This window comes from Nocardioides sp. BGA-UO-ETr-FS32 (genome assembly GCF_059567905.1).
Window position 1 is genome coordinate 114,073 of sequence record NZ_JCAQOX010000013.1, and the last position, 54,231, is coordinate 168,303.

58 protein-coding genes, 1 other RNA gene and 1 riboswitch (1 of these 60 only partly in view) are annotated in these 54,231 nt (G+C 71.8%); of the genes, 37 read left to right on the forward strand and 22 right to left on the reverse strand.

The features are described from left to right. Positions 1–287, forward strand: partial view of a malto-oligosyltrehalose trehalohydrolase gene (gene treZ / locus AC57BS_RS05640; RefSeq protein ID WP_496410470.1) — the 3' portion only. Its footprint begins 1,438 nt before the window's first position; only the last 287 of its 1,725 coding nucleotides appear in the window; the start codon falls outside the window, past its left edge; it ends in the stop codon at positions 285–287. 129 nt (positions 288–416) lie between these two features. Further along, complete coding sequence (locus tag AC57BS_RS05645) at positions 417–1,226, forward strand: hypothetical protein (RefSeq protein WP_496410471.1); 810 nt, start codon at positions 417–419, stop codon at positions 1,224–1,226. A 70-nt stretch (positions 1,227–1,296) separates the two neighbouring features. On the opposite strand, the gene AC57BS_RS05650 is transcribed toward AC57BS_RS05645, so the two are convergent. Together AC57BS_RS05650 and AC57BS_RS05655 are read right to left on the reverse strand one after the other, a co-directional pair. Then, entirely contained in the window at positions 1,297–1,548 is a 252-nt protein-coding gene (locus AC57BS_RS05650; RefSeq protein WP_496410472.1) for a DUF4242 domain-containing protein, read from the reverse strand. 75 nt (positions 1,549–1,623) lie between these two features. Beyond that, a complete protein-coding gene (locus AC57BS_RS05655; RefSeq protein ID WP_496410473.1) occupies positions 1,624–4,167 on the reverse strand; it encodes an ATP-binding protein in 2,544 nt (847 codons plus the stop codon). A gap of 125 nt (positions 4,168–4,292) precedes the next feature. Between AC57BS_RS05655 and AC57BS_RS05660 the strand changes: the two genes are divergently transcribed. The 11 genes from AC57BS_RS05660 (at position 4,293) to AC57BS_RS05710 (ending at position 17,554) form a co-directional block, all read left to right on the forward strand. Beyond that, positions 4,293–5,069 (forward strand): hypothetical protein, encoded by a 777-nt coding sequence (locus AC57BS_RS05660; RefSeq protein ID WP_496410474.1) that lies wholly within the window; start codon positions 4,293–4,295, stop codon positions 5,067–5,069. Between the two features lie 121 nt (positions 5,070–5,190). Then, positions 5,191–6,306, forward strand: coding sequence for a peptide chain release factor 2 (gene prfB / locus AC57BS_RS05665; RefSeq protein WP_496410475.1), 1,116 nt, complete (start codon positions 5,191–5,193; stop codon positions 6,304–6,306). An 89-nt stretch (positions 6,307–6,395) separates the two neighbouring features. Further along, positions 6,396–7,085, forward strand: a complete 690-nt coding sequence (gene ftsE, locus AC57BS_RS05670; RefSeq protein ID WP_129456111.1) for a cell division ATP-binding protein FtsE — start codon at positions 6,396–6,398, stop codon at positions 7,083–7,085. Positions 7,086–7,125: 40 nt separating this feature from the next. Continuing rightward, the gene (gene ftsX, locus AC57BS_RS05675; protein WP_496410476.1) at positions 7,126–8,034 is read left to right on the forward strand and encodes a permease-like cell division protein FtsX; all 909 of its coding nucleotides are present in this window, start codon (positions 7,126–7,128) and stop codon (positions 8,032–8,034) included. A gap of 124 nt (positions 8,035–8,158) precedes the next feature. Then, complete coding sequence (locus AC57BS_RS05680; protein WP_496410477.1) at positions 8,159–9,388, forward strand: peptidoglycan DD-metalloendopeptidase family protein; 1,230 nt, start codon at positions 8,159–8,161, stop codon at positions 9,386–9,388. A gap of 58 nt (positions 9,389–9,446) precedes the next feature. After that, the gene (gene smpB, locus AC57BS_RS05685; RefSeq protein WP_135838780.1) at positions 9,447–9,926 is read left to right on the forward strand and encodes an SsrA-binding protein SmpB; all 480 of its coding nucleotides are present in this window, start codon (positions 9,447–9,449) and stop codon (positions 9,924–9,926) included. A 4-nt stretch (positions 9,927–9,930) separates the two neighbouring features. Further along, positions 9,931–10,845: an amidohydrolase family protein gene (locus tag AC57BS_RS05690; RefSeq protein WP_496410478.1), complete on the forward strand. Its 915-nt coding sequence runs from the start codon at positions 9,931–9,933 to the stop codon at positions 10,843–10,845. Continuing rightward, positions 10,827–12,641 (forward strand): hemolysin family protein, encoded by a 1,815-nt coding sequence (locus tag AC57BS_RS05695; RefSeq protein ID WP_496410479.1) that lies wholly within the window; start codon positions 10,827–10,829, stop codon positions 12,639–12,641. The genes AC57BS_RS05690 and AC57BS_RS05695 overlap by 19 nt, the downstream gene beginning before the upstream one ends. A 69-nt stretch (positions 12,642–12,710) precedes the next feature. After that, positions 12,711–13,081, forward strand: a transfer-messenger RNA (tmRNA) gene (gene ssrA / locus AC57BS_RS05700). Positions 13,082–13,252: 171 nt separating this feature from the next. Further along, complete coding sequence (locus tag AC57BS_RS05705; protein WP_496410480.1) at positions 13,253–15,340, forward strand: prolyl oligopeptidase family serine peptidase; 2,088 nt, start codon at positions 13,253–13,255, stop codon at positions 15,338–15,340. 117 nt (positions 15,341–15,457) lie between these two features. Next, positions 15,458–17,554, forward strand: coding sequence for a multicopper oxidase family protein (locus tag AC57BS_RS05710; protein WP_496410481.1), 2,097 nt, complete (start codon positions 15,458–15,460; stop codon positions 17,552–17,554). A 27-nt stretch (positions 17,555–17,581) separates the two neighbouring features. Here AC57BS_RS05710 and AC57BS_RS05715 read toward each other — a convergent pair whose 3' ends face one another. Both AC57BS_RS05715 and AC57BS_RS05720 read right to left on the reverse strand, forming a co-directional pair. After that, positions 17,582–18,868, reverse strand: a complete 1,287-nt coding sequence (locus AC57BS_RS05715) for a nucleotide disphospho-sugar-binding domain-containing protein (RefSeq protein ID WP_496410482.1) — start codon at positions 18,866–18,868, stop codon at positions 17,582–17,584. A gap of 13 nt (positions 18,869–18,881) precedes the next feature. Then, a complete protein-coding gene (locus AC57BS_RS05720; RefSeq protein WP_496410483.1) occupies positions 18,882–21,005 on the reverse strand; it encodes a glycosyltransferase in 2,124 nt (707 codons plus the stop codon). Positions 21,006–21,098: 93 nt separating this feature from the next. Here AC57BS_RS05720 and AC57BS_RS05725 point away from each other — a divergent pair, with 93 nt between their 5' ends. The 4 genes from AC57BS_RS05725 (at position 21,099) to AC57BS_RS05740 (ending at position 23,690) form a co-directional block, all read left to right on the forward strand. After that, positions 21,099–21,683, forward strand: coding sequence for a hypothetical protein (locus tag AC57BS_RS05725; RefSeq protein WP_496410484.1), 585 nt, complete (start codon positions 21,099–21,101; stop codon positions 21,681–21,683). After that, positions 21,680–22,438 (forward strand): class I SAM-dependent methyltransferase, encoded by a 759-nt coding sequence (locus tag AC57BS_RS05730; RefSeq protein ID WP_496410485.1) that lies wholly within the window; start codon positions 21,680–21,682, stop codon positions 22,436–22,438. The genes AC57BS_RS05725 and AC57BS_RS05730 overlap by 4 nt, the downstream gene beginning before the upstream one ends. Before the next feature lie 248 nt (positions 22,439–22,686). Continuing rightward, on the forward strand, positions 22,687–23,202 hold the full coding sequence (locus AC57BS_RS05735; protein ID WP_496410486.1) for a GNAT family N-acetyltransferase: 516 nt from the start codon (positions 22,687–22,689) through the stop codon (positions 23,200–23,202). Next, entirely contained in the window at positions 23,199–23,690 is a 492-nt protein-coding gene (locus tag AC57BS_RS05740; RefSeq protein ID WP_496410487.1) for a GNAT family N-acetyltransferase, read from the forward strand. The genes AC57BS_RS05735 and AC57BS_RS05740 overlap by 4 nt, the downstream gene beginning before the upstream one ends. Before the next feature lie 9 nt (positions 23,691–23,699). Here AC57BS_RS05740 and AC57BS_RS05745 read toward each other — a convergent pair whose 3' ends face one another. From AC57BS_RS05745 to AC57BS_RS05765, 5 genes are all read right to left on the reverse strand, one after another. Further along, a complete protein-coding gene (locus AC57BS_RS05745; RefSeq protein WP_496410488.1) occupies positions 23,700–24,572 on the reverse strand; it encodes a cobalamin-binding protein in 873 nt (290 codons plus the stop codon). Between the two features lie 32 nt (positions 24,573–24,604). Continuing rightward, the gene (locus AC57BS_RS05750) at positions 24,605–25,726 is read right to left on the reverse strand and encodes a hypothetical protein (RefSeq protein ID WP_496410489.1); all 1,122 of its coding nucleotides are present in this window, start codon (positions 25,724–25,726) and stop codon (positions 24,605–24,607) included. 1 nt (position 25,727) lies between these two features. Further along, positions 25,728–26,282: a SigE family RNA polymerase sigma factor gene (locus AC57BS_RS05755; protein WP_496410490.1), complete on the reverse strand. Its 555-nt coding sequence runs from the start codon at positions 26,280–26,282 to the stop codon at positions 25,728–25,730. 90 nt (positions 26,283–26,372) lie between these two features. After that, positions 26,373–26,891 (reverse strand): putative immunity protein, encoded by a 519-nt coding sequence (locus tag AC57BS_RS05760; RefSeq protein ID WP_496410491.1) that lies wholly within the window; start codon positions 26,889–26,891, stop codon positions 26,373–26,375. Positions 26,892–26,909: 18 nt separating this feature from the next. Beyond that, positions 26,910–27,410: a thermonuclease family protein gene (locus tag AC57BS_RS05765; protein ID WP_496410492.1), complete on the reverse strand. Its 501-nt coding sequence runs from the start codon at positions 27,408–27,410 to the stop codon at positions 26,910–26,912. Between the two features lie 24 nt (positions 27,411–27,434). On the opposite strand from AC57BS_RS05765, the gene AC57BS_RS05770 reads away from it, so the two are divergent. After that, positions 27,435–27,647: a hypothetical protein gene (locus tag AC57BS_RS05770; protein ID WP_496410493.1), complete on the forward strand. Its 213-nt coding sequence runs from the start codon at positions 27,435–27,437 to the stop codon at positions 27,645–27,647. Positions 27,648–27,697: 50 nt separating this feature from the next. Here the strand turns inward: AC57BS_RS05770 and AC57BS_RS05775 are convergent, their stop codons facing one another. The 6 genes from AC57BS_RS05775 to AC57BS_RS05800 form a co-directional block, all read right to left on the reverse strand. Then, positions 27,698–28,558, reverse strand: a complete 861-nt coding sequence (locus AC57BS_RS05775; RefSeq protein WP_496410494.1) for an ATP-grasp fold amidoligase family protein — start codon at positions 28,556–28,558, stop codon at positions 27,698–27,700. 111 nt (positions 28,559–28,669) lie between these two features. After that, positions 28,670–29,050 carry a DMT family transporter gene (locus tag AC57BS_RS05780; RefSeq protein ID WP_496410495.1) on the reverse strand — a complete coding sequence of 127 codons (381 nt, stop codon included), beginning with the start codon at positions 29,048–29,050 and terminating at the stop codon, positions 28,670–28,672. Next, positions 29,050–29,403, reverse strand: coding sequence for a DMT family transporter (locus tag AC57BS_RS05785; RefSeq protein WP_496410496.1), 354 nt, complete (start codon positions 29,401–29,403; stop codon positions 29,050–29,052). The genes AC57BS_RS05780 and AC57BS_RS05785 overlap by 1 nt, the downstream gene beginning before the upstream one ends. Positions 29,404–29,754: 351 nt before the next feature. Continuing rightward, on the reverse strand, positions 29,755–31,134 hold the full coding sequence (locus tag AC57BS_RS05790; protein ID WP_496410497.1) for a calcium-binding protein: 1,380 nt from the start codon (positions 31,132–31,134) through the stop codon (positions 29,755–29,757). A gap of 311 nt (positions 31,135–31,445) precedes the next feature. Continuing rightward, the gene (locus tag AC57BS_RS05795; RefSeq protein ID WP_496410498.1) at positions 31,446–31,841 is read right to left on the reverse strand and encodes a hypothetical protein; all 396 of its coding nucleotides are present in this window, start codon (positions 31,839–31,841) and stop codon (positions 31,446–31,448) included. Positions 31,842–31,951: 110 nt separating this feature from the next. Further along, positions 31,952–33,511, reverse strand: a complete 1,560-nt coding sequence (locus tag AC57BS_RS05800; RefSeq protein ID WP_496410499.1) for a hypothetical protein — start codon at positions 33,509–33,511, stop codon at positions 31,952–31,954. An 87-nt stretch (positions 33,512–33,598) separates the two neighbouring features. Between AC57BS_RS05800 and AC57BS_RS05805 the strand changes: the two genes are divergently transcribed. Then, positions 33,599–33,844, forward strand: a complete 246-nt coding sequence (locus AC57BS_RS05805) for a PH domain-containing protein (RefSeq protein ID WP_496411249.1) — start codon at positions 33,599–33,601, stop codon at positions 33,842–33,844. A 28-nt stretch (positions 33,845–33,872) separates the two neighbouring features. On the opposite strand, the gene AC57BS_RS05810 is transcribed toward AC57BS_RS05805, so the two are convergent. Next, on the reverse strand, positions 33,873–34,481 hold the full coding sequence (locus AC57BS_RS05810) for an MSMEG_6728 family protein (protein ID WP_496410500.1): 609 nt from the start codon (positions 34,479–34,481) through the stop codon (positions 33,873–33,875). A gap of 73 nt (positions 34,482–34,554) precedes the next feature. Between AC57BS_RS05810 and AC57BS_RS05815 the strand changes: the two genes are divergently transcribed. After that, positions 34,555–34,968, forward strand: a complete 414-nt coding sequence (locus AC57BS_RS05815; RefSeq protein ID WP_496410501.1) for an HIT family protein — start codon at positions 34,555–34,557, stop codon at positions 34,966–34,968. Here the strand turns inward: AC57BS_RS05815 and AC57BS_RS05820 are convergent. Further along, entirely contained in the window at positions 34,965–36,029 is a 1,065-nt protein-coding gene (locus AC57BS_RS05820) for a phosphatase PAP2 family protein (protein WP_496410502.1), read from the reverse strand. The genes AC57BS_RS05815 and AC57BS_RS05820 overlap by 4 nt on opposite strands. Positions 36,030–36,142: 113 nt before the next feature. On the opposite strand from AC57BS_RS05820, the gene AC57BS_RS05825 reads away from it, so the two are divergent. From AC57BS_RS05825 to AC57BS_RS05835, 3 genes are all read left to right on the forward strand, one after another. Then, positions 36,143–36,910: an SDR family NAD(P)-dependent oxidoreductase gene (locus AC57BS_RS05825; RefSeq protein WP_496410503.1), complete on the forward strand. Its 768-nt coding sequence runs from the start codon at positions 36,143–36,145 to the stop codon at positions 36,908–36,910. Positions 36,911–37,057: 147 nt separating this feature from the next. After that, positions 37,058–37,220: riboswitch (cyclic di-AMP (ydaO/yuaA leader) on the forward strand. A gap of 4 nt (positions 37,221–37,224) precedes the next feature. Further along, complete coding sequence (locus tag AC57BS_RS05830; RefSeq protein ID WP_496410504.1) at positions 37,225–37,788, forward strand: C40 family peptidase; 564 nt, start codon at positions 37,225–37,227, stop codon at positions 37,786–37,788. 128 nt (positions 37,789–37,916) lie between these two features. After that, positions 37,917–38,939, forward strand: a complete 1,023-nt coding sequence (locus tag AC57BS_RS05835; RefSeq protein WP_496410505.1) for a DUF3048 domain-containing protein — start codon at positions 37,917–37,919, stop codon at positions 38,937–38,939. Here AC57BS_RS05835 and AC57BS_RS05840 read toward each other — a convergent pair. Next, positions 38,923–39,579 (reverse strand): TetR/AcrR family transcriptional regulator, encoded by a 657-nt coding sequence (locus AC57BS_RS05840; protein ID WP_496410506.1) that lies wholly within the window; start codon positions 39,577–39,579, stop codon positions 38,923–38,925. The genes AC57BS_RS05835 and AC57BS_RS05840 overlap by 17 nt on opposite strands. A gap of 109 nt (positions 39,580–39,688) precedes the next feature. Here AC57BS_RS05840 and AC57BS_RS05845 point away from each other — a divergent pair, with 109 nt between their 5' ends. The 6 genes from AC57BS_RS05845 (at position 39,689) to AC57BS_RS05870 (ending at position 45,620) form a co-directional block, all read left to right on the forward strand. Beyond that, positions 39,689–40,213, forward strand: coding sequence for a hypothetical protein (locus AC57BS_RS05845; protein WP_496410507.1), 525 nt, complete (start codon positions 39,689–39,691; stop codon positions 40,211–40,213). Positions 40,214–40,248: 35 nt separating this feature from the next. Beyond that, the gene (locus AC57BS_RS05850) at positions 40,249–40,803 is read left to right on the forward strand and encodes a YqgE/AlgH family protein (protein WP_496410508.1); all 555 of its coding nucleotides are present in this window, start codon (positions 40,249–40,251) and stop codon (positions 40,801–40,803) included. A gap of 103 nt (positions 40,804–40,906) precedes the next feature. Next, positions 40,907–42,883: a cutinase family protein gene (locus AC57BS_RS05855; protein ID WP_496410509.1), complete on the forward strand. Its 1,977-nt coding sequence runs from the start codon at positions 40,907–40,909 to the stop codon at positions 42,881–42,883. An 11-nt stretch (positions 42,884–42,894) separates the two neighbouring features. Then, complete coding sequence (locus AC57BS_RS05860) at positions 42,895–43,188, forward strand: DUF3039 domain-containing protein (protein ID WP_191279722.1); 294 nt, start codon at positions 42,895–42,897, stop codon at positions 43,186–43,188. Next, on the forward strand, positions 43,185–44,963 hold the full coding sequence (locus AC57BS_RS05865) for a DEAD/DEAH box helicase (protein WP_496410510.1): 1,779 nt from the start codon (positions 43,185–43,187) through the stop codon (positions 44,961–44,963). Before AC57BS_RS05860 ends, AC57BS_RS05865 begins: the two co-directional genes overlap by 4 nt. A gap of 21 nt (positions 44,964–44,984) precedes the next feature. Further along, positions 44,985–45,620: an IclR family transcriptional regulator gene (locus AC57BS_RS05870; protein WP_496410511.1), complete on the forward strand. Its 636-nt coding sequence runs from the start codon at positions 44,985–44,987 to the stop codon at positions 45,618–45,620. Between the two features lie 5 nt (positions 45,621–45,625). Here AC57BS_RS05870 and AC57BS_RS05875 read toward each other — a convergent pair whose 3' ends face one another. Continuing rightward, positions 45,626–46,126: a winged helix-turn-helix transcriptional regulator gene (locus AC57BS_RS05875; protein WP_496410512.1), complete on the reverse strand. Its 501-nt coding sequence runs from the start codon at positions 46,124–46,126 to the stop codon at positions 45,626–45,628. Between the two features lie 55 nt (positions 46,127–46,181). On the opposite strand from AC57BS_RS05875, the gene AC57BS_RS05880 reads away from it, so the two are divergent. Continuing rightward, the gene (locus AC57BS_RS05880) at positions 46,182–46,709 is read left to right on the forward strand and encodes a PaaI family thioesterase (RefSeq protein WP_496410513.1); all 528 of its coding nucleotides are present in this window, start codon (positions 46,182–46,184) and stop codon (positions 46,707–46,709) included. A gap of 40 nt (positions 46,710–46,749) precedes the next feature. Here the strand turns inward: AC57BS_RS05880 and AC57BS_RS05885 are convergent, their stop codons facing one another. Continuing rightward, entirely contained in the window at positions 46,750–47,235 is a 486-nt protein-coding gene (locus tag AC57BS_RS05885) for an Lrp/AsnC family transcriptional regulator (RefSeq protein ID WP_496410514.1), read from the reverse strand. Positions 47,236–47,316: 81 nt separating this feature from the next. On the opposite strand from AC57BS_RS05885, the gene hppD reads away from it, so the two are divergent. The 4 genes from hppD (at position 47,317) to AC57BS_RS05905 (ending at position 50,476) form a co-directional block, all read left to right on the forward strand. After that, on the forward strand, positions 47,317–48,549 hold the full coding sequence (hppD, locus tag AC57BS_RS05890) for a 4-hydroxyphenylpyruvate dioxygenase (protein WP_496410515.1): 1,233 nt from the start codon (positions 47,317–47,319) through the stop codon (positions 48,547–48,549). Between the two features lie 236 nt (positions 48,550–48,785). Continuing rightward, positions 48,786–49,418 carry a DUF2975 domain-containing protein gene (locus AC57BS_RS05895; protein WP_496410516.1) on the forward strand — a complete coding sequence of 211 codons (633 nt, stop codon included), beginning with the start codon at positions 48,786–48,788 and terminating at the stop codon, positions 49,416–49,418. Beyond that, positions 49,418–49,666 carry a helix-turn-helix domain-containing protein gene (locus AC57BS_RS05900; RefSeq protein ID WP_496410517.1) on the forward strand — a complete coding sequence of 83 codons (249 nt, stop codon included), beginning with the start codon at positions 49,418–49,420 and terminating at the stop codon, positions 49,664–49,666. The genes AC57BS_RS05895 and AC57BS_RS05900 overlap by 1 nt, the downstream gene beginning before the upstream one ends. A gap of 12 nt (positions 49,667–49,678) precedes the next feature. Then, positions 49,679–50,476: a helix-hairpin-helix domain-containing protein gene (locus AC57BS_RS05905; protein ID WP_496410518.1), complete on the forward strand. Its 798-nt coding sequence runs from the start codon at positions 49,679–49,681 to the stop codon at positions 50,474–50,476. A gap of 18 nt (positions 50,477–50,494) precedes the next feature. Here the strand turns inward: AC57BS_RS05905 and AC57BS_RS05910 are convergent, their stop codons facing one another. Further along, a complete protein-coding gene (locus tag AC57BS_RS05910) occupies positions 50,495–51,094 on the reverse strand; it encodes a LysE/ArgO family amino acid transporter (protein ID WP_496410519.1) in 600 nt (199 codons plus the stop codon). A 72-nt stretch (positions 51,095–51,166) separates the two neighbouring features. Here AC57BS_RS05910 and AC57BS_RS05915 point away from each other — a divergent pair, with 72 nt between their 5' ends. The 3 genes from AC57BS_RS05915 to AC57BS_RS05925 all read left to right on the forward strand — a co-directional run bounded on the left by AC57BS_RS05915 (position 51,167) and on the right by AC57BS_RS05925 (position 53,561). Next, a complete protein-coding gene (locus AC57BS_RS05915) occupies positions 51,167–52,078 on the forward strand; it encodes a LysR family transcriptional regulator ArgP (protein WP_496410520.1) in 912 nt (303 codons plus the stop codon). Between the two features lie 106 nt (positions 52,079–52,184). Further along, the gene (locus AC57BS_RS05920) at positions 52,185–52,988 is read left to right on the forward strand and encodes a hypothetical protein (RefSeq protein WP_496410521.1); all 804 of its coding nucleotides are present in this window, start codon (positions 52,185–52,187) and stop codon (positions 52,986–52,988) included. 36 nt (positions 52,989–53,024) lie between these two features. Continuing rightward, positions 53,025–53,561 (forward strand): DUF1697 domain-containing protein, encoded by a 537-nt coding sequence (locus AC57BS_RS05925; RefSeq protein ID WP_496410522.1) that lies wholly within the window; start codon positions 53,025–53,027, stop codon positions 53,559–53,561. 11 nt (positions 53,562–53,572) lie between these two features. Here the strand turns inward: AC57BS_RS05925 and AC57BS_RS05930 are convergent, their stop codons facing one another. Then, positions 53,573–54,148 (reverse strand): isochorismatase family protein, encoded by a 576-nt coding sequence (locus AC57BS_RS05930; protein WP_496410523.1) that lies wholly within the window; start codon positions 54,146–54,148, stop codon positions 53,573–53,575. Positions 54,149–54,231 lie beyond the last annotated feature (83 nt).

The following is a 54,231-nucleotide window of genomic DNA, read 5'->3' on the forward strand; positions in this document are numbered from 1 at the left end:
CCGAGGGGCGGCACGCGGTCGTGCTCGACTGCTACCGCCGGCTCGGCCGGCTGCGCCGTGAGCTGCCGCAGCTCACCGACCCGTCGTTCGGGTCGGTCTCCTGCACCGTCGAGGGCCGGGTCCTCACCATGCGGCGCGGCGACCTGCTGGTCGTGGTCAACACCGGTGAGGCGCCCGCGGAGGTGCAGGTCGGTGACCGCGAGGTGTTGTTCGAGACGCCGGCGGGAGTCGGCGTACGGGGTGGGACCGCGTCGGTGCCGGCCCACGCCGGCGCGCTCCTGCGCTGACCCACGACGAAGTTCCCGGAGAGGTCGGGCACTACGGCCCATCACGGACGAGCCGCGGCGGCAGAGGCTGGTGATGCAGCACGAGCGCGTCGCGGACCCGCTGTGGCGCGCACCAGAAGGGAGCTCGTCATGAATCGCATCGCCCGCGTCGCATGCGCCGCGGCCGCCGCCGTGGTGCTGGCGTCGCTGACGCCGATCGCCACTGCCTCACCCGCCCCGGACGTCGGGGCCCGCCGGTCCGCCGCTCCGGCCTACCAGGTCGTCGCGAGGATCGACAAGTCCGAGGTGATCGCCGGGGAGGACACCGTCCGCATCACCGGCAAGGTCAGGCCCCGGGCGGCCGGCCAGAAGGTCATCCTGCAGCAGCGCCCCGAGGCGTCGAAGCGCTGGAGGAAGTCCGGCACCGCCACGATCAAGCCCAGCGGCAGGTTCGTGCTGAAGGACGAGCCCAGCAAGGCGGGCGTGCGGTACTACCGCGTCGTGAAGCCGGCATCGGACGGGATGAAGGCCGGCACGAGCCGCGAGCTCCGGCTCGAGGTGTGGGGCTGGACGCCCCTGACCTGGTGGCCCGCCGGTGCCAACTCGGGCGTCTCCCTCGGCTACGACACCACCTTCGGCACCGAGCCCTACGACAACAGCGTCCTGCTGCGTACGGCAGGCACGCCGGGCTACGTCGAGTACACCCTCGGCAGGAAGGTGCGCGCCCTGCGCGCGACCTACGCGCTGACCGACGACTCCGCCACCGGCGCCTCTGGCTCCGTCACGGTCCTGGTCGACGGGGTGCGTGTGGTGACCCACGCACTGACGACGGGCGCCATCACCAAGGACCACGTCGTCGACCTCACCGATGCCTTCCGAGTCCGGTTCGACATGAGCGCGACGGCCTCGCCGGCCGGCCGGGCCGCCGTCGGCACCCCCGAGGTGCTCTACCTGCCGTGAGGCGTCGGAGCTCCAGTCGGCGGATCCTCGGGGATCCGCCGACAACTCATGCCCGACCGCCCACGATCGCTCAGACGCCTTCCTGCACCTGGTAGATCCGGTCGGCGACGAGTCCGTGCGCCTCGCGGTGCACCGTGTGGGCGGCCTCCGCCGTGGGTGCCTCGACGAGGCAGAAGATCTGGCCCTCCGCCTCGTCGACCCAGTAGCGCTGGTAGCTGACGTCGTGCGCGCCCTGGGTGGCGAGGTCGGCCTGGTGGGCCTTGGCGACGTCGTCCATCGTGACGCCGTCGCCGAGGGTGTGGACGTCCATGAAGAGAGGCATGGCGGGTTCCTTTCGAAGAGTCGTGCTGACCTCTCCAGTGGACGCCTCGCAGGTGTCGAAGCTCATCGGTAGTGGCTACCCAGGTCTGAGCTCGTGCCGACTACCTACTCCGGCCTTGGCCAGGATGGCGGCCACGTGGTGCTCGGCGGTGCGTCGCGAGATGACCAGCGTCTCCGCGACGGCCGCGTCGCTGAGCCCACGCACGACGAGCTCGAGCACCTCCTGCTCACGCGGGGTCAGGCCGTACGGGTGGCTGCTCGCCCGCGTGGCACGTGGCACGCGGGCCCCCATCGCCTGCAGGGTCGCCCTCGCCCGCGCGCCCGCAGCCGTGGTGCCGAGCCGGTCGAAGATCCCGACCGCCTCGGTGAGCAGCTGGGCGTCCCCGCTGCGGGCCAGCGCGAGCCCTTGCTCGAACGGAGAGGAGACGCTGGCCCAGTACGCCGCGGCGTCGGCCCAGCGGTGCGCCCGCTCGAGCGCGTAGGGCAGGGCGAGCGGAGTGCCGGCGTCGACGTCGGCGGGGAGCCAGGTGGCGACCTCGCCGCGATGCCACGGGCAGTCCACGTCGACCACGTGCGGCCAGGCCTCGGTGGCGATGCGGGCGCTGGCGGCGTCGTCGCCGGCGATCCAGGCCGCCTCGCTCCTCGCCGACGCCGTCGGCCCGACCCGCTGGGCCTCGTTCATCGCCTCGGACAGCTCGATCGCCCGGGCGAACGCGTCGTCCGCGGACCCGGTGCCGGTGCGGACGTCGAGGAGTGCGACGACGAGCAGCGGCTCGAGGAACCCGACCGCGCTGGCACCGCCGCGCATCACCTCGGCCGCGTCGGCGCGTGCCCTCGCCTCCTCGCCACGGTCGAGGTGGAAGCGCGAGCGCAGGGCGAGGAGATAGCTCGTCCAGGAGTCGAGGTCGCGGTCGGTGCAGTAGGTGATGCCCTCGTCCAGCCAGCGCTCGGCGTCGGCGTGCCGCCGCTGGACCACCGCACTGGAGCCGAGGTTGCAGTAGGCGCGGGCCGCGTGCTCCTGGAGGTTCGCGGCCCGCGCACCGACGAGCGACTCCTCCAGCATCCGAAGACCGGCGTCGAAGTCGCCGGCGGCGACCTCGATGGTGCCGAGGTTGTTGAGCGCGTGCACGCGGACCTCAGCGTGACCACGGCTCGCCGGCAGCGCATCGAGCACGGCGAGGGTCCGCGCGCCCCAGTCGCGGGTGGGAGCGAGCCGGGTCTCCAGCATCGAGAGTCCGGCGCGGTTGCTGAGTGCCATCGCCTGCTCGACCGAGCCGGTGCCCTCGAGCAGCTCGACGGCGCGGTCTGCATAGGCCCGGGCCTCGTCGTTGCGGCCCGCGAACCAGTGCAGCCGCGACCCGCACCGCCACGCGTCGCCGACGCGCAACGCCTCGCCGAGCCCGTCCCACAGCTCACGCGCGCGCCCGACGGCCTCGATCGACTCCCCGATCCGGTTGGTCAGGTAGTACTCGTAGCCGAGGTCCCACAGCAGCTGGGCCCGCTCGCCGGCCGGCAGGTCGCCGGCGTGGCGCAGCGCGCGCTCGTACTGGCTGGACGCCTCACGGTGGGCGCCGAGAACAGCTGCGCCCGCGGCCGCTGCCCGGGCATGGACGAGCACGGCTGCTCCGTCCCCGGAGGCCTCGGCGTGGTGGGCGAGCCGGGAGGGGTCGGCGCCGCGCTCGGTGAGGGCGGCCAGGAGCCGGCGGTGCAGGTGCACCGCGCGACCGGCCGGGACCTCGCCGACGACCGCGAGGCGGGCGAGCTCGTGGCGGAAGAGCACGTCGTCGCCGGAGCGTCGGAGCAGGCCGCGCCTGAGCGGCTCGTCGAGCGCAGTCAGACCGCCACGCAGGAGGCCCGCGACCAGGTCGGCCTCCGCGCGAGAACCGGCTAGCGCCACCAGCTCGAGCGCCCGCTGTCCGTCCTCGCCGAGCCGGGCCACCCGGGCGAGCACCGCATCGCGCACCGTCTGCGGGAGACCGGATGACGCGAGCACCTCGGTCACGAAGAAGGGGTTTCCCCCCGTCACGGCATGCAGGTCGGCGACGTCCTCGACCCCGCGCTCAGCGGCCAGCCGGGCGACCCCCTCGACGGTGAGCGGGGACAGGTCGATCCTCCGGGTGCCCGTGGCCGACGCGGTGTCGCCGAGGAGAACTCGAAGCCCGTCGCCGGGGACGGTGTCCTCCGGCCGGTAGGTCACCACGACGAGCGTGGAGCAGCCGTGGACCCGACGGGCGAGGTGACGGACCAGGTCGAGGGTCGCTTCGTCCGCCCAGTGCGCGTCCTCGATGACCAGGAGGTACGGCGTGCCGCCGGGCGGGCGCCGCAGCGCCCCCAGGACGTTGGCGAACACCTGGGAGCGGGAAGCGTCCTCGGGCCAGGTGCCGGCCGGCAGGTCCGCGAGCATGTCGACGAGCGGCCCGAGCGGTGGTGGCGTCGCGGACCCGTCGCACCACCCCGTCGCGACGAGTGCGTCCGCGCCGGCAGCCAGCTCCTCGACGAATGCGGTCTTGCCGACGCCGGCCTCGCCGCCGACGAAGACGAGACGACCGTGGCCAGCGGCCGCATCGGCGAGGTAACCGCCCGCAGCGCGCAGCTGCTCGTCGCGCTCCAGGAGCGTCATGGGCCGATGCTAGGTCCACCCGGGGCGGCCGGAGAAGGTCCGCAACCCGTCACAACTTTCTTGCACTCGGTGCCGTCTCCCATGTGAACGGCCCGCACCAGGGCCCACACGACGGGGAAGAACCCATGAACCGCATCACCGCACTCGCCGCGACCGTGGCCCTCGCCGCCGGCTCGCTGGCGCTCACCGCGCCGACCCAGGCCGCCCCCGCGCGCGCCTACAAGGTCACCGCCAAGGCCAACCTGGACGTCGCCGTCGCCAAGGAGGACACGGTCAAGGTCCGCGGCCGCGTCACGCCCAAGGCCGCCGGCGAGAAGGTCGTCCTCCAGCAGCGTGTCGGCAACAAGAAGACGTGGAAGGTCACCGGCAAGACGAAGGTCAAGAGCAACGGCACGTACGTCCTCAAGGACAAGCCGTCGACGCCGGGGGCGCGCGAGTACCGCGTGCTCAAGCCGGGCAGCAACGGCATCAAGAAGGGCTTCAGCAAGCCCGTCGAGGTGCAGGTCTACCGCTGGGAGAAGCTCATCAACCGGCCTGCCGGCCCGAGCGTGAACCTCGAACCGGCATACGTCTACATCGGCGCCGAGGCCTACCCCTCGAGCCTCGCGACCACCACGTCCGGCACGCCGTCGTCGATCGAGTACACGCTCGGCCGCAAGTGCACCGACCTGCGGGCGACGTACGCCCTCACCGACAGCTCGGCCACCGGCTCCAGCGGTGCCGTCACGGTGACCGCCGACGGTGCCGTGCTCGCCGCGCACCCGCTCGCGGTCGGCACGATCGTCGCGGACGAGGTCCTCGACGTGACCGACGTCTTCCGCCTCAAGCTCGACCTCTCCACCACCGCCACGCCCGCCGCCGTCGCCGCGGTGGCCACGCCGGAGGTGCTCTGCACGCGCTGACGCGCACCCAGTCCGGCAGCGGCGGGCACGACCGGGGTTACAGGCCCCCGGGAGTGCTCGCCGCTGCTGCCGTGCCCGCTCTTTCGACACCTTTCCCGCGCGAGCCGTACTGTTGCTCCTTGTGGCAGGCATCGACTTCGACCAAGAGATCAAGCAGCTCCAGGCGACCATGAAGACCATCGGTCAGGTCCTCGACCTCGACAAGATGCGCGACGAGATCGCCGACCTGGGCGAGCAGGTCGCCGCCCCGGACCTCTGGGACGACGTCGCCAGCGCGACCCGCATCACCGGCCGGCTGTCCGCCCTCCAGGGCGAGATGGACCGCTTCACCGGCCTCGAGTCCCGCATCGAGGACCTCGGCCTGATGGTCGAGATGGCGCAGGACGAGGGCGACGCCGACTCGCTCGCCGACTCCGAGCGCGAGCTCGCCCGCATCAAGAAGTCCGTGGAGTCGCTCGAGATCCGCACCCTGCTCTCCGGCGAGTACGACGAGCGCGAGGCCATCGTGTCGATCCGCTCCGGCGCCGGTGGCGTCGACGCCGCCGACTTCGCCGAGATGCTGATGCGGATGTACACGCGCTGGGCCGAGCAGCACAAGTACGGCGTCGAGGTCTACGAGGTGTCCTACGCCGAGGAGGCGGGCATCAAGTCCGCCGAGTTCGCGATCCACGCACCCTATGCCTACGGCACGCTCTCGGTGGAGGCCGGGACCCACCGCCTGGTGCGGATCAGCCCGTTCGACAACCAGGGCCGGCGCCAGACGTCGTTCGCCGCCGTCGAGGTGGTGCCCATGCTCGAGCAGACCGACGAGATCGAGGTCGACGAGAACGACATCCGCACCGACGTGTTCCGCTCCGGCGGTCCCGGCGGCCAGTCGGTCAACACGACCGACTCGGCGGTCCGCCTCACGCACATCCCGACCGGCATCGTCGTGTCCTGCCAGAACGAGAAGTCGCAGCTGCAGAACAAGGCGTCGGCGATGGTCGTGCTCAAGGCCAAGCTGCTGGCGAAGAAGAAGGAAGAGGAAGCCGCGCTCAAGAAGGACCTCAAGGGCGACGTCGCCGCCAGCTGGGGCGACCAGATGCGCAACTACGTCCTCAACCCCTACCAGATCGTCAAGGACCTGCGGACCGGTCACGAGTCCGGCAACCCCAGCGCCGTGTTCGACGGCGACCTCGACGACTTCATGGAGGCCGGCATCCGCTGGCGCCGGGGAGCCGAGAAGGTCGACGCCTGACGCGTCGGTCAACGCGCCCGCCCGTCCCAGGGGTTGCGGGGCGGCGGCGATTCCCCGATCGCGGCCACCCCTCACGTAGCCTCGACGCCGTGATTCGCTTCGAGAAGGTGACCAAGAGCTACCCGGGGCACCCCCACCCGGCGCTCGACAACATCTCGGTCGACGTGGAGAAGGGGGAGTTCGTCTTCCTCGTGGGCTCCTCGGGCTCGGGCAAGTCCACCTTCCTGCGCCTCGTGCTCCGCGAGTACCGCCCCACGTCGGGTCGGGTCTACGTCGCCGGCAAGGAGATCAACCGCCTCGCGAGCTGGAAGGTGCCGCGGCTGCGTCGCGACATCGGCACCGTCTTCCAGGACTTCCGCCTGCTGCCCAACAAGACCGTCACCGAGAACGTCGCCTTCGCGCTCCAGGTGATCGGCAAGTCGCGCAAGGAGATCAAGGACCTCGTCCCCGAGACGCTCGAGATGGTCGGGCTCAGCGGCAAGGGCGACCGGATGCCCGACGAGCTCTCCGGCGGCGAGCAGCAGCGCGTCGCCGTGGCGCGCGCCTTCGTCAACCGGCCGATGATCCTCATCGCCGACGAGCCCACCGGCAACCTCGACCCGACCACCTCGGTCGGGATCATGAAGCTCCTCGACCGCATCAACCGCACCGGCACGACCGTGGTGATGGCCACCCACGACTCCGGCATCGTCGACCAGATGCGCAAGCGCGTCATCGAGCTCGAGAACGGCCACGTCGTGCGCGACCAGGCGCAGGGCGTCTACGGCCACCAGAACTGACCCCGATCCGCACCCCCGAACGAATCGAGACCCCTCCTCCATGCAGCTGCGCTACGTCTACTCCGAGCTCGGCCAGGGCCTGCGACGCAACCTGACGATGCACCTGGCGGTGATCCTCACGCTCGTCGTCTCGCTGACGCTCGTCGGCATCGGCCTGATGTTCCAGCAGCAGGCCACGCGCGCGGCCGACCACTTCGGCAACCAGCTCCAGATCACCGTCTACCTGTGCCGGCTCAACGACTCCAACCCGGTGTGCCCCAACCCGGTGACCGACGCGCAGAAGGCCGAGATCGAGGCGGTCGTCGAGGAGAACCCCGAGGTCGCGAGCCATCGCTTCGAGTCCGGCGAGGTGGCCCTGGAGAAGGCCAAGGAGCTCTACGGCGAGGAGCTGTTCTCCGGCGACAACCCGGCGCTGACCGCCGAGGACATGCCGCAGACGATCTGGATCACGCTCGAGGACCCCGAGGAGTACGAGGGCATCACCAGCGCCGTGCAGGGCCTCGACGGCGTCTCCCGCGTCCGCGACCTGCGCGAGCAGGTCGGACCCATCCTCACCACGATCACCAAGATGCGCACGTACGCCCTCGGCACCGCCGGCCTGCTCGTGCTGGCCGCGCTCCTGCTGGTCGCCAACACGATCCGCCTCGCGGCCTTCGCGCGCCGCAAGGAGATCGGGATCATGCGGCTCGTCGGCGCCTCCACGCTCTACATCGCGCTGCCGTTCCTCCTCGAGGCGCTCGTCACCGCCCTCATCAGCGTGGCGTTGGCGGGGGGAGCGCTGGCGGCCTTCCTGCAGTTCGCGATCGGCGACCTGGCGACCAACCTGCGCTTCGTCCCGTGGATCGGGTGGCCCGAGTTCAGGGTGGCCCTCGGCGCCGTCGCGATCCTGGGTCCGGTGCTGACCCTGCTCCCGACACTCGTGCTGACACGCAAATACCTCAAAGTGTGATCCCGGCGGGTTAGCGTCGTCGCGTCTCCTCCTGGCCACGCGTCCGGGGAGGCGCTCCTTCCCCGCTTCCCCAACGCAAAGGCTTCCCCCGGTGCGTCACTTCCCCCGTACCGCTCACCGCCGCATGGCCGCAGCTCTCGTCGCGGTCATGGCACTGGGCGTGTCCGCAGCACATGCCGATGACCTCAAGGACAAGAAGAACAAGGTCGAGCGCCAGCTCAAGGGCGCCAACCAGGACCTCGACGAGTCCAGTGCCCAATTGCGCAAGGCCAGCGCACGCCTCGACGCCGCCCAGCAGCAGCTCTCCGTCGCCAAGACCCGGCTCGCCACCGCGCGCGGCAAGGTCGAGGTCGCGCAGGAGCGCGACGCCCAGATGCAGGCCGAGCTCGCGTCCGCCGAGCAGGAGCTCGCCGAGGCCGAGGCAGCCCTCGCGCAGGGGCGGGTCGACCGGGACTCCCAGCGCGAGAAGGTCGCCCGGACGGTGGCCGACATGTACTCGGAGGGCGACCCCGAGCTGATCGCCTTCGCCTCGCTCCTCGGGGCCGAGTCCGCCGAGGAGCTGACCCGCCGCGACGGCGTACGGGACGTGGTCGTCGGGCAGGAGGCGCGCGAGTACGACGAGCTGAAGGCCTCCGAGGTGCTGCTCCAGGTCCGGGAGGACCAGGTGGCCGAGGCCCGCGACGCGGTCGCGGCCAAGCGCGAGGCCGCGGCAGAGCACCTCGTGCTGATGCAGGAGCTCGAGGCCGAGCAGCAGGAGGCCAAGGACTCCGTCGTCTCGCTCGTCCTCGAGCGCCGCGACGCCCGCGTGGGCGCGAGCGAGGCCCGCGCCAAGGACCTCGCCAAGCTCCGCAAGCTCGAGCGGGAGCAGCAGCGGATCGAGGAGATGCTGCGCAAGCGTGCCCTCGCCGCGCTGCGCCGGCAGCGGGCCCAGGCCCGGGCGCAGGCCGGTACGCCGACCCCCGGCCTGCTCGCCTACCCCGTCGACGGCTACGTCACCTCGCCGTTCGGCTACCGCACGCACCCGATCTACCGCTACTGGGGCCTGCACGACGGCGTCGACTTCGGCGGCGGCTGCGGCACCCCGCTCCGCGCGGCCGCGCCCGGCCGGGTCGTGTCGTCCTACTACAGCGGGGTCTACGGCCACCGTCTCGTCATCGACCACGGCGTCCTCGGCGGCAAGGGCGTCGCGACGATCTACAACCACGCGAGCGGCTACAACGTCGGGGTGGGCGCGCGCGTCGCTGAGGGCCAGGTCATCGGCTTCGAGGGCAGCACCGGCTGGTCCACCGGCTGCCACCTGCACTTCACCGTGATGGCCAACGGCCAGGCCGTCGACCCGATGAACTGGCTCTGACGCAGCGAGCCTCGAAACCTCCGTGCACCGCGCTGGGCCCGCCTGAGAGGATGGTGGGATGGCGAAGGAGCAGGGCCAGAAGATGGTCGCGCAGAACAAGAAGGCGCGCCACGACTACCACATCGAGGACACCTGGGAGGCCGGGCTGGTCCTGATGGGCACCGAGGTGAAGTCGCTGCGGCAGGGCCGCGCGTCCCTCGTGGACGGGTTCGCCGAGATCGACAACGGCGAGGCGTGGCTGCTCGGCGTGCACATCCCCGAGTACAGCCAGGGCACGTGGACCAACCACTCCGCGCGCCGGCGCCGCAAGCTGCTGCTCAACCGCTCCGAGATCGACAAGATCGAGCGCAAGATCACCGACAAGGGCTACACGATCGTCCCGCTCTCGCTCTACTTCAAGGACGGCCGCGCCAAGGTCGAGATCGCGCTGGCGAAGGGCAAGAAGTCCTACGACAAGCGCCACACGCTCGCCGAGCGCACGGCCAACCGCGAGAAGGTCGAGGCCGTCCAGCGCCGGCTCAAGGGCCACCGGGATTGAGCAGGTGAAGGATCCCGTCGCCTTCGCCGAGGACCTCGGGATCCCCGGCCTCGTCGACCTGCACACCCACTTCCTGCCGCCGCGGGTGATGGCCAAGGTCCGCGCCCAGTTCGACGCGGCCGGCCCGCTCATCGGCCGGCCCTGGCCCCTGCACTACCGCGACCCCGACGACGTCCTGGTCGAGACGCTGCGCTCCTTCGGCGTACGCCGCTTCACCGCGCTGCCCTACGCCCACAAGCCCGACATGGCCGAGTTCCTCAACGACTGGGCAGCCGGCTTCGCCGCGCGGGTGCCGGAGGCGGCGGTCTGCGGCACCTTCTTCCCCGAGCGCGGCGTCGCGGCGTACGTCTCGACGCGCAGCGAGACGGTGCAGGTCTGGAAGGTACACGTCCAGGTCGGCGCGTTCGACGTGACGGACCCGCTGCTCGACGAGGCGTGGGGAGTGGTGGCCGACGCCGGCACGCCCGTGGTCCTGCACGCAGGCAGCGGCCCAGTGGCGACCGAGCACACGGGCCCGGGGCCCGTCGGCGAGCTGCTCGCCCGGCACCCGCGGCTGCGGCTGGTCATCGCGCACGCCGGTGCGCCGGAGTACGCCGAGTTCCTCCGGCTCGCCGAGGCGTACGAAGGGGTCGGGCTCGACACGACGATGGCGTTCACGCCGTTCTTCGAGGAGATGGGCGGGGCCTACCCCGACGAGCTCCTGCCGCGACTGCGCGACCTCGGGCTGGCCGGGAAGGTCCACCTCGGCAGCGACTTCCCCAACATCCCCTACCCCTACGCCGTGCAGCTCGAGGCGCTCGAGCGGCTCGACCTGGGGGAGGAGTGGCTGCGGGCGGTCTGCTGGTCGAACCCCGCTGCGCTGCTGACCCCCGGTAGGTCCGGGTCGGTAGGTTGTCGCCCGTGGAAGCCGGCACCCTGATCGACGTCCTCCTTGTCCTCGCGTTCATCCTGGTGGGCGGGGTGTTCGCGGCGACGGAGATCGCGCTCGTCTCGCTGCGCTCCGGCCAGGTCGACCGGCTCGAGACCCAGGGGGGTCGCGGGCACGCGGTCGCCTCGCTGGCCCGGGACCCCAACCGGTTCCTCTCCGCGGTGCAGATCGGCGTCACGGTGGCGGGCTTCTTCTCGGCCGCGTTCGGCGCCTCGACGCTGGCGCCGTCCTTCGCCCCGGTGTTCGAGGGCCTCGGCGCCCCGGCCCCCGAGACGGTCTCCCTGGTCGCGACGACCCTCGTCGTGTCGTACCTCTCCCTCGTCCTCGGCGAGCTCGTGCCCAAGCGGCTCGCGCTCCAGCGGTCGGTGGGCGTCGCCAAGCTGTTCGCCCCCCCGCTGGGGCAGTTCGCACGCGTCATGACCCCGGTCATCTGGCTGCTCTCGCTCTCCACCAACCTCCTCGTCCGCCTGCTGGGCGGCAACCCCGACGCCGCCAACGACGAGGTCGACGAGGAGGAGCTGCGGATGATGATCTCGGGCCACGAGGACATCCCGGAGGGCGAGCGCCGGCTCGTCGACGACGTCTTCGAGGCGGGCGACCGGTCGCTGAGCGAGGTGATGAAGCCCCGCGGTGACGTCGTCTTCCTGAGCGGCGACCTCACCCTAGCGGAGGCTGTGGCCGTCATCGTCGACCAGCCCTACACCCGCTACCCGGTGACCGGCGAGTCGTTCGACGAGATCCTCGGCTACCTGCACCTGCGCGACGTGCTGGGCCGCGCCGACGACCGGTCCACGACCGTCGCCGACATCACCCGCGACCTGCCCGTGCTCCCGCGCACCAACCGGGTGCTGCCCTCGATCGACCAGCTGCGCAGCCTCGGCGCGCACATCGCGCTGGTCGTCGACGAGTACGGCGGCACCGACGGCATCGTCACGCTCGAGGACCTGATGGAGGAGCTGGTCGGCGAGATCCACGACGAGTACGACAGGGACGCCGAGATCGCCGCGTCGGCCGACCCGACGACCGTCGACGCCGGGGTGACGATCGAGGAGTTCGGCGAGCGCACCGGCGTCGAGCTCGACGACGGGCCCTACGAGACGGTCGCGGGCTACGTCCTGCACCGCCTCGCCCGGATGGCCGAGCTCGGGGACCGGGTCATGGTCGAGGACCGCCCCCTCGAGGTGGTCGGGCTCGACGGCCACCGCATCACCCGCGTACGTCTCCACGAGGCGACCGCCGCGGCTGACGACCCTGCCGACGAGGACGGGGCCGATGCGGGGCCGACTGCGCAGCAGGCCGCTTTCGCCGACTACTTCTCGACGTGGGGCCTCTTCCTCCCCGACGCGGCGGTCGCGGGCCACCGCGACGGGGCCATGACGGGGCACGGGTGGTCCGTACGGTTCCGCTGGCGCGACGACGAGACGCTGCTCGTGCGGGCAGGACACCGGATGACCAACGAGCGGATGTTCGCGATCACCCCGGCCGGGGAGGTCGAGCGGGCCGAGCCGGAGGCGCCCTCCGAGCTGATGGTCACCCCTCGCGACGCGACACCCGAGGAGAAGGCGGAGATCGAGCACGAGTACCGCTCGGCATGGACGCGCCACTCCAAGGCCGTGACCGCTGCCGGGCTGGACTACGACCGTACGCCGCTGCCGCGCGGCCTCGAGGTGGGTGCGGACAGCCAGGTCTGGCGCCTCGACGACGGTGAGTGGCACGCCGAGCCGCTACGTCCCACGTCGGTTGCGGATCCGGCAGCAAACCCCGACGCGGACCCGAACGAGGAATAGCGTTCGCCGCTTGTCGGTTGTGACCAGTAGGCTGGAGGAGCAAGCTCCGGCTTGCTTGACAACACAAGAGGGGCTGATCGGTTTCGACTTGGGACGCTAGTTCCAGGGGAAGCGGGTCGAGAAGCCAGCGTCATCTCGTAAACGATCGCTGGAAATCCATAGTTGCCGACACCAATCGCAACGACTTCGCTCTCGCTGCCTGAGCAGTGATCGAAGGGTCTGACCGGGCACCCGTCTCCGTCCCGGACCCAGGCCTCATCTAGGAGACTTGCTGGTCACTCTCTGTCAGGAGGGGTGACCGGGACTCAATCCTGACTGGGCCTGTCGGCGACGTGTCTGTGCGAGCGCCGGGGCCGAGAAAAGCGACAACACTGACTGCACCCGGAGAAGACCTGGTTCGGCGCTCGAGGACCGGGGTTCGATTCCCCGCAGCTCCACTGACTGCGCACAGCCCTCTTGAACGAGAGCCGCTCCGACACCCGTCGGGGCGGCTCTCGTGCTGTCTTCGGAGCATCGCATCGAGCCGGAGGTGGTTCCTTACCCAAGTCGGGCGAAGACGGCCGAGACAACTGCGATGGAGTCTGGGAGTCCCCACCGGAGAGGGCCCCACGATGATCCGACGACCTCTGCCGGTGATCGACACCCCGCGCGTCCCGGTGACCACGACCTACCACGGTGAGGACGTCACAGAGGACTACCGATGGTTGGAGGAGAGCTCCGAGCGCACCCGAGCGTGGACGGCTGCACAGGATTCGCGTGCGCGCGAGTACCTCGAGTCGATGCCCCTCTACGAATCCATCCGTGGCCGAGTCGAAGAGGTCTTGACGGTTGGATCGACGACGTACGCCCGACTGACGTGCGGGGGTGCGTCGTACTTCGCCCTCAAGACGCAGCCACCGCTTCAGCAGCCCTTGCTCGTGACGCTGCCGACGCTCGACGACCTGGGTGGTGAGCGGGTCGTGGTCGATCCGAACAAGATCGACGAGTCGGGTGCCACCACGATCGACTGGTACGTCGCCTCCCCGGACGGGGCCCACGTCGCGGTGTCGTTGTCCACCAACGGCACCGAGGACGGCATGCTCCACGTGTACGACGTGGCGACGGGTGAGCCGTCCGACGCCGTGATACCGCATGTGAACAGCGGTACCGCAGGCGGCTCGCTCGCATGGCGGCACGACGCCCAGGGATTCTGGTACACCCGACACCCTGCCCCCGGCTCGGTTCCCGACGAGGACCTCGGGTTCGACCAGGACGTGTGGTTCCACCGCCTGGGAAGCGACCCCACCGGTGATGAACGCGACCTCTCGGGGGTGTTCGCGGACAGCAGGATCACCGAGAACTTCCTGTCGGCCTCGGCCGACGGACGATGGGTGATGGACCGGGCGCAGAAGGGCGACGGTGGGGAGTGGCAGGTCTTCGTGCGCTCGCAGGGCGACGGGTCCGCGTGGCGGATGGTCGCTGACATCGACGACAAGTGCATCCGCGCTGCGTTCGGTGGTGCATCGTTGTTCTTGTTGTCGGTGAAGGACGCACCCCACGGTCAGGTGCTGCGGCTGGACCTGTCCGAGGACGCCGGCGTTGCCGAGGCGCGCGCCGTAGTGCCGTCTGGTCCTGTCACGATCGAGGAGATCGCTGCTACCGCCGAGCGACTGTGGGTGGTGGACATCGACGGTGGACCGTCGGCGATCAGGTGCTTCGACCACGACGGCGCCCTGCTGCCGGACGTCGACTCGCCGCAGGTGTGCTCGGTGGAAGCCCTGACGGCACTGGCGACCGATCAGGCCGGCTGGGCGGTGGAGACGTTCGTCTCTCCACGGCACTGGTGGGTGCAGGGCGACCACGACCGCCGGCCGCGCCGCACCGCGTTGGACACCGTCACACCGGTGCACTTCACCGACGTCGAGGTCGAGCGGGTGTTCGCCACCTCCGAGGATGGGACCCGGGTCCCTGTCAACCTGCTCGCCAAGAAGGGCACACCGCGGGACGGCACGGCTCCCACCATCCTCTACGGGTACGGCGGATACGCCATCTCGCTCAAGCCGTGGTTCGATCCGTCCTGGCTGCCGTGGCTCGAGCAGGGGTGTGTCCTGGCGATAGCGAACATCCGAGGCGGAGGCGAGTATGGCCAGGACTGGCACCACGCCGGGCGGCTCGCCAGCAAGCAGAACTGCTTCGACGACTTCATCGCCTGCGCCGACCACCTCGTCGAGACCCGGGTGACGAGCCGCGACCGGCTGGGCCTGATAGGTGGCTCCAACGGCGGCCTGCTGGTGGGAGCGGCGCTCACCCAGCGACCCGACCTGGCAGCTGCCGTCGTGTGCGCGGTGCCGGTGCTCGACGCCCTCCGCAGCGAGCTCAGCGTCAACGGAGCCTTCAACGTGACCGAGTTCGGCACGGTACGCGACCCGGAGATGTTCCGGGCGATGCGCGCATACTCGCCGTACCACAACGTGCAGGACGGCACGCCCTACCCGGCCGTGCTGTTCACGGCGGGCGAGTTCGACCCGCGCGTGCAGCCCCACGACGCCAAGAAGATGACTGCTCGACTTCAAGCGGCGACGTCGTCAGACCAGCCCATCCTGCTCCGGATGGAGCACGGGGGTCACGGCATCGGGCAGTCACTGGACCAACAGGTCGGCGAGGTCGCCGCCTACCTCACTTTCCTGTTCGACCGATTGGGCGCGCCCTACCGTGCCTGACCTTCCTTCGTGTGCGGACATCCCATGCATGCGGCATGACGACGCGTGGCGCGCGGCGTACGTTGCAGTGAGCCCTTCTCGACGACGGCGCGGGGAGTCGCTACGAAGGAGGTCGTGATGCCAGGTCGCGATCCGGTGAGGCTCGGTCGGCGTACGTTCATCGCGGCGGCCGGCGCGGGAGTGGGCTTCGTCCTCTACGCCAGGCTGCCCGGGGGAGCGACCAAGGCGCTGGCCGCGATACCCGGGGGCACCCTCGACCCGGCGCGGATCCCCAAGTACGCCAGCGCGTTGCTGATCCCGCCGGTGATGCCTCGTGCCGGGAGCATCACGCAGCAGGGCGGCGCCAACGTCGACTACTACGAGATCTCGATGAGGCAGTTCACCCAGCAGGTCCTCCCGGCGAGCCTGCCCGCGACCACGGTGTGGGGGTACGGCGCCGTCAGCGCCCGCTCGGGGCGTGGACTCCGGGTCCACAATGCGCCCTCACTCACCATCGAGGCGCAGTGGAACCGACCGGTCCGGGTCAAGTGGGTCAACGACCTCGTGGACCCCGACGGCAACTACCTGCCGCACCTGCTGCCCATCGACCCGACGCTGCACTGGGCCAACCCGCCCGGCGGTGAGGCCGAGCGGGACGGGCAGCCGAGCTCACTCGAGGACCCCCGGCCCTACACCGGCCCGGTGCCCATGGTCACCCACCTCCACGGCGCCGTCGCCGTGGGTGACGAGAGCGACGGCTACCCGGAGGCCTGGTACCTGCCTGCGGCGAAGAACATCCCCGCGGGCCACGCCGAGACCGGCACCTGGTACGACTTCTTCGCCGGCAAGGCGGCATCCAGGTTCGGGGTGACGTGGGGTCCGGGATTCGCGACCTTCCAGTACCCGAACCCCGACCGCGCCCGGACCGAGTGGTACCACGACCACGCCCTGGGCATGACCCGCGCCAACGTGTACGCCGGCCCCGCGGGGTTCTACCTCATCCGCGGCGGTCCCTCTGGCGACAAGGCCGTGCTCGACAGCCGGTCCGGGACGACCGCGGTGCTGCCGGGCCCAGCGCCCAGGGAAGGTGACGAGCTCCCCTCCCGCAAGGAGTACGGCGAGATCGCCCTCGCCATCCAGGACCGGGCGTTCAACACCGACGGCTCCTTGTTCTACCCCGACAGCCGAGAGTTCTTCGACGGCGCGACCGCCGAGGACCCCGGCTTCATCCCGGACACGGACCTGTCCCCGATCTGGAACCCGGAGTTCTTCGGCAACACGATCATCGTCAACGGCAACACCTGGCCGTTCATGACCGTCCGTCAGCGGCGCTACCGCTTCCGCGTGCTCAACGGCTGCCAGTCACGGTTCCTGATCCTCGACTTCTCGGGCATCCCCGGGGTCGAGGTGTGGCAGATCGGCAACGAGGGGGGCTTCCTCCCGTCGCCTGTGAACCTCACGGACGATCACGGCAACCGGTTGCTCATGGCACTGGCCGAGCGGGCCGACCTCATCGTCGACTTCACCCAGGTGCCGGTCGGGAGTCACGTCCTCGGCAACCTCGGCCCGGACGAACCCTTCGGCGGCGGCGAGCCGGATGACGACTTCGATGTCTCTGACCCCGACTCCACCGGCCAGGTGATGCAGTTCCGGGTCGTACCAGCCGTGGCGCCCGACCCCACGACCCCGCCGCAGTTCCTGCAGCTCCCCGCGATCGCGCCGCTTCCGGCCGCGAGCACCACGCGCCAGCTCGCCCTGATCGAGATGATGTCGGCCTCCTGGGACGGCCCGGCGCAGGCCCTGCTGGGCACGGTCGACGCCAGCGGCATGCCTCGAGAGGAGATGTGGGCAGGGCCCGTCACCGAGAACCCGACCCTAGGGAGCACCGAGGTCTGGGAGTTCTACAACTTCACCGCCGACGCCCATCCGATCCACGTCCACGAGGTCGCCTTCGAGGTGGTGGACCGGCAGGCGCTCGTCACCAACGACGACGGCGAGACCGAACCGCCTGCTCGCCTGGTGGGCGTGCCCCGGGCCCCGGAGGCCTGGGAGGCCGGCGTCAAGGACACCGTGATCGCCTTCCCCGGCGAGGTGACCCGGGTGAAGGCTCGGTTCCTCACCGCCGGCCGCTACGTCTGGCACTGCCACATCCTCGAGCACGAGGACAACGAGATGATGCGCCCCTACCAGATCGGGCCCGATCAACCCGGGCAGCCGGCTGGTCGACACGTCTGACCGGCAGCCGAGCGGACGTGGGGCGGCTCAGCCGAGCATGGCCGCGCGGGCCACGTCGCGACCCGGCACCCGGCGCAGCTCCGCGCCGAGCTCGCGCGCCAGGTGCGGGGCGGGGCCGTCGAGGACGCCGCGCAGGGCGGCGGTCAGCTCCGCGGACGTGGTCGCGTTCGGGTCGAGGGCTGCTCCCAGACCCGCGGCCTCGATCGCCGCCGCCCCCGCGAACTGGTCGGTGGAGAACGGCAGCACCACCATCGGCACCCCGGCGGTGAGCGCCTCCGTCACGCTGTTGTTGCCGCCGTGCGTGACGGCCACCGCCGCGCGGTCCAGCAGGGCGACCTGCGGCAGGTAGGGACGTACCAGCCAGTCCGGCGGGACGTCCTGCAGGCCGGTGGCGGAACCGGTCGCCACCGCGACCCGGAGGCCGAGCGGGCGCAGCGCGTCCAGCACCGTCGCCAGCACGTCCCCCCGTGCCGAGAGGAAGCTGCCGAAGCTGACGTAGACCACCGGCCGGTCGTCGGCCGCGAGCCAGGTCTCGACGTCGTCGGTCGCCGGTTCGGCCCGTACGGCAGAGCCGAGGAACGCGTGCGCTGGCAGCATCGCCGTACGGGCCGGGTCGTGCAGGGACTCCGGGTAGTTCAGCATCAGCAGGTCGCCGTGCTCGGCGAACGCGTCCGCCGACGGCGTGGCACCGGGTGCCAGCACGCGCAGGGCGTCGTTCCACTCCTCGGTGAAGGCGTCCCGGACGTCGCGGCACAGCCGGTGCAGGGCGGCGAGCTCGGACTCCGGCGGGGTGAAGGCGCCCGGCCAGGCGGTCGGGTAGCCGTACACCTCGTCGCCGACGGGGAGCGCGGACGGGTGGCCGAGCACGACATCGGCGTGCGGGACCTGGGCCGCCGCCAGTGCGATCCGGGCGCTGAACGCCAGGTGGTCGACGATCACGTGGTCGGGCTTCACCCGGTCGACGACGTCGAGGACGGCCCGGGCCCGGTCCACCGGCTCCCACAACAGGTCGGTGCGACGTGCCTCGGCCTGGTAGCGCAGCGTCGCCACCATGCCGTGCCGGGTGGCGTCGAAGAAGCCACGCAGCGCGTCGTCCTCGCCGGGTGGCTGCTGCTCGGCCCGGATCACGCCGGGGTTCGACCCCCGGCCCAGCACCAGGTCGGCACGCTCGAACCCGAATCCGGCGACGATGCCGGCGGTTGCCGGGCCGGTCGCCACCACCACTGGCTCGCCGGCGTCCTGCCAGGCCGTCGCGAGGGTCGCCAGCGGCAGCAGGTGCGAGGCGTAGTCCGGGCTGATCACCAGCAGGGTCATGCGAGCAACCGTGTCACGAGCGGCCCGCCGTACGGACGGCGCCGGCGTAGATCCCGCTCAGCCGGTCGGCCATGGCCTGCACGGTGAAGTCGGCCCTGACCCGTTCCACGGCCCGGTCGATCCGCTCGTCCTGGCCCGGTGCGGCGGCGAGGTCGAACGCGGCCCGCATCGCACGCGCCACCTCGTCCGGCCGGCGGGTGTCGACGAGCACGCCGGTCACCCCGTCGTCGATGTACGTCGCCGGTCCGCCGGCTGCCGGCCCCACCACCACCAGCCCGGAGGCCAGGGCCTCGAGCAGCGCCAGGCCGAACTCCTCCTTGAGGCTGCTGCACACGTACACCCCGTCCGGGCCGTTGCCGCCCGGCCTGCCTGCCCGCGTGGCCGCCAACCAGACCGCCACCACGTCGTTGGGACGGTGACCGGGCATCACCAGGCCGTCGGCGGCCGCGGGGAACCGCGCCAGCACCTCGTCGATCAGGTCCAGCTGCTGCCGCTCGTCGGGCGACGGGTCGGCCAGGTCGCCGCCGACGACCAGCAGGTTGCACCGCTCGGACAGCTCGGCATCGCCGGCCCACGCCTCGACCAGCGTCGCCATCCCCTTGACCCGGTGCAGGCGGCCCACGCTGATCGCCAGCGGCAGCCCCCTGCGGTGCTCGGGCAGCGCGGCGAGGAGCGCGTCGAGCTCGGCCAGCGCCGGGCCGGGAGCTCCGCGGCGCTCCACCTCGGCAGCGGCGGCGGCGCTGACGCCGAGGTCGACGCCCTCCGGCACCACGGTGTAGCGGCCGGGCTCCCCAGCCACGTCCAGGCCGAGCAGCTCGCGCATGTCGTGCTGAAGCTCGGGGCGGGGGAAGAGCACGATGTGGGCCGAGTCCTCAGCCAGTCGCTGCACCAGGCGGGCACGGAACCAGTAGTGCTCGCGCTCGTCCTCGGTGCCGAAGTTGCCCCGGTGCAGGCCGCCGGTCATGTCCAGGGCGTGGATCACGGCGTGCGGGTCGGGCGCGAGGGTGAACACCACCGGGATGCCCAGGTCGCGGGCCACCTCGGCAGCGGCCAGGCTGCCCACCTCCGCCATCCGCAGGTGCAGCACGTCGGGGCGGTACGTCCGCAGCACGCGGCGGATCCCGCGTTCCGCCGCGACCCGCGAGGGCCATGCCTGCGCGGTCGAGGTGGCCTCGGGGAGCAGGGGCACCGGGGTCAGCAGGTGGCCGTCGGCCGGGGTCAGCGCCTCCAGGGCGTCGCCGGGGGTGCCGCGGGACAGGGTCAGGACCCGGTCGACACGGGACCCGGCCGCGAGTGCGTCACCCAGGCGGACCAGCAGCGTGGCGACCCCGCCGTTGTCACCGGCGCCCGCGCGGCTCAGGTCACGGTCGATGTCGGCGTGCAGGAAGAGCTGGGCGACGGTCAGGCCGGGCCCGGCGTCGCCAGGCTCGACGGAGTCGATGTCCAGGTCGATGCCCAGGTCGATGGCGGCGAGCCGGGCGACGGACCCCAGGTCGCCATCGGCCGCGCCGAGGTGCCGGACCACCGCCACCGCGGCGTCATCGGCCGGGCGGTCACCCAGGGCGGCGACGGCAGCCAGGCGTACGGTCGGGTGCTCGCCGTCCTGGACGGCGAGCTCGCGCAGCGCGCGGCCGGCGATCGGCCCCGGCACCAGGCCGAGGGTCTCGACCAGCCTGCTGCGGACCGCGGGAGCGGCCGCCCCCGCGAGCGCGTCCTCGATGGAGAGGGCGACCTGCTGCGGCGCGGCGACGGCCCATCGGGCGAGCGTGCGCTGGGCGAGCATGCCGGAGAACCCTCCGCCCACGACGACCCCGACGAGCCTGCCGACCGCGTCGAGGCGGGGGAGCCGCGCCCGGAGCGCCCAGCTCGCGTGCTCACGCAGGAACGGCCGAGGGTGGGAGAGGAGCTCGGCCAGGACGGCGTCGGCCCCGTCGTCACACACCTGCGCGAGCGCGTGCACGGCCGCCACCGCGGTCAGCTCGTCGCGCTCGTCGATCACATCAGCGAGCAGCCGCACCGGCTCGGGTCCGCCCTCGCCGCCGGCGGCGGCCGCGAGGCGGTCCCCGCTGCGCAGCACGTCGACCACGAACGGTGCCTGTTGGACCTCGTCCAGGGTGCGCCGAAGAGACAGGCTCATGCGGCGTGTTCGGGGCCGGCACCACATCGGATGGCCCGGATCGACTGGTCTGGACCACCGCGCGGTGTCGGGACCCAGGTCTAGGGTCGCCGCATGCCCGACTTCAGCTGGCTCCCGGCCAACCAGGCGGCGCCCGAGGACGTGGAGGCGGTCCTCGGGGCGGGTGGCGCCGCCAAGTGCCGGTGCCAGGCGCTCAAGGTGCCCGGCTGGATCTGGCGCGACACCACCCAGGAGGAGAGGGACGCCGCACTGCTCGAGCAGACCGCCTGCGGCACCCCGGGACCGACCTCGGGGCTGATCGCGTACGTCGACGGCGAGGCGGCCGGCTGGGTCGCGGTCGAGCCACGCGAGAACTACCCCCGGCTGTGGAGCCGGAAGCAGGCATGGATGCGGATGGACCCGGAGCTCGAGGGCGTCTGGTCCGTCACGTGCTTCGTGGTGCGCAAGGGCCGGCGCCAGGCAGGGCTGACCTACGAGCTCGCCCACGCCACCGTCGCGTACGGCGAGCAGGTCGGCGCCCGCGTCCTCGAGGGCTATCCGATCGAGCCGCCGCCGGGCAGGACCGTCATCTGGGACGAGGCGTCGGTCGGGCTGCTGCAGGTCTTCCTCGAGGCCGGCTACGAGGTGGTGGCCTCGCCCACCCTGAGGCGGCGAGTGGTGCGCCGGCGGCTCGCGTGACCGGGGTGGACGCGTCCGAGGACCCGAGTCGGGCGTGGGCGGAGCTCGCGGCCGGCTACGAGCGCGCCCGGGGCAGGCAGGACTCGCTGGACCGGCTCGTCGAGTGGCCCGCACAGCGCGAGATGCTCGGTGACGTCACCGGGCTCTCGGTGCTCGACCTCGGGTGCGGCAGCGGCGCCAAGCTCGCCCAGCTCATCGACGACGGTGCGGCCGCCGCGGTGGGTGTCGACGTCAGCGGCAGCTTCGTGGGGCAGCGACCGCCCGGGCTGGAGCTCGTGCAGGGCGACCTCAACGACATCAGCGCCGTGCCCGAGGTCGCCGGGCGCACCTTCGACCGCATCCTCCTCCTGCAGTCCTTCGGCTACGCGACGGACCCGGTGGCGACGCTGCGGTCGGCGCGGTCGGTGCTCGCCGACGACGGGTTCATCCTGCTCACCAGGACCCAGCCGCTGCGCTGGGCCACCGAACGGGCCGAGCAGAACGGGACCTCGCTCGCCGAGGAGTACTTCTCCTCGTCCGCGCACACCTATCGCCCGGGCTGGCACGAGGACGTCGCGCTCACCAAGCGGACCTACACGATCTCCGACCTGCTCAACACGTTCAGCGCAGCCGGGCTCTGGGTCGAGGAGGCCGCCGAGCCGCAGCTCTCGGAGGACGCGCGCCGTCGTTACCCGCACAAGCAGGACTGGATGGACACCTACTTCGGGATCCTCGTCTTCAGGCTCCGACCGCTCGCCGCCCGACCGGCAGGGTGAGCCACGCCCACAGAGCCGTCGAGGTAGAAGCCGGCGCCGGCGAACGTGAGGGCCGCGCCACAGGGAACGACGGCGAGGGAGCCCCACCCCTCCTGGTACGCCAGGTTGGTCGGGGTGTCCCAGTCCACCGGCAGTGCACGCACGAGCAGGAGTGCAGCAACCGTCACGTGGACGGCGACATGCGTCCGTGCCACGGATCCGAGCCCTCGCCTCGTCGTGTCTGCTGACGATGCGGCACGATCGGGGACATGGACCTTCCCGGGACACTCCGTACGTCCGGCGGCCCCGTGCGCCTGCGGCGAGCGGTGATCGAGGACGTGCCGTCGATCGTGGACCTGCTGACGGACGACGAGCTGGGTGCCGAGCGGGACGGGGTCGAGGACTCGGAGGGGTTGCAGCCCTACGTCCGAGCGTTCGAGGCCGTCGATGCAGATGATGCGCATCTCCTGCTCGTGGCCGAGAGCGACCACATCGTGGTAGCGACCATGCAGCTCAGCTTCATCCCCGGGCTTGCGCGTCGCGGTGCCCTCAGGGCCCAGATCGAGGCTGTCCGGGTCCACTCCGACATGCGGGGCAGCGGCCTCGGGCGTGCCATGGTCGCCTGGGCCATCGACGAGGCGGGGCGCCGCGGCTGCGCCCTGGTCCAGCTCACCAGCGACAAGCAGCGGCACGAGGCACACCGCTTCTACTCCGGGCTCGGCTTCACTGCCTCGCACGAGGGCTTCAAGCTCGGGCTCCAGAACGGCGAGGGGCTGCGCCCGTGACCAGCCCCGTCGATCCCGGCTCCATCCGCATCGCCCCGCTGACCCGGGCACACGCCGAGGACCTCGCGACCTGGCGCTACGACCCGCCCTACGACGTCTACGACATGACGGGCGCCGATCCGGACGAGCTGCTCGACCCGGAGCTGGGCTTCCACGCCGTCCTGGCGGACGACCGGCTCATCGGCTTCCGGTCCTTCGGCCCGGACGGCCGGGTGCCCGGCTGGGACTACGACGACTCCGCCCTCGACACCGGGGGAGGGCTGCGCCCGTCGCTGACCGGGCAGGGGCTGGGCAGGGCGGTCATCGCCGCCGGGCTCGACTTCGGTCGCTCCCAGTACGCTCCGGCGGCCTTCCGGGTCACGGTCGCCTCGTTCAACACCCGGGCGCGCCGTACGGTCGAGTCGCTCGGCTTCGAGGTGGTCGGATCGTTCGCTGCCCGTTGCGACGGGCGGCCGTTCGACGTGCTCGTCCGCGACGAGACGCGCTGACGGCGGTCCTCAGACGCGCCGGGCGTACGGAGAGGGCTCGACCGCCTCCGGGTGCAGGATCCCGGCCAGCACCTCGACCCCGTCCACGAGCCGCGGGCCGGGACGGGCGAACTGCCCGTCCGCGTCCACGGCCCACACGGGCACGCCCGGGAAGCGGTCGCGTACATCATCCGCGAGCGTGGCGGCGCCGTCGAGGTCGTAGCCGCATGGGGCGCAGACGACGAGGTCCGGAGCCGAGTCGAGGGCCTCGTCCCAGGTGATGCGGGCCGACTTCGCGCCGGCGACACCGATCGTCGGCTCGCCGCCGGCGCGGGCGACCATCTCCGGGATCCAGTGGCCCGGCGCGAACGGCGGGTCGGTCCACTCGAGCACCAGCACGCGCGGCTGCTCGCGCCCCGCCACGCGCTCGGCCACGGCCGCGAGCCGCTCCTCCAGCGAGGCGACGAGGGCGGCCGCCTGGTCCGACCGCCCGGTGAGCCGGCCGATCTCGACGACGGACGCCAACACGTCGTCGAGGGTGTGTGGGTCGACCGTCGCCACCTCGGCCCGGCAGCCCAGGTGGCGCAGCGCCTCGTCGACGGTGTCCACGTCGATGGCGCAGACGGCGCAGAGGTCCTGGGTGACGACGAGGTCCGCGTCGAGGTCGGTGAGGGCTCCGGCGTCGAGGCGGTAGAGGTCCTCACCCGCCGCCATGGCGGCCGCGACGAAGTCGTCGATCTCCCTCGGCGTCAGCCCCTCCGGCATCGCGGACGTCGAGACCACGCGCCGCTCCCGCGCCTCCGCCGGGTGGTCGCACTCGAAGGTCACGCCCACGACGTCGTCACCCGCGCCGACGGCGAACAGGATCTCGGTGGCGGACGGGATCAGGGAGACGATGCGCACCGGGTGAGCCTAGATGCCTCGGCAGGGACCTCTCAGGGGGCGTCGAGCAGCACGCATTCCTGGAGCGCAGGGCTGCAGCGCACCATCCGCTGCTGCTGCCCGTCGGTCACCCGGGCGACGAGGAACTGGGCGTCCTCGAAGGTGAAGGCCGTGTTGACGAAGCTCCACCCCTGTGGAGGCGAGAGCACGCCCTCGCGTCCGCCGTCGAGGTCGCGCACCCGGATCTCGGCGTACTCCGGCACGTCGCCCGCGACCTGGTCGGCGGGCACCCACGCCACCCACTCCCCGGAGACGTCCGCGATCCCGAAGCTCGGGAGGTCCGCGATCGGCACCAGCTCGCCGTCGGCCGTCACGTCGGCGAGGTAGACCCGGCCGTCGCCCGCGACCCGGTTGTCACCGCTCGGGTCCCGAGCGTCGCCGCTGCCGTCGACGACCACCAGACCCGCCTGCGTCGCCTGCCAGACGAGCTGGCCGGGGGCGGTCCGAGTCAGGTCGACCGGTTCGGCGCCGTCGAAGGGGCGCCACAGGACGCCGACACCCCGGCCGCTCGCGATCACCCAGCCGTCGTCGGTGACGGCTCCGATGCGGGTGCCCACCCCGTCGTCGTCCCGGACGGGAACCGGGACGGGCAGGCCCATCCCCTCGCCGTCCCATGCGGTCTCGAACCCGTTCAGGTCCCCCTCGCTGGAGAGATACGCGACGTACTGACCGTTGGGTGACACGACGGGCGGCTGCTCGAGCGCGACCTCCAGCGCCTTCGGCGCTCCACCGTTGCCCCACGACCACACGAACGGCGGCTCGACCGCCAACCAGCCCTGCGTGGTCCCTTCGATCGAGTCGAAGCCGGGGAACGAGTCGTCGCCGACGTACGCCACCCGGTCGAGCACGTACGGCACCCGGGGCTGTCCTGTGGGCACCTCGTCGGGCAGCACGTCCGTCGGCTGCGGGGCCGGCTGGGGCATGCCGCCCCGGTCAGACGGGCCGCTCACGAGCACGACCAGCGCTATCAGCACTGCGGCGGCGGCTGCCAGCACCGTCGGCCAGACGAACCGCGACGGCGGGCCCGAGGGCAGGTCCGGCAGGGGCGGGACCTCGACGCCGTCGGCGACCTGGCGCAGCTCGCGCGTCAGGATCTTCTCGATGTCCTCGTGCATGTCAGACCTCCGTCCCGTCGGACGCGGTTCTGTCCTGGTCGTCGAGCGCGGCCTTCAGGCTCTTGAGGGCGCGGTGGGCCGTCGACTTCACGGTGCCGCGCGAGCAACCGAGCGTCTCGGCGATCTCTGCCTCGCTCAGGTCCTCGAAGTAGCGCAGCACGATGACCGCGCGCTGCTGGCGGGGAAGCTGCCTGACGTGCGGCCACAGCGCCATCCGCTCGTCGGACGTCCCCGGCGTACCAGCGGTGCCGCCGGCCGCGCCGGTCGCACCGCCCCACTCCGGGACCTCGTCGGTCAGCAGCTCCAGCCGGCGCCCCTTGGGCCGCCTGGACGAGAGGAACGTGTTGGTGAGGATCCGCCGCACGTAGGCGTTCATCGAGTCCGAGGCGCTCACCTTGGCCCATGCTCCGTGGGCCTTGATCAGCGTCTGCTGCGCCAGGTCCTCGGCGTCCGCGTGGTTGCCGGCCAGCAGGTAGGCGCTGCGGTAGAGCATCGACCAGGAGACGGCGGCGTACTCCTCGAACGAGGGCGCCTGCGTGTCGGTCCCCGAGAACATCCCCACCCCCTCACCCTGCACCCCCGCGGTGCCGTCTCACCCTCCTGACTCCCGCAGCCGGCGGAAGGTTGCGTCGACCCCCTTACGGACTCACACCTGGAGGTCGAAGACGTTCCAGCAGATCGCGTTGCGCCGCCGCTGGTCCTCCAGCACCAGCTCGCGGACCGTCGCGGGGAGCCGGTCGCGCTGCCAGCGGGACTCCGCGCGCTGCGCTGCCTCCTCCTGCCCCGGCGCGGCTGCCATCGCCGCCTTGATCGCGTACGCCGCGGCGCCGAGGTCGTGCTCGGCGACGTGGGCGACGACGGCGGCCTGCCCGGCGGCGTACGCGGCGAAGCGGGGCGCGCCGGTCAGGTCGCGGGCCGCGCCCATCGCGTGCCCTCCCATCGCGCGGGTCCGCATCATCGGCAGCTCGCCGCGCGTCCAGGCACGTGCGGCCTCGATCGCGTCGCGTGGGCGGATATCGTCGCGGCGTACGGCCTCGAAGAGCGGGAGCACGTGCTCGGCGCACTCGGCGGCCCAGAGGGCCAGGGCATGGTGGTCCTCGTCGGTCAGCGTGCCACCGCGTCGGATCGTGACCAGGCGGGGGTCGCGGACGGCCGGGAGGATCACGACCGTGACGCTACGGCGTCACCAGCACGTGTTCCACGCGCCCCGCTGGCGGTCGCGGGCCTGACGGATCGCACGGACGTACGTGCTGTGGCGGGCGACGGGCGTGCCACCGAAGACGTAGGGCCTGGTGAAGCCGCTCCAGGCCTGTCGGTAGGACAGGTCCGCATAGCCGCCCTCGCGCTTCACGTAGCGCAGCAACCGGCCGTAGCGATCCTTCGCGGCCCGGGTCCGGTCCGAGACCAGGTGGACGGTCGATCCGACGGGCGCGAGCCGGCGCAGGTTGGCGGTCGCGTCGGCCGCGCCGCAGCGACCGCGCTCCGGGGTGTCGATGCCGAGCATGCGCACGGAGACATGGGCGCCGCTGCGCAGGCGGACCCGGAGCGTGTCGCCGTCGGTGACGCGCACGACGTTGCCGGTCTCGCGGTAGGTCTGCTGTCCCTGCTGCGTGGTGTTCGCGAACTGCTGCGGCGCGGTGCTGCCGCGGCCGATGCACGGGCACGGGTTGGACTCGCACGCCACACCGTCCCCGTCATCGTCGAGACGGTGCGATCGCCGGCGCCTGCCTGGAGGAAGAAGTTCTGCGCCGCGGCCTGGCTCGGGAAGTCGCCGCAGTCGCGGTCGGAGAAGGCCGCCGCGGGCGCCTGCGTCACGGTGGCGAGCCCCAGCGCGAAGACCAACGGTGCGACGACGGCGAGCGCGAGCGCGCGGATGAGCATGTTCATGGTGCGGTTCCCCCACGGAATCAAGATGTGCTGATGCCCCAAGGGTCACATCGGCGGGGCGGGCGCGTGGCAGAACGCGTCAAGTCACTCGTAGCGACGCGGCGGGGTCCAGTGGCTGCCGAACTCCTCGTTGAACGACTCGGGTTCGAAGGGGCTGTCGCCACCGGCGGGCAGGCTCGACATCTCACCGAACACGATGCGTCCGGGAAGGTCGTACAGGTCCACCCGCACGAAGTCGGTGTCCTGTCCGAGGCGCTGCGCCAGTTCCACCATCTCGTCGAGCCGGTCCGGGCGCGAGACCGGCGGCGTCGCCCAGGGGTGGCCACCGCTCAGTGGAACGTGCTTCCAGTCGGGGGTGAAGAAGTCCTGGGTACGCGTCTGGAAACGGCCACGGTCCACCTGCACGTAGCGGCACGTCCCGTGGAAGACGAAGAACTTGTAGTCGTCGGGCACTTCGCCGCCAGGGCCACCCAGGAACTCCTCCACGACGACCCGCCGAGGGACGTGCCCGTACGCCCACTCCCGGTTGGGTCCTTGGCCGTACAGCTGCGACAGCCACCCGTGCCCCAACGCGACGAGGTGCTCGACCGGTGCGTGCTCCGGCCTCACGTGGCTGTAGACCCAGCCGTGCTCGGGAGGCGGCAGACGGGCGTCGGCGGGAGCCGTCGGAGACACGATGACCGCGACTCCGCTGCCGTGGCTGGGCTTGACGACGTACGCCGTGGGCAGACGCACGTGCGCGAGCGCGGCGGGGTCGTCGAGCACGTGCAGCACCTGCGGGAGCACACCTTCTCCCACGATCGCGGCCACGTGATCGCGCACCGCGACCTTGTCGGCGAAGGTGACCATCAGCGCACGGTGGTCCCGCAGCATCTTGTAGCGAACCTTCTCGTTGAAGGTGCGTGGTCGACGGGTCCGCCACAAGCGCCGGAAACGCACCAACATGCTGCGTTGCCTCCACGGCAACCCACGTGCGACCACGGGCTGCTTCTCGCCCCATGAGGCGATCGCGGCGGCATCCTTCTCGGCACTTCCCCGGCCCGTCACGAGCGTCAATCAATCACGTCCGCTCGGAAAGTCCAGGGTCGACGGCTGCGGCGGTGGCCGTGTCGCGGACTGGTGGGCTGCGCCGACTTCCACGAGAAGGACGCCGCCGATGATGAGGGCGATGCCGGCCATCATGAGTGGGGTGAGGGGTTCTTGGAAGAGGGCCTTGGAGGCGATGGCGGTCAGGGCCACGCCGGAGGCCGCCCAGATGCCGTAGGCGACACCGAGGCCGAGGCCCTCGTCGAGTGTCAGGGTCAGGAAGGTGAAGGCGAGGAGGTAGCTGACGGCTACGGCGGCGTAGTAGGCGCGTTGGCCGGTCGCAGCCATGCGCAGGCAGATGGTGCCGATGACCTCGAAGATGATGGCTCCGGCCAGGAACAGCCACTGCATCAGAGGGCCTCTTGGGTGCGGGTGTGCTTGTGGGCCAGCTGGGAGCCGAGCTCGACGGTGAGGACGCCCGCAATGATGAGGACGATGCCGAGGCCCATGAGAGCGGTGAGGGCTTCGTCGAAGATGAGCGATGACATCACTGCGGTGGTGGCTACGCCGAGCGCAGCCCAGATGCCGTAGGCGACGCCGAGGGCCATGCCTTGGCGGAGGGCGAGCGCGAGGAGCGTGAAGGAGGCCGGGTAGCCGACGGCGACGACGATGTAGAGCGCTGGAAGGTCGAGTGCGCCTTTCAGGGACAGCGTGGCGGCGACCTCACACAGGATGGCTGCGGCGAGCAGTACCCACCTGTTCATGAGTTCTCCTGGCTGTCAGGCATGGCCCAGAGCCTAGGGGGCGGACGTCCTCTCATGCCGCGACCCGAGCATCCGCTCATGCCGATGTCAGTGCGCGGCCGCCTGGTCGGTCGAGGTCACTGCGGCCGCCACTGCGACGGTCAGTGAAGACCGGTTCGCTGAGTTCACCTGTGGAATGAGAGATCGGCCGCGAACACGGTCGGCGCCGTGAACGCGACGACCGTGGAGTACACCAGCGAGGGACACAGCCGAGTGCCGTCCCGATGGTCGCCACGCCGGGCTCCGTGGCGCTTTCGAGGCAAGGACCGGACAGCTGGCACGGGTAGGGCCTTGGACCTCGCGCCGTGCGGGTCAACGGCGCAGCTCGCAGGAGTCCAGCCGCTCCCCGTGCAGGCAGCGGTCGCGGCCCTCGCCGCCACAGAGGTGGTCCCGGCCCGGGCCTCCATCGAGGAGGTCGCGTCTCGAGGAGCCGTAGATCGTGTCGTCCCCTCCGCCGGCGAACGCCCGGCCGGCGATCGGCCAGCCGTCCATGGTGTCACCAAACGTCACCGTCTCGTCCCGCCACGTCCCATACCACTCGACCGGCTTCGGCCCGTGGATGCCGAGGAAGTAGCTCTCGATGGAGCTGAATCGCAAGCCGACGCCGATCTCGGTACGGACCGTGCCGACCCGGCCATCGACCACGACGCGGCCCCGTCGCGGTGCGGCTGCCCAGCGGAACACGGAGATGTGATCCCGGCCGGCCCCACCCCAGACCCGCACTCGGTCGGACGCCAGCGTCAGGCGGGGGCCGATGTTGTCATCGCCTGGGCCGCCAGCGAGGAGTGCCGAGCCGGCGGCGATGCCCCCCCACCATCCGGTGTTCAGAAAGTCATCTCCGGCGCCGCCGAAGGCGCGGGTCGCGACGCCCTCGTCGACGAAGAGGTCCTCATAGCCCTTCCCTCCGTGGAGCGTGTCGGTGCCGTAGCCGCCAGAGATCAAGTCGCCGCCCGCTCCGCCCTGGACGACGTCGTCGCCGGGGCTCGGGGGCACCTCAGGGCCGCAGGTTGTTGCCCAGTTGCAGGTCAGCTGATCAGCCCAGACGTCATCGTCGCCGCCCCGGGCAATCACGGTGTCGTCCCCACCACCGGCCGCGAGAGTGTCGCCGCTGTCGGTGCCGAGCAGGTGGTCGGCGTGCGCAGACCCTTCAACCTCGACCCGCCAGGGGCTCGGTGCGATGGTGTCCGTGCCCTCGCCCGTCGAGACGCCCGCTGCGAGGTCGACCCTGACCGGCCCCGTGGCGTTGCGGTAGGAGACCTGGTCGGTAGAGGACGAGCTCACTGGTCCACCCGAGAGCCCGGAGTGGTCTTGATCGGGGCCGAAGTCGATGAAGTCGTCGCCGGGGCCCGGCTCGATCCGGTCGCCGTAGTTCTGGCTGTTCAGTCCGCCGAACATCCGATCATCGCCCGGGCCGCCGAGCACCACATCGTGACCCCCGAGCGCACAGATCGTGTCGTTGCCATCGGCGCCGTCGATGGTGTCATGGGTGTCGGTGCCGACGATGACGTCGTCCCCCGGGGTGCCAGTGACGGGGACGCTCGCCGCGGTGTCCGGCGACGGCAGTGGTACGACGATCGTCGCGGCCTTGCCGTCGCACGTCTCCCCGGCCGCGGTGGCCGGAATCGTGGCGGCCGACGGAAATGTGGCTACGACGGCCAGGACGGTCGAGGCCAGCGTGCAGGTTCTGCTCATGATGGTGATCCCCCTCGCGTACCCGGTAGATCAACGCTAGGAGCGGCGCGCAGCCGCGGACCAGAGCCGAAAGACCCCGGAGGTGCAACCGGTTCCTGCCACTTCGGCGGGTCTTCAGGCTGTCGATTGGACCTGGCGTTCGCACGCCTACCGAACGGCGGACGCGAGGTCAGCCTCGTTGCGGCCCCATCCCCCTACAATTCGAAGCGTGCACCCTGCTGACGGTGACCGAATGAACGACCCGGCCCGCTGCTAGTCTCGGCGAACGCCAGGATCGGCCGCGATGAGCGCGCCCGCTCTTGCCCGTACTGCTAGTTCCAGGCAGGCGAGCCTGCGCTGATGCAGGTGCGGCGCAACGCGCGGTAGGCCCGGCCTTGAGCTCTCTGCAGACGCGGCGCCGCGCGGGATCGACGGTCAGCGCCGATGGCCGCGGCGGCTTCGGCCATCGGCCGAAGCACCTGTGCTGCGTCCGGGGCAGCAACATCGATCATCCCCTGCAGCTCCGAAGCGAGTGCGCGATTCTGCGCGGCATCGTCGAGGCTGCCTGAGCGGAAGGCGTCTTGCACGTGATTGCAGACGTGCAGGAGGTTGGCGGGGACTGCGGTGGCACCGGCCGACTCGGATTGTGTGGTCGCCAAGGATGGAGCGGACTTCGGGCCGGAGGCGGTCGACGGGTCGACCTGCTCGCAGCCAGTCAGTGCGAGCATGCCCGAAGCTATCGCTACGAGGAGGCATGAGAGTCGCCACTTGGTGTGCACGTCAGGAGTGTGGCCGCCGATGCGGACGGGCGCTTCTTAGACATCCGGACTTGGCGCGATCAGTGCGGTCGCTGTGATGCACCGGGTACGTCACAAGCGGCGCACAACTGAGCCGAAACGGCCGACGTGGGCTCAGCGCCATTGCCCGTGGCCAGCATCGCCAGGTGCCGAGGACAACACCACGTCACGTGAAGTAGAGGTCGACGCCGGGTGGCGCCTCGAGGATCTCCCGCGCGTGGTGGGGATCGATGCGCCGGGTGCCGCGGTGGTCGACGATGAAGGCCAGCCCGTGCGGGCTGAGCCAGACGTACCGGCCTTGGCCGCACTGACGGGATCGGTAGCCGGCGTGCGTCTTCCAGCGGTGTCGCCGGCCGAGGGGGCCGGAGTTCTGAGATCCGGTCTGCGGATGCTTCGGGTCGGGTGGCCCGGTGTCGTCGTAGGGGATGGGGTGGTCGTAGTCGAGGTGGCGGCTGGTCGAGGTGGCGGCTGGTCGAGGTGGCGAAGGGCCAGTAGTCGCCACCGGTCGTGAGGTAGACCTGCTCCTTGAGGGACTCGGGGTGCTCGTAGGCGGTGGTGCGCACCCGGGACGACAGGTCTCGCACGGGACGCACGGTGAGCCGGGTGCGGCCCAGCAGCCCGCACAGCGCGGACACCGAGGTCGGTCCGAGGCCCTCGACCCGAGCGACGGCATCGGCGCCGGCGAGTGCCGCCTCGTGGAGGTGGACGTGCAGCACGGCCTTGGGTGCGAGCGGGGTGAGGTCGAGGGAGCGCAGCGCGTCGAGCAGGTCGGCGGGGAACGCAGTCGCACGACTCCGCGGCTGGTCGGGCTCGGTGCCGGGAAGGGTGTCGTCGGTGTGCTCGAGGAGGAGCTGGAGGAGCTCGGCCGGGCGGGCGAGGTGGCCGAAGGCGATGGCGCGCAGCTCGTCGGTGCCGACGCCGGGGTGCGAGGGAGCAAGGATGTCGGCGACACGCTGGACGGTCGCCTCGACCCACACGGCGTCGCCGGCCTCGATGCGCGCGATGACGGTGCGCAGTCCGTACTCGTCGGTGCGGCCGGAGGTGACGTAGCGACGAGCCTTCTCCGCCTCGACACGCTCGTCGTGCAACGCCGGGTCGGCCTCGATGATCTTGCCCTCGGCGACGGCGAGCACCCGCCCGCCGGCCTCGTGGGCGATGATCCTGGCGACCGCGCTGTCGACGACGCCGACGCGGTTGGCGGGCAGGTGGCGCGTGAGCCGGGCGACCCGGCGGGCGATGAAGACCTCGGCCTCACCCGACCGCACGATCGCCCAGGTCGCCGGGAGCCGGTGCTGGAGGTCGAGCACGTCTGCCAGCGCGTTGGTGGTGGCGGTGACGCCGGTCCCGCGGGCGAGCGCGACCTCGCCGAGGCAGAAGTCCTGCACGCCCGGTGTGCCCTCGCCGCCGGGCTGGACCAGCACGTCACCGAGGCGCCGCGCCTGCGCGCCGTCAGGACCCTCCGTGGGGTCGGTGGAGTGGACCGCCGCCCACTGCGCGAGGACCTCGAGGTCGTGGACCTCGGCCAGCCGACGCTCCCTCACGGCGCCGCTCGCGGCGACCAGCAAGCCGGTCGCGTCGAGCTCGGAGAGGGTGCCGGTCATGTGTTCGATTCTAGATCTCGCCACCGACACTGACCCCGCGGCGGCGACGCGCGCGGGCCGTCAGGCTCTCCTTGTCGGAGTTGTGCGATCTTCACCATCAAGCGCCTGATCGTGCGGGATGCGCAGGGACTCACGGGCAAGAAGGTCGAGGTCTACTCGCTGCCCTACAGCCGCATCGACATGTGGTCCTCGGAGAACGCGGGCAAGCTGCTCGACTTCAATGCCGAGCTCGAGATGTGGACCCGAGCGGGACACATCAAGATCAAGCTGGACAAGAAGATCGACATCCGCCGGCTCGACAAGCTCATCGCCTGGGCCGTGCTCAACGCCTGAGTGCCGGGCGCGCGCCGTACGCGCCGGCTCAGCCGCCCTCTCGGCGGGTGCGCCACCCCTTCTTCGCAGCACGGCTGCGGCGACGCCGGGCCCGCTCGGCCTCCTCCACCAGACGCTCGGCCGCACGCTGCTCGCGTCGGACTGCGTTCTCCGCGCGACGTCGTTCGGCCTCGACCGCCGCAGGCGACCGGACCGGCCACACGTAAGGCAGGTCGTCGGGAACGTCGGGGAACAGCGGACGGTAGAACTCGGGATCCTTGCGGACGAGCGCCGACTGGTGGCTCCGGTGCAGGTCGGCGTCTCCCAGCCACGGCGGCAGCGCGCCGGCCTCCGCGAGCTCGGCCTGGCTGCGTACGACTGGGATGCCCGCCGTGCGCAGGTCGGCTGCGATCGTCGTGGCGCACGTGTCACCGAAGCCGAGCTCCAGCCAGACCTCGCAACAGGTGAAGCCGTAGCGACCGAGGGCCTCCTCGAAGCCGCGCCACATCAGGGTCGCCGGGTGGTTGGCCCACCCGTAGCCCGGAACCGTCAGGGCGCGCACGACCTGGATGGTCTCGACGCGCTGCTTCCCCAGCCGCTTGGGGTCGAGGGCACAGGCCGACGCCTCGAAGCCCGGGAAGGGGAGGAAGGTCTGCACCCCGTGAGGCTAGGCACGGGCGAGCCGCCTCCGCCCCACCCCGACGACCGGTCCGCGTGGCACGATCCGTCCCGTGGACGGATGCGTGTTCTGCCAGATCGTCGCCGGCGACGTGCCCGGGCACCTCGTGCTCGAGACCGACGACCTGGTCGCCTTCCTCGACACCCGCCCGGTCTTCAAGGGCCACGTCCTGCTGGTGACCCGCACCCACGTGGAGACGCTGCCCGACCTGCCCGCGGCGCTGCGCGACCCGTTCCTCGCCGCCGCGCAGCGGATCGCGACCGCGGTCAAGGACGGGCTCGGTGCCCAGGGGTCCTTCGTCGCGATCAACAACACGGTGAGCCAGTCCGTGCCGCACCTGCACCTGCACGTCGTGCCGCGCACCAAGGGCGACGGCCTGCGCGGCTTCTTCTGGCCGCGCACGAAGTACGCCGCCGGCGAGCCCGAGGCGTACGCCGAGCGCCTCCGTGCTGCGCTCGACGGCTAGGTCTGCCCGGCCTCCTCGCGCTCCTCCCCGGTGACGGCGGCACGCGGGCGTACGCGCTCGCGCCGCAACGGATGACCGGTCGCCGCGGCGGCGAGCAGGAGCGCCACGGCGCCGACGACCGCGCCGCCGAGGACGTCGACGAAGAAGTGCCAGCCCAGGTAGACCGTCGACACAGCCGTCAGCACCGCGAAGGTCCAGAGGGCGACCCGCACCCACGACGGCAGCCGCAGCACCTCCGCGACCAGGCAGGTCGTCACCGTGATGGCGACGTGCAGCGAGGCGAACGCGGCCACGGTCTGGACGGCCCGGGTGTCCCACGCGCCGGCGAGGACGTCGACGCGGTCCTGCAGCAGCCACTCCTGCACCCGGGTGTTGAAGGTGGGGGAGAGGTCGGCGAACTCCTGCGGACGGGAGTAGACCGGCCCCAGCGACGGCACGAGGTAGTAGACGGCGACACCGAGCAGCCAGTTGAAGGAGATGGCGGTGACGTAGAGCTCGCCCGCCAGCGAGCGCCGCGTCCACACGAGGGCGACCGCGAGGGCCGCCGGCACGAGGCCGATCCACAGCACGTAGACGCCCGACATCAGCCAGGCGGCCCACCCGGTGCCCAGCACCTCGTGCAGCACGGTGGCGGGGTCGTGACCGAGCCACAGGACGCGGTCCAGCCTCGCCAGCTCGGTGTCCCACAGGCGGTCGTTGACGAACGGCAGGTAGCCCTTGAGGTTGCGGAAGGCGACGTAGGCGACGTACCAGGCGAGGAGCCCGCTCAGGGTGAAGCGGACCTGCGCCCGGTCCCAGCGCTCGACCACCACCGACCGGAGGGCCGACAGCGCGCCCGACGCCGTGACCGGCCGCTCGCGACGCCGTAGCGCCAGCACCCATCGCGCGACGACGTCCAGCAGCACGGCGGTCAGCACGATGAGCGGCAGCCGCACCCACGTGGGGACCGAGACCCCGTCCGGGTCGCGCACCGGCAGGTCGTACGCCGTGGCGACGACCAGCGTCGCGACGGCCATCGCCGCCGCCACTGCTGCCGCACCTCGGAAGTCCCCCTGACCCATGCCCTCCACGCTAGCGTCGCGCGGCGGACCGGTCGCGCCCCTGCGGCGAATCTCCACAACTCTCGTGAGATCCTCCGAGGACAGCCAGTCACCGAGCCCGAGGAGCCGTTCACATGGGTCGCTACGACCGTCGCGTCGCCGTCATCACCGGAGCAGCACGAGGCATCGGCTTCGGCATCGCCCAGCGCCTGGCCAGTGAGGGCGCGTCGATCGCGATCCTCGACCTCGACGAGGCCGCCGCCCAGGAGGCCGCAGCGCGCCTCCAGCTCACCGACGGCGCGCGCGCGATCGGCGTCGGCTGCGACGTCGTGGACTCCGCCGCCGCCGAGGCCGCCGTCCAGCGGGTCGTCGAGGAGCTCGGCGGCATCCACGTGCTGGTCAACAACGCCGGCATCACCCGCGACAACCTGCTCTTCAAGATGACCGAGGAGGACTGGGACCTCGTCATGGGCGTCCACCTCAAGGGCGTCTTCAACATGACCAAGGCCGCGCAGTCGCGCTTCGTGGAGCAGAAGTACGGCAAGATCCTCAACCTCTCCAGCGTCTCCGCCCTCGGCAACCGCGGCCAGGCCAACTACTCCGCCGCCAAGATGGGCATCCAGGGCCTCACCCGCACGCTGGGCATCGAGCTCGGCCCGTTCGGCATCACCGCCAACGCCATCGCTCCGGGCTTCATCGTCACCGAGATGACCGACGCCACCGCCCGCCGCCTCAAGATGGAGCCCGACGAGCTCCAGCGGCTCAACGCCGAGGCCACCCCCGTGCGCCGCGTCGGGCAGCCCGAGGACATCGCCGCGGCCGCCGCCTTCCTGTGCAGCGACGAGGCGTCGTTCATCACCGGTCAGACGTTGTACGTCGACGGAGGCCGCAAGCTGGGCTGAGCCCCCGGCGCGGGTGGATCGACGTGATCCCGGCCACGGTCCCACGCTCGGGGCCGTGGCCGGCTTTGCGTCCGGGCGGGCCGTCTGTCACGTTGGACCGCGGTCGAGAGACCGATCCGTCCCGGTGTACGCCGAGTCCTGCCCGGCCGGGACGAACCCCCGAGTCACGAGGGCAGGAGTGGGGGACCCACAGGTTCCACGCCGACTCAGGTCGGCTCGGGGTGAAGCCGCGCACGTCTCGGAGTGTGCGGCGGGGCACCTTCCAGCCCTAACCCGACAGCTCACCCCACAGGCGTGGGAAAGGAACACACACCATGCCTGCGACCACTCGTACGGCGCGAGCCTGCGCGCTCGCCCTCGCCGGGCTCGGCCTCACCGCCTCGACGATGACGGCCCTGCCCGCCGCTGCCGCCGGAGACGGCGACACCGACCAGGTCACCACCACGACCAGCACGACCACGCAGAAGACCACGCAGAAGAAGCGGCTGAGCGCCAAGCGGCGCGTCGCCCAGCGCGTCCTCAGCGCCCGCGACGTCGCGATGCGGCAGCGCGGCGACGCGTACGCCTACGGCGCAGCCGGGCCGGACCGCTTCGACTGCTCCGGGCTGATCCGCTACGCCTACTCCCGGGCCGGGTTCGACGTGCCCCGTACGTCGAGCGCCCAGGCCGGGCACACCCGCCGTGTCACGAAGAAGGACATGCGCCCTGGCGACCTGATGTTCTTCGGCGGCAGTGGCGGCGTCTACCACGCCGGGATCTTCCTGCGCTGGTCGCGCGGGCACGCCGTGATGCTCCACGCGCCGGGCTCCGGCGAGCGGGTCCGTGTCTCCGTCCCGTGGACCTCGCAGTGGTTCGGCGGCACCCTGCGCCGGGCGTGAGCACCGCCGGCAGGCTCGGATTGGTGGGCGGTCCCGGCTGATCTACCCTGTGGCGCGCCTTCTCCGATGGGGGGAGGCGCGCCGCCACACTGCAAGGCAGAGACCCCCCGCTCGAACGGAGTACGCCCGTGCGTCACCGCCCTCACCTCCCGTCGTCCAAGGCAGTCGCCGCGACCCTCGTCGCGGCCTCGCTGCTGCTCGCCGGCTGCAGCGGAGGGGACGAGGGGGCGACGCCGGCCGAGGACGCACCGGCGGAGCCCACCGCGTCGGAGACGGCCGAGCCGCCCGAGCCGACCTACTGGCCCCTGACCGGCCTCGAGCGCACCGGCAAGGCGCCCAAGCACCCGGTGATCGTCACCAAGGTCGACAACACCTCCTCCAGCGCTCCGCAGGTCGGCCTCGGCTCGGCCGACCTGGTCGTCGAGGAGCTCGTCGAGGGCGGCTACACCCGCCTGGCGGCGTTCTACTACTCGAAGGTCCCGGCCAGCATCGGACCGGTGCGCTCGATGCGCGCCAGCGACATCGGCATCGTCCCCGACGGCGCGACCGTCGTGACCAGCGGCGCCGCCCCGGTCACCATCAAGCGCATCAACGGCGCCGGCATCCCGTGGATCACCGAGGGCGACGCCGGGGTCTACCGCGAGACCACGCGCTCGGCCCCCTACAACCTCTTCGCCCGCCTCGGCGACATCGCCAAGCAGCTCAAGGCCGAGGAGGAGCCGCCGCCCTACCTGCCGTGGGGCACGTCGGCCGACCTCCCCAAGGGCGGCAAGGCGCGCACCCTCACCGCCGACTTCGGCGCCCACTCGACCAGCTGGCAGTTCCAGAAGGGCGGCTACGTCAACACCGACTCCTACGCCGCCCAGGGCGACCAGTTCCCCGCCGACTCGGTCCTCGTGCTGCGGGTCAGGGTCGGCGACGCGGGCTACCGCGATCCCGCCGGCTACCCGGTGCCCGAGACCAAGCTCGAGGGCAAGGGCGCGGCGCTGCTCTTCCACGGCGGCCGCGTGATCCGCGGCACCTGGAGCAAGGACGGGCTGAAGGGCGCGATCGAGCTGTCGACCAAGAACGGCGAGCTCACCGTCCCGGCCGGGCGGGTGTGGATGGAGCTCGTGCCGGCGGCCAGCGGCAACGTCACCTTCGCGAAGTAGCCCCGGCCGTACGGGCGGGGTCGGGCGGCTCGGCGCCGTCCTCCAGCAGCCGCTGCAGCCCCGCCATGATGAAGCCGATCGCCGCCTCGACCCGCAGTGCCGCCGCGGAGGCGTCCTCGCTGACCGCGACGGACCCGCCTGCGGCCGACATGGCGCCGAAGAAGATCCGGGTGAAGGTGTCGAGCATGGCGTCGTCGAGGTCCCACTCGGTGTCGGTCAGGACCGCACGCACGATCTCGTCGACGATGGCGTACGTCGAGCGCTCCTCCTGCTCGCGGTAGCGCTCGTGGCCGAGCACCGAGGGGCCGTCGGAGATGACGATCTGCCGGTAGCCCGGCTCCTGCACCGCCTCGAGAAACGCGCGCAGCCCCGCCTGCGCCTTGAGCCAGGGGTCCTCGTGGCCCTCGGTCGCCTGCGCGATGCCGGAGGTCGCCCGCGACTCCACGCGCTCGAAGGCGGCCTCGAAGATCGCCTGCTTGCCGCTGAAGTGGTGGTAGAGCGCGCCCTTGGTGACGTCGGCGCCGGCCACGATCGCGTCGAGCGACGTGGCGGAGTAGCCGTGCTCGGTGAAGAGCCGTTCGGCCACGTCGACGAGCGCCTGCTTGGTCGAGTCGGAGAAGCGCTGCCGCCGGGTCCTCATGGCTCGCAGCCTAGGTGACCGGACTCACGACCGTGCGGTTTGAACGGGTCGTGCCCGGCTGGGCATACTGAGAGTACGTACTGTCGGTATGTACCCGAAGGAGACCGCCATGACCTGGACGTCCCACCACCGACGCGGAGACGTGCTCCGCGAGGTGATCCGTACCGCTGACACCCGGCTCGACGGCCGCCTGCCCATGGACGTGGACGGCGTCACCGACACCTTCGGTGACGAGCTCACCCTCCTCGGCGCGCTGCAGCTGCGCTGGCACACCCGCCTGGCCGGCCACATCGAGCGCGAGCTCGCCGACCAGCCCCTCGACCTCGGCAACGCCGTGGCCATCGCCTGGCTGAAGGCCGCCGGTGACATGCCGGGCATCCGGGCGGTCATCGACCGCCACGTCGCCCACCCGACGAGCCCCGAGATGGCCCGAGCGACCGCGGTCGCCACCGGCAAGGAGCACGAGCTGCTCGCCCTCATGGCCGGGCGCGCCAGCGCGCCGGGCGAGGCCGCGCAGCGGGTGGGCCGGGAGATCGAGCTCGCGGCGCGCGCGTCGTACGTCCCGGGGGTCGCGCCGCGGTCGGCCCCGGCGCCGTCGCTGGTGCAGCGGATCCGGTCGGTCCTCGCGGCCTGACCCGCGAGCCGCCCCCGCCTGTCATAGTGGAGCGCATGCAGCTGGCATCGGGGATGCTGCTGGTGGCGACACCGGCCCTGCAGGACCCCAACTTCGCGGACACGGTGGTGCTGCTGCTCGACGTCACCGAGGAGGGCGCCCTCGGCGTGGTCCTCAACCGTCCCTCCCAGGTGCTGGTCGCCGACGTCCTGGAGCCGTGGCGCGACGTGGTCGCCGAGCCGGAGGTGCTCTTCCGCGGCGGCCCGGTCGGCACCGACGGCGCGCTCGCCGTGGCGTCGCTGCGCGATCCGCAGGAGCCGCCGGTGGGGTGGCGCCCGGTCGCCGGACTGCTCGGCATGGTCGACCTCGACACCCCGACCGAGCTGGTCGACGGCTCGCTCAGCGCGATGCGGGTCTTCGCCGGCTATGCCGGCTGGGGCGCCGGGCAGCTCGACGGCGAGGTCGAGGAGGGCAGCTGGTACGTCGTCAGCGCCGAGGTGGGCGACGCGTTCCGCGGTGACCCGGACGGCCTGCGCCGCGACGTCATGCGACGCCAGCCCGGGATGCTCGCCTGGCACGTGAACCGGCCCGTCGATCCCGACCTGAACTGATCCGTCGGGTCGGCGGCAACCTTTCCCGCGGGGTCCGCGTCTCCTGTGTGCGCGCGACTGCGCGCGGGATCGGACAGCGCTGGGCGGGACGAGGGAGAGCAGGATGCGTGGAGGAGTGCGCGGCGGCACGGCGTGGCTGGCGGCGACGGCGTTGGTGGCCGGTCTGGCGGCGGTGACGACCGCCCCCGTGTCAGGAGCGTCCACGGCCGCATCGGCGAAGCCCGGTGGCTGCCCCGACGTGCGGGTGGTCTGGGCCGGGGGCCGTGCGAGGGACACGGTGGTCCGCGAGCTCAGGCGTGTGCCCGGTCAGCGCGTGTCGGTGACCGCGGTGGCACCGCCCTCGCGCGAGCTCACGGCCGACGACCTCGACGACATCCGCAGCCAGGGGCTGCGGCACCGACACTTCGCCGACTGGCGCGCCCACGCGCGGAGGGCGGTCCGTGCCGTGGTCCGCTCTGCACGGGCGTGCCCCGATGCCATCGTCGTCCTGGGCGGGCACTCCGAGGGCGCCGTCGCAGCGCGCGCGGCCGCCCGGCAGCTGGCCAAGAAGGGTCCGCGCTCGGCGCGCCGCCACGTCGGCGGCCTCTGGTTGCTCGGCGATCCGTTGCAGCAGGCGGCCGACGACGGCGCGCAGGGCGTCCTCGCCGGCCGCGGGCCCGCGGTACCGCGGTGGGTGAGCCGGAGTGGCATGCTCGTGCAGCGGTGCCAGTGGACTGATCCGGTCTGCGCCGGCATGCCGAGCAGCCCCGCCACGGACGACGACCTGTCGCAGCACTACGCCTATGGCGAGTACTCCTTCTACGGTGCTGCGGGGCGGCTTCCGGTCTCCGAGACGCTGAGGTGGCCGGCCATCCGCGGCGCCCAGGTCCGCGTCCCGCTCTTCCCCCGCAACCTGCGGGGCGCCCGGTTCAGGGCCATGCGCACGCCCCCGAAGGGCCTACGCCTCTCGGGCACCCACCTCGTCGGCAAGGCTCCGGCCGGCCGCACGGTGATCACGCTCGAGGTCCGGAGCAGGGTCGTCGCGCCGGCCGTTCGTCGCGTCGTCCGGGTCGTGCTGGACGCCGGGAAGCAGGCAGCCGCCCGAGGCACCGTCCTCGTCAGCCGCGGGGTCGAGGGACGGCCCGCCAACGGGGCCTCGTGGGCAGGTGACGTCTCCGGGGACGGCAGCGTCGTGGCGTACACCTCGACTGCGACAAACCTGGTGCGTGGTGACCGGTCGTCGGGGAAGCGGGACCGCGGCCGGGCGTACGCGTGGGACGCCGGGACCGGGCGGACGGAGCTGGTCAGCATCGACGCGGAAGGGCGGGCGATCAGCGGCTACGGCGTCCAGCTCTCGGACTCCGGCAGGTACGTGCTGTTCTACGACCCGTGGGGTGACCGCTGGCTGCGCGACCGTGTCGCCGGCACCTCGACGCGCGTCCCGGTCGGGGCCGGCGACCGAGCGACCCTGAGCCTGGACGGCAGGTCGGTGACCTTCGCCGACGGCGGCACCGCGCGGCGGTGGAACGCCGACACCGGCGCCGTCCTGGATCTCGGGGTGACAGGGTTCCAGGCCGCCTCGCCCAACGGCCGATACCTGGCGCTGGTGGAGAAGGACATCCTGCGGATCTGGGACACCGTTGCAGCGACGGTCGTCGCCAGCGGAGAGCTCCCCGCCGAGCCGTCGTACTGCTACAGCGCGGTCTCGAGCGTGTCCGACGACGGCCGGTACGTGGTGCACGACCGGTCCTGCGACCGCGACGGCGCCAGCAGGCCGCTCGAGGTGGCAGGCATGCGGCCGCTCGGCGACTGGGGTTACGACGCGTCGCTCGCGACGGCCTCGGGGGCCTTCGCCGTGACCGGCATCGACACGGTGACCCTGGGGCAGGCAGGGGGCGAGACGCGCCGCATCCTGGCCGGGCCACGACGCTATCCGGACTACTACGGCTATGAGGTCGACCTCACCGTCGACGAGGACGCCCCGGCGTCGGTCGCGGTGTCTCCGGAGGGCCGCGCGGTGGTCTTCACCGACGTGGGCTACGACATCGCACCCGGCGCGTACACCGACGTCGAGCAGGTCTATCTCTGGTCGGCCCGTTAGGCTTGCCCATCATGAGCACCATCGGATTCTCGCCGGGCAGCCAGACGATCGAAGAGCGTCAGACCGTCCCGACCGACGAGGGTGACCACGAGCGATTCTCCCACTACGTCCCCAAGGACAAGCTGACCGAGGCGATGGTCATGGGCACTCCCGTGATCGCGCTGTGCGGCAAGGTGTGGGTGCCCTCGCGTGCTCCGGAGAAGTTCCCCGTGTGCCCGGAGTGCAAGGAGATCTGGGACTCGATGAAGCCAGGTGACAAGCCCGGCGGCGGGTCCGGCTCGGACGGCTCGGGTCCCGAGGCGTGACGGGGCGGCCTGACGCGCCGCTGCCTCCCGCGTGGCCCGACCGGGCCGCGTGGGGCACCGCGCCGTCCCTCCGTGCCTGGCAGCAGGCGGCGGTCGACAAGTACCGCTCCGCCCAGCCCCGCGACTTCCTCGCGGTCGCGACCCCGGGAGCCGGCAAGACGACCTTCGCCCTGACGGTCGCGGCCGACCTGCTCAGCCGCCGCGTCGTCGACCGGATCACCGTCGTCGCCCCCACCGAGCACCTCAAGACCCAGTGGGCCGAGGCCGCCGCGCGTGCCGGGATCCCGATCGACCCGACCTACTCCGCCGGCAAGGGCAGGACCTCCGACGACTACGTCGGCATCGCGGTCACCTACGCCGGTGTCGCGGTCAACCCGCTCGCCATGCGGATCCGCACCGAGCGCTTCAAGACCCTCGTGATCCTCGACGAGATCCACCACGCCGGCGACGCGCTGTCGTGGGGCGAGGGCGTGCGCGAGGCCTTCGACCCGGCGACCCGGCGGCTCGCGCTGACCGGCACGCCCTTCCGCTCCGACATCAACCCGATCCCGTTCGTCAGCTATGCGCCCGGTGACGACGGCATCCCGGTCTCGGCCGCCGACTACACCTACGGCTACGCCCACGCCCTCTCCGACCACGTCGTGCGCCCGGTGCTGTTCATGGCCTACTCCGGCGAGATGCAGTGGCGCACCCGCGCCGGCGACGAGGTCGTCGCCCGGCTGGGCGAGCCGCTCACCAAGGACATGCACGCCCAGGCGCTGCGTACGGCCCTCGACCCGCGTGGGTCGTGGATCCCGGCGGTGCTGGAGGCGGCGGACACGCGGCTCTCGGAGGTACGCCGCCACGTGCCCGACGCCGGCGGGCTGGTGATCGCCGGCGACCAGGAGACCGCCCGCGCCTACGCCGCGCTGCTGAGGAAGATCAGCGGCGAGACGCCGACCGTGGTGCTGTCGGACGAGAAGGGCTCCTCGAAGAAGATCGAGAAGTTCACCGCCTCCGAGGACCGCTGGATGGTCGCGGTCCGAATGGTCTCCGAGGGCGTCGACGTGCCGCGCCTGGCCGTGGGCGTGTGGGCGACCACCGTCTCGACTCCGCTGTTCTTCGCCCAGGCGGTCGGCCGCTTCGTGCGCGCCCGGTCGCGCGGCGAGACCGCGTCGGTGTTCCTGCCGTCGGTGCCGCACCTGCTGGAGTTCGCCTCCGACATGGAGGCGCAGCGCGACCACGTGCTCGGGCGCCGCGTCCAGGACGAGGACGACATCTTCGCGGCCGAGGAGGGTCTGCTCGCCGAGGCGCAGCAGGGCGAGTCGGCCTCCGACGAGCTCGAGATGTCGTGGGAGGCGCTGGGCTCGACGGCGTCCTTCGACCACGTGCTCTACGAGGGTGCGCAGTTCGGCCACTCCGGCGAGGTGGTGTCCGGCTCCGAGGAGGAGATGGACTTCCTCGGCATCCCCGGGCTGCTCGAGCCCGACCAGGTCCGCGAGCTGCTGCACTCGCGGCAGAGCGAGCGTGCCCGCAAGCAGAAGGCCGAGGGCGTGGGGGACCGCGTGGTCGACTCGGTGCAGGAGCTCAGCACCCACCAGCAGCTCGGCGTGCTGCGGCGCGAGCTCAACGGCCTCGTCGCCGCGTGGCACCACCGCACGGGCCAGGCCCACGGCATCACCCACAACGCGCTGCGCAAGGAGTGCGGTGGTCCGCCGGCCGCCGTGGCCAACGCCGAACAGCTCCACGAGCGGATCAACCGGATCCGCGAATGGGCAGTGCGGCAGACGTCCTGACTTTCCTGTCATATTGAGCCCGTGCCCTCCGAGACCTCGCAGACGCTGGACCGCGGCCTCCGCGTCCTGCGGGTGCTGGCCGAGAGCTCCGAGGGCCTGACCGTCACCGAGCTCTCGCACCGGCTGGACGTCAACCGCACGGTGGTCCACCGGCTCGTCAGCACGCTCGAGCAGCACGGCCTGGTCCGCCGGGACGCACGCTCCAGGCTCTTCGTCGGGCTCGGGGTGCTCCACCTCGCGAGCGGCGTACAGCCGCTGTTGCGCGACCTCGCCATGCCGGTGCTGCGCCGGCTCGCCGAGTCGCTCGGTTCGACCGCCCACCTCACGGTCGCCGACGGCGACGAGGCGCTGGCGCTCGCGGTGGTCGAGCCGACATGGACCGACTTCCACGTGGCCTACCGCGTCGGCGCCCGACATCCGCTCACGCAGGGTGCGGCCGGCAAGGCCATCGGGCTGCTCGACGCCGACGGGGACGCGTACGCCGTCACCAGCGGCGAGCTCCAGACCGGCGCCCGCGGCCTCGCCGCTCCCGTGCGCGGCGTGGAAGGGCTGCGCGCGAGCGTCGGCATCGTGACCCTCGACGGCACGATCGACGAGGACGTCGTGGCGCCGCAGGTCATCGCCGCGGCGCGCGAGGTGGGGGAGCGGCTGGCCTAGGAGGCCTAGGACGCCTCGACGAACGGCTTGACGCCCGGACCGGGGCGCGTCGCGACGTCGCGTCGCCCGCTCACCTCGTGTCCCTCGGTGCAGCGCAGGACCACGCCGACCTCGCCTCCGCAGCCGACGTGCTCGAACTCCACCGGCGACCCCTCGGGGTCTGCGAGGTAGCGGTCGCCCCACGCCCGCACCGCGACCAGCACGGGGTAGAGGTCGAAGCCCTTGTCGGTGGGCCGGTACTCGTGGCGCTCGCGCTGCCCGGGCTCGCGGTAGGGCTCGCGGCGCAGGATCCCGGCCTCGACGAGCAGGGCGAGCCGGTCGGTGAGCACCTGGCGCGGGATCCCGGAGTGACGGCGCATGTCCTCGAAGCGCCGGACGCCGTTGAAGACCTCGCGCAGCACCACGAAGGTCCACCGCTCGCCGAGGACCGTCATCGCGCGCCCGACGGTGCAATTGTCGGTGGACCACTCGAGAGCGGAGGGACTGGCGGAGGGAGTGGCCGTCATTCCCCCACCCTAAGTCTCGTTGACAGACCCAGCAAGGGGATGCGACCCTGAATCCATGACGCAGACCCAGCCCGTCGAGAACCGGTTCCGCACCGAGACGCGCACCTTCGCCTGGACGCCGCCCGGCCAGGCCGACCTGACTCGGCTGCTGGAGCTCGACGGCCTCGAGCAGCTGATGGCGATGCGGTCGGGCGAGATGCCGCCCCCGCCGATCATGGACACCCTCGGCTTCACCGACCTGCGTCCCGAGCCCGGTCGCGTGGTCGTCGAGATGCCGGCCGCCGAGTTCCACTACAACCCGCTCGGCACCGTCCACGGCGGCGTGATCTCCACGCTCCTCGACACTGCCGCGGCGTGCGCGGTGCACACCACCCTGGCGGCGGGCGAGCTCTACACCTCGGTCGACCTGACGGTGAAGTTCCTCCGTCCCGTCACCGTCGACTCCGGCCTGCTCGCCTGCGAGGGCACCGTGATCCAGCGCGGGCGGCGTACGGCCCTCGCGCAGGCGCAGCTGACCGACGGTGGCGGCAGGCTGGTCGCGCACGCGACCTCGACGTGCATGATCTTCCCCGTCGAGGGCTGAGCCGGGGACGTACCCGGCCGGGGCGTACGGCCCCTGACGCTCACCCCGACGCCGGATCCACGGCCGCCCGTGCCAGCGGCACCACCCGGTAGGGGATCTGCGTCGCGAGCGCGATGACCGTCGTCGAGCGGTCGATCCCGGGCTCGGTCAGCACCAGGTCGATCACGCGCTGGAGGTCGGCGTTGGAGCGGGCCACCACCCGCGCCCACATGTCGCCGGCCCCGGTGATGGTGTAGGCCTCGAGGACCTCCGGGATGCCGGTCAGGTGCTCGGCGACGGCGTCGTGGCCTCCCCTGTCTGCTGAGCCCTGCCTGATCTCGAGGGTGAGGAACGCCGTCACGGGATAGCCGATCGCCTCCGGGGAGAGGTCGGGGCCCCAGCCGGTGATGACGCCGGCCGCGACGAGCTTGTCGAGCCGGGCCTGGACGGTGCCGCGGGCGATGCCGAGCCGGCGGCTGGCCTCGAGCACGCCGAGCCTGGGCTCGCTGGCGAAGATGTCGATCACCTTGCTGTCGATCTGGTCCATGTCGGCCCCTTGGCTGTGCAACCTGTCCAACGTTTCGCGCTACTGTTGCACACCTTGCCGGGAGTCGGCAGGGTTCGGACCATGACGACTGACATCGCCTCGACCGGTGGCGCCCTGACCGTGGACGAGATGAAGGCCGACCTCTCGCTCGAGCAGCTGCGCCAGCTCGTCGGCCTCGTGGAGTACGACGCCGAGTCCGACTCGTTCCCCGTGACCGGCTGGGACGCGATCTGCTTCGTGGTCGGCAACGCCACCCAGGCCGCGCACTACTACGCCTCCGCCTGGGGCATGGAGCTCGTCGCCTACTCCGGCCCGGAGAACGGCAACCGCGACCACAAGTCCTTCGTGCTCAAGTCCGGCTCGATCAAGTTCGTCCTCAGCGGCGCCGTCTCGCCCGACAGCGACCTCATCGCCCACCACGCCCGCCACGGCGACGGCGTCGTCGACATCGCCCTCGAGGTCCCCGACGTCGACCAGTGCATCGCCCAGGCCCGCAAGGCCGGCGCGACCGTGGTGCGCGAGCCGGAGAACCTCACCGACGAGCACGGCACCGTCCGGATCGCGGCCATCGCGACCTACGGCGAGACCCGGCACACGCTGGTGCAGCGCACCGTCGACGGCGAGACGTACGCCGGCCCGTACCTCCCCGGCTACGTGGCCGTCGCGCCGCGCTGGGAGAAGAAGGCCGACCAGCCCAAGCGCCTGTTCCAGGCCCTCGACCACATCGTCGGCAACGTCGAGCTCGGCAAGATGGACGAGTGGGTCGGCTTCTACAACCGCGTCATGGGCTTCGTGAACATGGCCGAGTTCATCGGCGACGACATCGCCACGGACTACTCAGCGCTCATGTCCAAGGTCGTCGCCAACGGCAACCACCGCGTGAAGTTCCCGCTCAACGAGCCGGCCGTCGCGAAGAAGAAGTCGCAGATCGACGAGTACCTCGAGTTCTACAACGGCCCCGGCGCCCAGCACCTCGCCCTCGCGACCGGCGACATCCTCGCCACCGTGGACGCGCTGCGCGCCAACGGCGTGGAGTTCCTCAACACCCCTGACTCCTACTACGAGGACCCCGAGCTCCGCGCGCGCATCGGCCAGGTCCGCGTGCCCATCGAGGAGCTGCAGAAGCGCGGCATCCTCGTCGACCGCGACGAGGACGGCTACCTGCTCCAGATCTTCACCAAGCCGCTCGGCGACCGGCCGACGGTCTTCTTCGAGCTGATCGAGCGCCACGGCTCGCTCGGCTTCGGCAAGGGCAACTTCAAGGCGCTCTTCGAGGCCATCGAGCGCGAGCAGGACGCCCGCGGCAACCTCTGACGCCCGCGCCCCCGCTGCCCGAGCGGTGAGTGAGACAGGTTTCGCAGCCCGGAAACGTGTTCCACTCACCGCTCGACGCATGCGGAGTGGAGCCGCGGTGAGTGACGCAGGTCTGGCAGCCCGAGAAGCTGTCTCACGCACCGCTCGGGCGTACGTCGGGCTCGCCCCGTTGACGTATCGAAAAACGATGCCCTATCGTTTGTCGACAACATCGACATTCGACATGCGGGGGATCCATGGACAGCGCGCGCGACAACGACCCGCTCAAGGTCCTCGAGGTGCTGGTGGGGGTGGTCGTCGCCGTCATGGCCGTCCTCGCAATCGCGACCCTGGCCGGTACGGCGTTCGGCAGCGGGCAGGTCCCCGGGGTGAACGCCGAGGTCTGCGCCACGTCGTCCGGTGACGAGCCGGCCTTCCGGCGGGTCGAGGGCGAGCGCACCGGTCCCGTCGGCCTTCGCGACGGCATCACGTGGCGCGCCGAGGAGGTGCAGGTCTGCGACTCCTCGCCCGACGGTGCCACCCGGGCGCTCGCCGGCGCGGGCCTGGTCGTGTGGGTCGGCGGTCCGGCCGTGTTCTTCGTGATGCTGTGGCGGTTCCTGCGCCAGGCCCGCCGCGAGGGCGTCTTCGCCGACCGCGTCCCCGGTCAGCTCAGGACGCTCGGTCGGATCCTCATCGCCTGGGCCGCGCTCGACTTCGTGCTCTCGGGCTGGGTCAACGCCGGCCTGCTCAACCGGATGACCGACAGCACCCTCGTCCTCTCCGCCACGGTCCCGTGGCTCCCCGTGCTCCTCGGAACTGCCCTCCTGGCGCTGGCTCGGGTCATGGGTGAGGCGGTGGGCCTGCGGCTCGATGTCGAGGCCACGATCTGATGGCCAGGCGCAGGCATGCGGAGACCGAGGCCGAGGCGGACGAGCCGCACGGCATCACCGTCCACCTCGACGAGGTGCTGGCAGACCGGGGGATGACGCTCACCGAGCTCGCGGACCGCGTCGGCGTCACAGTCGTCAACCTCAGTGTGCTCAAGAACGGGCGTGCCAAGGCCGTCCGGTTCTCGACGCTGACCAAGGTGTGCCGGGTCCTCGCGTGCCAGCCGGGCGACATCCTGCGGGTGGACTGAGAGGCTGTCGTCATGATGATCCGACCCGCCGAGCTCGCGGCGATCAAGGCCGGGACCATCGACCTGGCCTTCCGCCGGTGGGCGCGGCCGCGGGTCGTCGTCGGCACACGCATGCGTACGGGCGTGGGACTGGTCGAGGTCACCTCGGTCGAGCAGGTCAGTGTCGCGAGCCTGCGCGCCGACGACGCCCGCCGGGCCGGAGCGGCGTCGCTGGCCGCGCTCAAGCAGGCGCTCGCGGCCCGCTCGTCCGACCCCGTGTGGCGCATCGGGCTGGCGTACGCCGGTCCCGACCCGCGCGAGGCGCTGCGGGCCACGATCCCGGACGCCGACGAGATCGCCGCGATCTGCGACCGGCTCGACCGGCTCGACGCGGCCTCCGCCCACGGACCGTGGACCCGCGAGACGCTCGACCTGGTCGACCTCAACCCGACCGTACGCGCACCTGACCTCGCGGCCCGGGTGGGCCGCGAGACCGCGGACTTCAAGAAGGACGTCCGCAAGCTCAAGGAGCTCGGGCTGACCGAGTCGCTCGCGATCGGCTACCTGCTGTCCCCGCGCGGCGAGGCGGTCGTCGACGCCGGGCTCCCGGCTCCGCGTGAGCGCGCAGCACGCGAGGAAGGCACGCCCCTGCCCCGGAACATCGGTGCCCCCGCGACGCGCGCCCTGCGCGACGCCGGCATGACCACCCTCGAGCAGGTCGCGACCCGGACGGCGGACGAGCTGGCGGCGATGCACGGCGTCGGCCCGGTCGCGATCACCCGCCTCGGCGAGGCGATGGCGGAGCGGGGGCTCGCCCACCGCGGGGAGTGACGCGCGGCAGGCCTTGCCTCAGTGGGCGATGAGGCCCACGCCGAGCGCACCCATCAGCACCGCGATGCCCGAGTCGAGGACGCGCCACGCGTTGGGGCGGGCGAACAGCCCGCGCAGCAGGCGCGCGCCGTAGCCGAGGCCGAAGAACCACAGCACGCTCGCGAGCAGTGTGCCGGCGAGGAACCACCAGCGGTCCCCGCCGAAGCTGTTGGCCACGGTGCCGAGCATGAGGACGGCGTCGAGGTAGAAGTGCGGGTTGAGCCAGGTCAGCGCCAGCGTGAGCAGCACCGCACGCCCGACGGTGAGCGAGTTGCCCTCGCCGGCCTCGAGCGCCGCCGGACGCCAGGCGCGCATCGCGGCGTGCACGCCGAAGCCGATCAGGTAGACGCCGCCGAGCACCTGCGCCACCGGCAGGACGGCCGGCCAGCGCTCCAGCACGACGCCCAGGCCGGCCACGCCGGCGGTGATCGCGACGACGTCCGACAGCAGGCACGTCAGCACGATGGGCAGGACGTGCTCGCCGCGGATCGCCTGTCGCAGGAGGAATGCGTTCTGTGCGCCGACGGCGACGATGAGGGCGAGTCCGGTGAGGAGACCGGTGAGTGCAACCTGGAACATGACGTCAACGCTAGGCGCGTACGTGCCGTCAATCCAGCGAACTATTCTGACGAATCATTAGGATCTCTAAGTATGAAAGACGTCACCCAGCTGGACCCTGTGGCCCTACGCACACTGGCCGTCGCCGTACGGCTCGGCACCTTTGAGGCGGCGGCCCGCGAGCTGCACGTGACCCCGTCGGCGGTCAGCCAGCGGATCAAGGCCCTCGAGACCCGGATCGGCCGCGTGCTGCTGCACCGCGTCAAGCCGCTGGAGCCCACCGAGGCGGGGCTGGTCCTCGTCCGACTGGCCACCCAGACCGAGCTCCTCGAGCGGGAGGCGGTCGCCGAGCTGGTGGAGGAGGACGACGCCGACGGGACCTCGTACGCCTCCCTGCCCATCGCGGTCAACGCCGACGCGCTCTACGGCTGGTTCGTCGACGCCCTCGCCGAGGTGCAGACCCGGCACCGCGTGGTCTTCGAGGTGGTGCGCGAGGACCACACCCGGACCGCCGAGAGGCTGCGTCGCGGCGAGGTGGTGGCCGCGATCACCGGGGAGCCCAAGCCGGTGCCCGGTTGCCGTGTCGTACGGCTCGGACGGCTCAAGTACGCCGCGGTGGCGACCCGGTCCTTCCACGCGACCCACTTCGCCGACGGAGTCGGCTCGGCCACGTTCGCCGAGGCGCCGATCGTGGCCTTCGACCGCAGCGACTCCCTGCAGCACGACTTCGTCCGCCGGGTGACCCGTCGCCACCTCGCCCCGCCGGTGACCTACGTGCCGTCGGTGCGGGAGTTCGACCGCGCCGTACGGGTCGGCATGGGGTGGGGGCTGCTGCCGGAGTCCGACGTCCTCGACGAGCTCGAGCGGGGTGACCTCGTCGAGCTGGTCCCCGGCCGCCGTCCCGAGGTGCCGCTGTTCTGGCAGCACTGGCGCCTCGGCTCCGCACTGGTCGACGACCTCACCGAGGCCGTGGTCGGCGCGGCGCGAGCGTGGATGGCGGGCTGAGGCCCGCGCCCGAGATGTCCGGTTCTCCTGACAGGCCCCGGCCCCGGTCCTAGGCTCCGAGCGTGATCGGGCACACGGCTCGAGCCGACCGGACGGGGGAGATCCAGTGGCACGTCGCAATCCATCGTGGGCGTGCGCCCTCGGCGCCGCCCTGCTGCTGACCCTCAGCGCATGCGGCGGCTCGGGAGAGGCCGCGTCCACCGAGGCGTCGGACGTGCTCCTGGAGGGCGAGCAGCTCGAGGCCATGGTCAGTCAGGTCGACAAGATGGGCATCGTGGAGTGGCACGGCCAGCTCCTCACCAAGAACCCTGACAACGGCGGCAAGCGGATCTTCGACCTCGACGGTCGCTTCAGCCCCTCCACGGGCTACAGCGAGCTCTCGATGGACTCCGCAATCGACGGCAACAGCCAGCAGGTCGACTACCTCGTCGTGGCCGGTCGCACCTACTTCAACAGCGAGGTCTGGGGTCCCGGCGCCGCTGACTGCTGGGCCGACATCACCGACGACCAGGCCCGCAGCTGGGCCCTGCCGACCGACCTCGACCCGACGTGGCCGGTGACGGCTGCACGCGCGATCCGCCTCGCCGGCGACGGCGTGGCGGTCGGCGTACCCGCCGAGGAGGTGCTCACCGGCATGCCGCGCGGGCTCTTCCCGGAGGTCCCCGCCGCGCTCGACGGGATCGAGGCCAAGGCCGTCGTCACGCCGCACGGCCACCTGATCGAGGTCGGCGTCGACGTCGTCAACATGTGGAACGAGCTCCCCGCGGCGGACCTGGCGAAGATCGAGACCCGCAAGGCGGGCTGGTGGGCGATGACGATGAAGGAGTCGCAGAACGGCGCCAACATCGTGCCCCCGAAGTACGTCTTCGACCCCGCCGTCACCCCGCCCAGCCAGTGCAAGCGGGTCTGACCCGCCCGACCGCCCTGTGGCGGGCATGATCGACCCGTGCCCACCTACGTCGCCTTCCTGCGCGCGATCAACCTCGGCGCCCGGCGGAAGTTCCCCAAGGACGCGATCAAGGCGGCCACGGAGGCCGCCGGCGGCGTGGACGTCGAGACCTACATCAACACCGGCAACGTCCGCCTGACCCACTCCGCACGCTCGGTGGCGAAGGTCCGGGCCGCCCTCGAGGAGGCGTACGCCGCCGAGGCGGGCTTCGACGTCCCGACCGTGGTCTTCACCGCGACCGACCTCGCCGCCCTGACGGCGCGCGGCGAGGAGCTGCACGCCGAGCACGACCCCGGCGGCCAGCACTACGTGACGCTCTTCCCGGCCGCGCCGGACGCGGCGGCGGTCGCGGCCGCGCACGCGCTGGAGCACGCGGGGGAGAGGGTGGTGGTCGACGGCCGGGCGGCGTACGTGCTGCTCGACGGCGACATCCACACCTCGCGGCTGCTGTCCTCGAAGGAGTTCGCGGCGCTCGGGCAGGGCACGGCGCGCACCATCAAGGTGCTGCGGACCGTCACCGGGAAGTGGTGCTGAGCGCCGCTCGGTCAGGCGATCTCGACGCCGGCGCCGGCCATCTCGGTGATCGCCGCCGCCGTGCTGTCCTCCGCGACGCCCGCGCACATCGCGGTGAGCACCCGGGTGGTGAAGCCCTCCGTCGCGCTGTCGAGCGCCGTCGCGCGGACGCAGTGGTCGGTGGCGATGCCGCACACGTCCACCTCCGCGACGTCCCGCGCGCGGAGCCACTCGGCGAGCGGCTCACCGGCGGCCGTACGCCCTTCGAAGCCGGAGAAGGCGGCCGCGTGCTCGCCCTTGTAGAACACCTCGTCGAAGGGCTGCGGGTCGAGGTTGGGGTGGAACGCCGCCCCCTCGGTGCCGACCTTGCAGTGCACCGGCCACGACTCGGCGTAGTCGGGCTTCACCGACCAGTGGTGGCCCGGGTCGATGTGGTGGTCCTTGGTCGCGACCACGACGTCGTACGTCGGCGCGTCGCCCGACCGGGCGTGCCACCGGTGCAGCAGGTCGTTGATCTCGGCGGCCACCCGGGCACCGCCCGCGACGGGCAGCGACCCGCCCTCGCAGAAGTCGTTCTGCACGTCGACGACGATCAGGGCTCGGGGCATGTCCCGAGCCTAGCGGGGGCCGACGTAGGAGCTCCGCGCGTGGCGTGGCGCCAGGGCTGGGCTGCGGGCTGCCAACTCACGAG

Coding starts and splice junctions, on each gene's coding strand:
- AC57BS_RS05855 (WP_496410509.1), top strand. CDS start 40,907: ATGCGTGGAGGAGTGCGCGGCGGCACGGCGTGGCTGGCGGCGACGGCG.
- AC57BS_RS05725 (WP_496410484.1), top strand. CDS start 21,099: ATGCCCGACTTCAGCTGGCTCCCGGCCAACCAGGCGGCGCCCGAGGAC.
- AC57BS_RS05850 (WP_496410508.1), top strand. CDS start 40,249: ATGCAGCTGGCATCGGGGATGCTGCTGGTGGCGACACCGGCCCTGCAG.
- AC57BS_RS05710 (WP_496410481.1), top strand. CDS start 15,458: ATGCCAGGTCGCGATCCGGTGAGGCTCGGTCGGCGTACGTTCATCGCG.
- AC57BS_RS05915 (WP_496410520.1), top strand. CDS start 51,167: ATGAAAGACGTCACCCAGCTGGACCCTGTGGCCCTACGCACACTGGCC.
- AC57BS_RS05715 (WP_496410482.1), bottom strand. CDS start 18,868: ATGACCCTGCTGGTGATCAGCCCGGACTACGCCTCGCACCTGCTGCCG.
- AC57BS_RS05930 (WP_496410523.1), bottom strand. CDS start 54,148: ATGCCCCGAGCCCTGATCGTCGTCGACGTGCAGAACGACTTCTGCGAG.
- AC57BS_RS05680 (WP_496410477.1), top strand. CDS start 8,159: ATGGCCGCAGCTCTCGTCGCGGTCATGGCACTGGGCGTGTCCGCAGCA.
- AC57BS_RS05735 (WP_496410486.1), top strand. CDS start 22,687: ATGGACCTTCCCGGGACACTCCGTACGTCCGGCGGCCCCGTGCGCCTG.
- hppD (WP_496410515.1), top strand. CDS start 47,317: ATGACGACTGACATCGCCTCGACCGGTGGCGCCCTGACCGTGGACGAG.
- AC57BS_RS05795 (WP_496410498.1), bottom strand. CDS start 31,841: ATGCTCGCACTGACTGGCTGCGAGCAGGTCGACCCGTCGACCGCCTCC.
- AC57BS_RS05910 (WP_496410519.1), bottom strand. CDS start 51,094: ATGTTCCAGGTTGCACTCACCGGTCTCCTCACCGGACTCGCCCTCATC.
- AC57BS_RS05895 (WP_496410516.1), top strand. CDS start 48,786: ATGGACAGCGCGCGCGACAACGACCCGCTCAAGGTCCTCGAGGTGCTG.
- AC57BS_RS05650 (WP_496410472.1), bottom strand. CDS start 1,548: ATGCCTCTCTTCATGGACGTCCACACCCTCGGCGACGGCGTCACGATG.
- AC57BS_RS05830 (WP_496410504.1), top strand. CDS start 37,225: ATGCCTGCGACCACTCGTACGGCGCGAGCCTGCGCGCTCGCCCTCGCC.
- AC57BS_RS05645 (WP_496410471.1), top strand. CDS start 417: ATGAATCGCATCGCCCGCGTCGCATGCGCCGCGGCCGCCGCCGTGGTG.
- AC57BS_RS05900 (WP_496410517.1), top strand. CDS start 49,418: ATGGCCAGGCGCAGGCATGCGGAGACCGAGGCCGAGGCGGACGAGCCG.
- AC57BS_RS05705 (WP_496410480.1), top strand. CDS start 13,253: ATGATCCGACGACCTCTGCCGGTGATCGACACCCCGCGCGTCCCGGTG.
- AC57BS_RS05655 (WP_496410473.1), bottom strand. CDS start 4,167: ATGACGCTCCTGGAGCGCGACGAGCAGCTGCGCGCTGCGGGCGGTTAC.
- AC57BS_RS05750 (WP_496410489.1), bottom strand. CDS start 25,726: ATGCACGAGGACATCGAGAAGATCCTGACGCGCGAGCTGCGCCAGGTC.
- AC57BS_RS05775 (WP_496410494.1), bottom strand. CDS start 28,558: ATGTTGGTGCGTTTCCGGCGCTTGTGGCGGACCCGTCGACCACGCACC.
- AC57BS_RS05905 (WP_496410518.1), top strand. CDS start 49,679: ATGATGATCCGACCCGCCGAGCTCGCGGCGATCAAGGCCGGGACCATC.
- AC57BS_RS05785 (WP_496410496.1), bottom strand. CDS start 29,403: ATGAACAGGTGGGTACTGCTCGCCGCAGCCATCCTGTGTGAGGTCGCC.
- AC57BS_RS05845 (WP_496410507.1), top strand. CDS start 39,689: ATGACCTGGACGTCCCACCACCGACGCGGAGACGTGCTCCGCGAGGTG.
- AC57BS_RS05660 (WP_496410474.1), top strand. CDS start 4,293: ATGAACCGCATCACCGCACTCGCCGCGACCGTGGCCCTCGCCGCCGGC.
- AC57BS_RS05820 (WP_496410502.1), bottom strand. CDS start 36,029: ATGGGTCAGGGGGACTTCCGAGGTGCGGCAGCAGTGGCGGCGGCGATG.
- AC57BS_RS05875 (WP_496410512.1), bottom strand. CDS start 46,126: ATGACGGCCACTCCCTCCGCCAGTCCCTCCGCTCTCGAGTGGTCCACC.
- smpB (WP_135838780.1), top strand. CDS start 9,447: ATGGCGAAGGAGCAGGGCCAGAAGATGGTCGCGCAGAACAAGAAGGCG.
- AC57BS_RS05880 (WP_496410513.1), top strand. CDS start 46,182: ATGACGCAGACCCAGCCCGTCGAGAACCGGTTCCGCACCGAGACGCGC.
- AC57BS_RS05790 (WP_496410497.1), bottom strand. CDS start 31,134: ATGAGCAGAACCTGCACGCTGGCCTCGACCGTCCTGGCCGTCGTAGCC.
- AC57BS_RS05840 (WP_496410506.1), bottom strand. CDS start 39,579: ATGAGGACCCGGCGGCAGCGCTTCTCCGACTCGACCAAGCAGGCGCTC.
- AC57BS_RS05825 (WP_496410503.1), top strand. CDS start 36,143: ATGGGTCGCTACGACCGTCGCGTCGCCGTCATCACCGGAGCAGCACGA.
- AC57BS_RS05800 (WP_496410499.1), bottom strand. CDS start 33,511: ATGACCGGCACCCTCTCCGAGCTCGACGCGACCGGCTTGCTGGTCGCC.
- AC57BS_RS05720 (WP_496410483.1), bottom strand. CDS start 21,005: ATGAGCCTGTCTCTTCGGCGCACCCTGGACGAGGTCCAACAGGCACCG.
- AC57BS_RS05885 (WP_496410514.1), bottom strand. CDS start 47,235: ATGGACCAGATCGACAGCAAGGTGATCGACATCTTCGCCAGCGAGCCC.
- ftsX (WP_496410476.1), top strand. CDS start 7,126: ATGCAGCTGCGCTACGTCTACTCCGAGCTCGGCCAGGGCCTGCGACGC.
- AC57BS_RS05755 (WP_496410490.1), bottom strand. CDS start 26,282: ATGTTCTCGGGGACCGACACGCAGGCGCCCTCGTTCGAGGAGTACGCC.
- AC57BS_RS05860 (WP_191279722.1), top strand. CDS start 42,895: ATGAGCACCATCGGATTCTCGCCGGGCAGCCAGACGATCGAAGAGCGT.
- AC57BS_RS05780 (WP_496410495.1), bottom strand. CDS start 29,050: ATGCAGTGGCTGTTCCTGGCCGGAGCCATCATCTTCGAGGTCATCGGC.